We start from the raw sequence: 56358 nt of genomic DNA, 5'->3' as shown, positions 1-56358 counted from the left end.
ACCGGAAAGCGCTTGAACAGGCCGTCCTCGATCATGCGCATGCTGCCTCCCTCGTTTTCCTCGGCTGGCTGGAAGATGAAAGTGACGGCGCCGTCGAAGGCGCGCGACTCGCTAAGCAATTTGGCGGCGCCGAGCAGCATCGCGGTGTGGCCGTCATGGCCGCAGGCGTGCATTACTCCTTCTTTCCTGGAGGCATAGGCCAAGCCGGTTTTCTCCAGCACCGGAAGCGCGTCGAGCTCGGCGCGAAGGCCGATGGCGCGTGCGCCGCCACCGCTGCGCAGGACACCGACGACGCCGGTGCCGCCGATCCCCTCATGCACCTCGTCGACGCCGAAAGAGCGCAGTTTCTCTGCAACGAAACGGGCCGTTTCGTATTCATTGAATGCGAGCTCCGGATTGGCATGGAGATGGTGCCGCCAGCCTATAACCTCTGGTGTCAGCGCGGCGACGGGGTCATTATGCAACATGGTGCCTCCTTTCCGCCGACAAAAAGCGGCTTGGTTTGCCAGCCATAGAAGGCCCGGCGAGAGGCGTCTTGAACCGGATTGACCATGGCAAGGACAAACGAAGCGGCAGAGACCGGGAAATACTGGCGCCATCCGTGCTTCCCCGACCTTGGCCTGTTCGAGGCGCGCTTCACCCGGCATCGCTATGACTTGCACACGCACCCGACCTATGTGATCGCCCTGATCACCTCTGGCTGCGAGCGCATTCGCATCGGCCGCAAAAGCGTTCTCGCTCCGGCAGGCACCATTGCCGTCGTCAATCCCGAGGAGTGGCATGACGGCGAACGCGGCGCGGACGAAGGCTGGGCCTACCGGACGTTTTATCCTTCGGTGCCGCTGATGACCGCGCTTGCCCGCGAACTCGGCCGGGACGGCGCTCCAATGTTTTCGCGCGCGACGATCGAAGACAGCAGTCTCGCCGCGGCATTGATGGCAGCACACCAGGGCTCGACATCCCCGGAAACAATGACGGCCGAGACGTCCCTGCTCGTGGCGCTGCGACGGCTGATCGTTCGGCATGGCGGCTCGAGCGGACAGGCCGAAGAGATCGAAAGCTCAGGATCGCAGCGGAGGTTTTCGCTCTGTCGCGACCTTATCGAAAGCGAACTTGGTTCGCAGCTCGACCTCAAGCGGCTTGCCGGCGTGGCAGGCGTGACCCGGTTCCAGGTCATCCGCGACTTCAACAAGGCGATCGGCCTGACGCCGGCGGCCTATATCCGGGACCGGCGATTGCGCCGGGCGAGCGCGCTGATCGAACAGGGATCTGGCCTCGCCGACGCCGCTATCGCAGCAGGTTTCGCGGACCAGAGCCATCTGTCCCGTACATTCCGGGCTATGCATGGCATGACGCCAGGCATGTTCAGAAGAGCGGGATAAGGCGCTCCCCAACAGACAAGCTTGCGCACCAATGCGTGCTGCGCGATGCTGACGCAGCCTGGGGGAATCATGCGAAAAATCTTGGCGCCGACGCTGCTGCTCGCGGCTGCACTGTTTGCAAACAACGCCCAGGCGCTGGATGCCGGCGGGACGCCGGTTGTCGTGACCCCGCTTGCCTCTCGCACCGAGACCGCGTCCGGCCAGCCGATCACGCTGCCGCAGAACAACGTCCAGGTCCTGGTCTCGGCCTATCAGATCGCGCCGGGCGCGACCTTGCCGGTCCACAAGCATCCGTTTCCGCGCTATGCCTATGTCGAGGCCGGCACGCTTCAGGTCACCAATGTCGAGACCGGCAAGAGCAACACCTATCAAACAGGTGATTTCATCATCGAGATGATCGGGCAATGGCATCAGGCGACCAATGTCGGCGCCGACCCGGTCAAGCTGCTGGTCATCGACCAGGTCGAAGAAGGCACCAAGAACACCGTGTTGCGCCAGTAGCTGCCAGGTCTGAGAACGGCGTCCGGGGCGGATCCAGCACAGCGCGTAACAGACGTCAGAACGCGAACCCCTCCGGCAAATTGTGATTCCAATAGCCTTCCTCGACCAGTTCACTTATGCGCCAGCCCTCGGACGTGCGTACGACGCGGTCTCGATACCAAAGCCCCTGGAAGAAGACCTGCCTTTTGCCTTCGCCGAGGTCTACCACCATCGGGCATGAACAATGCACGCGCGCGCTGGCCTCGTCCCCTCGGAGATCCAGAAGGATTGTCGAAATGGCGTGCTGCGAGATCAATATCTTGGAAAGGGCGCCTTTCATGTAAGCAACATGCTCATCCACACCGCTCCTGATTCCACCTGTTACAGTGTCGTCAAGCAAGGCATCGGGTGTGAATATTTTGCGATAGGCTTCCCAGTCGCGATCGTCCACCGCATAGCAATAGCGAACAAGCAGCTGTTCGATCTCAAGCCTATCGGAAACCTCCTGCAATGAAAGGGTCATGTCCTGTCTCCGCGGTTGGCGGCACTAATGCCGCATGCGCCAAGCCTGCCCCGACATTTCGATCAATATTCACGTTGCCGATGCTCCGAGCAACCTCGCCGCGCGATTGGGCCTGCGCAAACCCGAACACTCATTTGGCCTTCGCCTTTACCCGGTCGGCCGCAGCGGCCAGAACGGCGCGATCCCCCTCTTCGTACAAGCGGCGGATGGAGATTGCCTTGACGCGCCAACCTTCCGGCGTCCGCACCAGCCGGTGGAGGTAGCTGCCACCGACCGTCCAGAACCGCCCGCCGATCCAGTGGGTTGCGCGGACATGGCTGCGTGCGACCGCGTCATTGCCCGCGCCCTCGACGGTGATGTTGGTTATGAGGTGCTGGGTGGCGTCGAAGCCCGGCAGCAGCCCTTGCCACTGCGCGATCAACGCGTCGCGGCCGCTAGTCGTGACCTCGCCGCCGAAGAGGCTGGTGTAGTCGGTCGTGACACGGGCCGCGAGATAGGATCTGACCCGGTTCCATTCACGCAGATCGGCATAGAGGCCGATCCCGGCAATCGCCTCGGCGATTGCGATCCTGTCTTTGACCGTCAGCGCATCTCCCGGAGCGCTCGAGGCGGGCGCCGAGACGGCGGAAATCATCGCAGCGGAAACCGCCGAGGCCAGGACATGCCGGCGCGTGACGAGGCTCATTGTCCCGCCTCCCCCGCACTGCCCAGCGTCGCGCGGAAGTGCGCGGCGACGGTATCGCTTGCGGCCTTCACCGGCGCGGCACGATCGTAGAAATCGAACTGGGTGACGTTGTCGAGCCACAGCTCCCGCTTGGAACTGGTCAGCCGCGTGTAGAATTTGTGCGCCCCCTGCGGAATGGCAGCCGCCTCGCTGTGCACCATCAAAAAAGGCTGGTGCAGGCGCGGAGCAGCCTGGATGGCGTCGAACGTCAGCCAGCCGCGCCAGAACGCCGGATCGGCCTCGTTGCGCCAGGCCGGGATCATGCCGCGATCGGGCTCGGTGTAATAGGGCACCTTGAACATGACCGCGCGCTCGTCGGTCAGGCTCGCGGCCGGCAAGAACGCTTGCTTGCCGGTGCGGCGATACTCAGCCTCGGCCGCATCGCCCACGGCCTCAAGCCTGACGACGCCATGCCGGCCGCCATAGGCCTGCTCGACCACTTCGGCATCCTGCAACCAGGGCGCAACGAGGGCGACCGATTTGATCGCGGCGTTTTCGGCGGCGGCGGTGACCATATAGCCGGAGCTGGCGCAAATGCCGAGCCCGCCGATGCGGTCCTGATCGGCTTCGGGCCGGCGCGAGAGATAGGCGACCGCCGCTTCGATGTCGGCGATCTTGGCCCTAGGATCCTCGTACTGGCGGCGTAGGCCGCCGCTTTCGCCCCACCCACGAAAATCGAAGGTCAAGGCGACGAAGCCACGATCGGCCATCTCGCGGGCGTAGCGGGCCGGCATCTGTTCCTTCACCGTCATCCAGGCGCCGGTCACGACCAGCGCCGGCCGAGGTTTTGCCTCGTCCAGATCCTCCGGCAGATAGAGCTCGCCGACAAGCTGCTCACCATGCGAAGAGAATGTGACGCGCTCGACGCGCGGTGCGGCGACGGCATTGGAGGCGGCGAGCGCGGCGGTGGTTGCTACGGCAAGGGTCAGGGTTTTAAGCATCGCAAGTCTCCTTTGGCTTGGAGCGAGAAGCGCGGCGCGTTGCGAGAAAGACCGCCGTCTCAGCGCTGGCCGGCCAGTCGGCCGGGCAGCGGCTTCAGCGGGTAATGCGCCCAGTAGAAAGCGTCCGACTGGTACATGTCGGTCAAAAAATTCTGTGCCTCGGCGATCTTGCCGTCCTTGATGCGGAACATCAGCGCGTAGAACTGGTCGATCTCGGGACCTGAGCCGACATTCGACCAGCCGCGATGGACGTCGACAACGAGGTCGCCCTGCGCCTGGAAGAAGATCGGCTCGGCCTTGAACTTGCCGTCGGCCAGGCCGCGGAAGAAGGCGACCACCTCGTCCGGCCCGCGCTTGTCGCCGGCGAGCGGATGATGGCCGGGAATGCGCCACACGATGTTGGGCGCGAGGAAGGGCCGCACGGCCTCGGGATTACCGGTCGCGTAAGCTGCGTAATAGCCTTTGATGAGCTGGATATTGCGGTCTTCCAGTGGCCCGCTGTGCGCCGGGGCGGCAGACACCGCCAGAAGAGTGCCGGCGGCGAGTAAAGCAAGCCTGGTCATCGGTCCTGTCTCCTTGCCTGTTCGAGCCGTTCCCAACACCGAGGCCCGTTCGTCAGACCCAACATGACGCCTTTCGTTCGCCGGAAAAACCGGTAGAATTCGACAGGGCTATTTGGAAAATCCTTACAATGCGCCTCGACCAGTTCAGCGGCATCGTCGCCTTCGTCAAAGTCGCCGAGGCCAAAAGCTTCACCCGCGCCGCCGCCGAGCTCGGCGTCGCTCCGGCCTCGTTAAGCGAGGCGATCAAGGGGCTCGAGGAGCGCCTGGGGGTGCGGCTGCTCAACCGGACGACCCGCAGCGTTGGCTTGACCGAAGCTGGCGCTGAATACCTCGACCACGTGCGCCCGGCAGCCGAAGATATCTGGGCGGCTGGCGCGGCACTGCGCGAAGCTCGCGATCGTCCCGCCGGCACGCTGCGCCTCAGCCTGCCCTGGATCGCCGCGCCGCTGCTGATAGAGCCACTGATGCGGCCGTTCATGGATGCTTATCCCGAAGTGCGGCTTAGTCTGATTTTCGACGACAGCTTCGTCGACATCGCCGCCGAGGGCTTCGATGCCGGCCTGCGCATCGGCGAGCTTCTCGAGAGAGATATGATCGGCGCGCGCCTGGGCGGGCCCCTGCAGATGGTCGTGGTGGGCAGCCCCGATTATCTGGCGCGCAAAGGCACACCGAAGCGGCCGGCCGACCTCGCCGCCCATCGCTGCATCGCATTCGCCCTCACCCGCACGCGCGCGATTTCGCCCTGGGAGTTCACCGTGGATGGACGCGAAGTCGCATTCACGCCGGACGCATGTCTGGTCGTGAACACACTTCCGCTGTGCATTACCGCCGCCGCGCAAGGGCTGGGCCTCGCCTTCGCCGTCGAGGGCCTCGCCGCGCCGCTTCTCGCCTCAGGCGCGCTGGTCAAGGTGCTGGAGCCTTTCTGTCCCGCTTACGAGCCGCTCCACCTCTATTATCCGAGCCGCCGCCTGGTACCGCCGAAGCTGCGGGCCTTCATCGACTTCGTCCGCGCGAATTCGTACAAGCTGCGGATCTGAAGTGGCTTTTCGAGAACCCGGCCCCGTTCAGCCCCAGGCGCCGACCATCTGCCTGGTGGTTGCGTTGAGCCGGTTGAATGCGTTGATCAGGGCAATCTGGACGACCAGGGCGGCAAGCGCCTTTTCGTCATAGTGCCGGGCGGCCTTGTCCCAGACTGCATCCGGCACCGGATCCGGCCGATCGGCCAACCGGGTTGCCGCCTCGGTCAGTGCCAGCGCGGCGCGTTCGGCGTCGGTGAAGTAGGGTGTCTCCCGCCATGCGGACACGGCAAAGATGCGCTCGTCCTTCTCGCCGGCCTTCTTCAATTCGCGCGCATGCATATCGACGCAGAGGCTGCATCCGTTGATCTGGCTGGCGCGTAAATGGACGAGCTTGCGCGTCACATAGGACAGGTCGGCCGTCTCCGTCGACTTGTCCAGCGCGAGCAGTGCCTGCAAGGCGCCGGGAATGAGCATCACCGGGTTTCTCAACCGTGCTTGCATGGTGGTCTCCTTAGGCGTGTTTCTGCCGGCCGCACATTTAGCTTTCGGTCGGCTGTGCTGTTAATCAATCAATAACTCGCTGGCTATGAATCGACATATAGCTGAACGGTTATGGATGTGTCAAGCGGCAAAATTGGAGCACCGCCGGCCGCCCTGTCGCGTGTTGAGCCAACAGTTCCGGCTTTCATCGCACCATGCCCGATGCTACCGCTGGGCAGCTGAAATCATCGACGGATCGCCTATGATCGAGACCGAACGCCCTCGCCTGCCGCTGATCGAGATCTGCGTCGAAGGCATAGACGGCCTGCTGGCCGCGCAAGCCGCCGGCGCCGACCGTGTCGAGCTCTGTGCCAGCCTGATCGAGGGCGGCATCACACCGAGCTTCGGCACGGTGCGCACGGCGCTCGAGCTGGCGACGATCCCCTTCCACGTCATCGTGCGGCCGCGCGGCGGCGATTTTCTCTATGGCGAAGCCGAATATCGTTCGATGCTCGCCGATGTCGGCGCGCTTGCCGAGCTCGGCGTCGCCGGTGTCGTCGTCGGTTGCCTCACTGCCGACGGCACCATCGACGAACAGCGCATGAGCGAATTGGTTAAGGCGGCGGGAAACTTGAACGTCACCTGCCACCGCGCCTTCGACATGACCCGCAACCCGACAGAGGCGCTGGAGACGCTGATCCGCTGCAAGGTCGGCCGCGTGCTGACCAGCGGCCAGCGCGACACGGCGCTCGAGGGCGCGGACCTGCTCGCCGATCTTGTCAGGCAGGCCGGCGACCGCATCATCATCCTCGGCTGCGGCGGGCTTGATCCCGAGAACATCGGCAAGGTGCGGGGGAAAACCGGGTTGAGCGAAATGCACTTCGCCGCGCTCAAGGACGTGCAGAGCGCTATGCGTTACCGCAACCCAAGGGTCGGCATGGGCGGCACCGACCTCGACCGCGAATACCGCAACACCGTGACCGACGAGGCGCTGGTGGCGGCGACCATCGCAGCCGCCCGGCTGTGATCCTGGAAGATCGAACAACATGATCGAAGTGCGTTTGCCGATCGAACGGGTTTCGCCGCGTGATGAGTCCGCAATCCTCGCGCTCAACAACGAGCATGCCGCCGAATTGTCGTGGCTCGAACCCGAGCGCCTGTCCTTCCTGCTCGCCGAAGCGTTTTACACGCGCCGCATCGGTACGCTCGAAGCCTTCATCATGACCTTCGACCAGGACGCCAGCTACGACAGCCCGAACTTCCTGTGGTTTCGCCAGCGTTACCCGCGGTTCGTCTATGTCGATCGCGTCGTGGTCGCCGCCGCAGCGCGCGGGCGCGGCCATGCCCGCCGGCTGTATGAGGATCTGTTCGAGCAGGCGTCACGCGCGGGCCAGGCGATCGTCACCTGCGAAGTCAATGCCGAGCCACCCAATCCGGCTTCGGACGCCTTCCATGCCGCACTCGGCTTTGCGGAAGTGGGCGACGCGGTAATCCACGGCGGCAGGAAACCCGTGCGGTATTATGCAAGACGGATCGCCGGCTGAACGGCGGGCGCCGTACGCCCTACCAATTGCGGTTCAGCCAGGAGCGGGCCGGCTTTTCGATGATGTAGTAGCTGCACAGCGCGCAAGCGAACGCCGCCGCAAGCATCAACCACGGCGAACTGCCTTTTATGTCGACGAATTGATAAAAGGGCTGCTGCCAAAGATAGAGCGAATACGACCACAGCCCCAGCATCGTCATCGGCAGGGACGATAGAAACCCGGTCAGATACCGGCTGCCGAAGTCGAGCGAATTGACGGCGAGTGCCAGCAGCGGCACCGCGACCAGATAGTGGATGGGGGTTGGCACGGCAGCCATGAAAAGGAGCACAGCCACTACTGAGGCCGCCAGGGCGACATGTGGCCCCTTGAACAGCGCCGGCAGCCTGTCGTCGGCCTTGAGCAGGCATATCACCGCCGACAGCAGGATCGAGGCGATGTGCACGTCGGTGCGCCAATAGGTGCCCTCGTAGGCTATTGCGAGCACCCAGTAGGAGATGGCGCCGTTTGCCATGGCCAGCACCGACAATACGCCGAGCAACATGATGACCCGGAATCGCCCCGAGACGACGACGCTGATCAGCGCCAGGATGATATAGGCGTGCTCTTCGACGCAGAGCGACCAGATATGGTCGAGCGCGCCGGCGCGGGTGACGAGAATTCCGGCATAGTTGTAGGTGAACGTCAGCGCCGTCAGCGCCGCCTTCCACTTGAAGGCGATGAATGTGCCGGACAAGGCAACCATCGCGGCGACGACAAAAATCAGCAGTGCCGGGTAGATGCGGGAGAACCGGCGCTTGAAGAATTTCTTCAGCGGATAGTATTCGACAAACAGGATCTCGGCCATCAGCCGGCCGCTGAGCACGAAGAAGAATTCGACGCCCAGGACGCCGAGATTGATGCCGGGAACGGGGAAGAAATGGCCGATCAGCACCAGCGCGATCGACAGGCCGCGCCAGCCGTCGAGATAGGCAAGCCTGGTTCTTGCCGAGCTATCGGCCACAGGCCTGGACACGACAAGACGCGTCGCGGAGATGTCCGTCATGCCGGTCCCTTCATTGAACCTGCGAAAGGCGGGCGGAAGGCCGCATTCCTCCAGCTATATTGCAGCGCACCAGAGCTTTGTGCAAGTGCGAGATAACGACACGCCCGAAGTACAGGACGGACCGAAAAGGGGCTCTCACGTCCGTTACTCGAAACCAACGGTCGACAGTCTCAGGCGTTGGCGGCAGGCGCTGCGCGCCATGGCCAGCCTAACGGCAAATGGTACATCTCCATCTTGGCCGGCAGAGCAAAATGTACCGGCGATTTCCGCGGCACCGTGCGGCAGGCCTGCTCTTCCGCCATCCAATGCCTTGCCCGTTTGCCCAAATCGGCCGAATGTGCCGCGGACAGATCCACTGAACAGAGACAGTGCATGACCGGCTTCGTCCTTCCCCTGCCCGCAACCTCGTCGGTGGCCGTGGCCGGCTCGCCGGAGCGTTTTGCGGTGCGCCGGATCTTCTGCGTCGGCCGCAACTACGCCGCTCATGCCCGCGAGCTCGGCAATGACGAGCGCGACCCACCCTTCTTCTTCACCAAGCCAGGCGACGCAGTGGTCGATGCGGCGGTCGGTTCGGGCACGATTATCCCCTACCCGCCGCTGACCCAAAACCTGCATCACGAAATCGAGCTGGTCGTCGCGATCGGCGGAGCCGGCTTCCGCATCCGGCGCGAGCGCGCGCTGGACCATGTCTGGGGCTACGGCGTCGGCGTCGACCTGACTCGCCGCGACCTTCAGGACGAGGCAAAAAAGGCGGCAAGGCCGTGGGACTGGTCGAAAGCCTTCGACCGTTCAGCGCCCTGCGGCCCGCTGGTTCCGGCGCAAAAATCCGGTCATCCCGACAAGGGCCGCATCTGGCTCGCGGTCGACGGCGAGATCAGGCAGGACGGCGACCTCGCCGAACTGATCTGGCCGGTTCCCGACATCGTCTCGATTTGCAGCGAGGCGCTAGAGCTTAAGCCCGGCGACCTGATCTTCACCGGAACACCGGCTGGCGTCGGCGCCGTCGGGCCGGGCGAAAAGATCACCGGTGGCGTCGACGGCATCGGCGAAATCGAACTGACCATCGGCCAACCGATCCGATGAGCGACATCGTCCTCCATAACTACTACCGCTCCTCGACCTCTTACCGGGTGCGGATCGCGCTGGAGATGAAGGGCCTGTCCTACGACTACGTGCCGCATCATTTGCGCCACGGCGAGCATCTCGAACCCGCCTACCTCGCGGTCAATCCGCAAGGGCTGGTGCCGGCACTGGTCCTAGACGACGGCAGGCTACTGACGCAATCGCTGGCGATCATCGAATATCTCGACGAGACCACGCCTGAGCCACCGCTGCTGCCCACGGATGCGCCTGGCCGCGCCCGCGTCAGGATGCTGGCGCAGATGATCGCCTGCGACATCCATCCGGTGAACAATCTGCGCGTGCTGACCTCGCTGCGCACACTGTTCGGCGCCGGCGACCAGGATGTCGTCAACTGGTTCCGGCACTGGGTCAACGAAGGCTTCCAGCCGCTTGAAAAGATTCTGGCTTCCTCGCCCGAGACCAAGACATTCTGCCATGGCGACACGCCGGGGCTGGCCGACATCTGCCTGGTCGCACAGGTCACCAGCAATGCCCGCTTCGGCGTCGACATGACGCCCTACCCGACGATCTCGCGCATCAATGCCGCCTGCACGGCGCTGCCGGCGTTCCAGAAGGCCGCGCCTGAGAACCAGATCGATGCCGAATAGACCGCAAATCGCAGAAGTCATGAGGAACAGCCGATGAAAGCCGTCGTCTTCGAAAAATTCGGCGAGGCGCCGACGATCCAGACCGTGCCGGATCCGACGCCGGCGCCGGAAGGCGTCGTCATCAAGGTTGAGGCCACCGGCCTCTGCCGCAGCGACTGGCATGGCTGGATGGGGCACGACGACGGTATCCGCCTGCCGCATGTGCCTGGCCACGAGCTTGCCGGCGTCGTGGCCGCGGTGGGCAACCAGGTGACCCGCTGGAAGGGCGGCGAGCGCGTCACTGTGCCGTTTGCCGTCGGCTGCGGCCGCTGCTTCGAATGCACGTCGGGCAACCACCAGGTCTGCGAACATCAGTTCCAGCCCGGCTTCAGCGCCTGGGGTTCGTTCGCCGAATATGTCGCCATCGACCATGCCGACACCAATCTCGTACGCTTCCCCGACGAGATGGAATTCGCCACCGCCGCTAGCCTCGGCTGCCGCTTCGTCACCTCGTTCCGCGCCATCGTCGATCAGGGCCGGGTGACGCCCGGCGAATGGGTTGCCGTGCATGGCTGCGGCGGCGTCGGCCTGTCGGCGATCATGATCGCCAGCGCCATGGGCGCCAATGTCGTCGCCATCGACCTCACGGACGAGAAGCTGGACTTTGCCAAAAAGATCGGCGCGGTGGCGACGATCAACGCGGCAAAGACGCCGAACGTGGTCAAGGCGGTCAAGCAGATCACCAATGGCGGCGCGCATATGTCGATGGACGCGCTCGGCCACCCCACAACCTCTTTCAACTCGATCGCGAACCTGCGCCGTCGCGGCCGCCACGTGCAGGTCGGCCTGATGCTCGGCGACCATGCCAGGCCGCAGATACCGATGGACAAGGTGATCGCATTCGAGCTCGAAATCCGCGGCAGCCACGGCATGCAGGCGTTTCGCTACCAGGCGATGATGGAGATGATCCGTACCGGCAAGCTGAAACCCGAACTGCTGGTCGGCAAGAAGATCAGCCTCGAAGAGGCGCCGGCCGCATTGATGGCGATGGGCGGCTTCGAAGGCATAGGCATCGGCGTGGTGACCAGATTCTAGATCACGCCCTGAGTTTGGATCAGCGAAACGACGCGCAGACCTCCCGCACGCAGGCTCGCAGCCAGCGTTGTGCCGGATCGGCATCAAGTCGCGGATGCCACAGCATCGAAATGGTAACCTCCTCGATATCGACCGGCAACGGGAAGCTGTACATGCCCGTGCGCGCGCCCAGCGTGTGCCGTTCGGGGACGCTGGCGATCAGATCGGAGGCGCGCGCCATGGCGAGCGTGGCCGAGAAGCTGGAAACCATGCACACGATCGTCCGCTGGAGACCGAGCAGTTTCAAGGCCTCGTCCATCGGGCCCTTTTCGCGGCCACGCCGCGAAACGCTGATGTGGCGGCCGGCCGCATAGCGTTCCGGCGTCATTGGGCCCTCGCCCAGGCTGTGACCCGTTCGCACCGCACCGATGAAGCGGTCGCGAAACAGCGCCTGAATGCGCATTTCAGGGTTCGTTTCACTGGCAACCCCGATTTCGAGGTCAACCGCCGCGTCACGCAACGACATGTCGTTCTTGTCGGATTTCGGCGCAAAACGCAGCCGCACGCCAGGTGCATCCGCTTCGACACGGGTCAGAAGACGCGGTGCGAACTCCTCGACGAAACTTTCGTTGGCGCGCAGCGTGAAGACCTTGTCGAGAGCAGGGAGGTCGAGGAGCTTGGCCGGGCGCAGCAGCGCTTCCGCATCCTGAACGACGCGGCCTACCTGTTGCTGCAATTCGAGCGCGCGCGGCGTCGCAACCAGGCCACGGCCGGCCCGGACCAACAATGGGTCGCCTGTCGCCTGGCGCAACCGCGCCAACGTCCGGCTCATCGCCGAGGGACTGAGGCGCAGCCGCCCGGCCGCGCGCGCCACACTGCCCTCGCTCAGCAGCACATCGAGGGCGACAAGCAGATTGAGATCGGGTGACGACATGGAAGGACCGTAGCACAGCTCGGCCGCGATGTGGCGTTTCATGCACGAATAAGATGCAAATACTGCGCCTTACGCCACATCATGCGAGGGAATAGCGTCCGACAGCTCCGATTGGGGGCTGCCGGCAAAGGAGTTCACCTTGGCATCGACCGCTGAAAAGACCTGGGACGAAGTTGCCCCGGTGAGCGCACGCTCGACCCGATGGGCATTGGCAAGCCTGTCGCTTTCAACGCTGCTGTCGTCGCTCGCCACCAGCATCGCCAGCGTCGGGCTGCCATCGCTGATGCAGGCATTCGGCGCATCGTTCCAGCTCGTGCAATGGGTCGTCCTGGCCTATCTGCTCGCCATTACTACCTTGATCGTCAGCGTCGGGCGGCTCGCCGACTTATTCGGCCGCCGACCGCTGTTGCTCGGCGGCATTGCCCTGTTCACGTTCGCATCGGTGCTTTGCGGGCTCGCGCCGACGCTCTGGCTGCTGATTGCCGCTCGGGCGGCACAGGGGCTCGGCGCGGCCATTATGATGGCTCTGACGCTGGCCTTTGTCGCCGACACGGTTCCCCGGGATAAAACCGGCAGCGCCATGGGCCTGCTCGGCGCCATGTCGGCGATCGGCACCACGCTTGGCCCCTCCCTTGGCGGACAGTTGATCGCCGGCCTCGGCTGGCGCGCGATCTTCCTCATCAATCTGCCATTGGGGATGCTGGCCTTTGCGCTTGCCTGGCGCTTCCTGCCGGCCGGAAAAAAGACGCCAGGTCGGCGCGGTTTCGACGGGATCGGCACGGCTTTGCTCGCGCTGACGCTAGCCGCCTATGCGCTCGCCATGACCCTTGGGCGTGGCAGTTTTGGTTCTCTCAATGTCGGCTTGCTGATTGCCGCAACCGTGGCTGGCCTGCTGTTTGTCATTGCGCAGACAAGGGTCCAGAACCCTTTGATTCAACCTGCGAGGTTCCGCGACCAGGCGTTGAACGCAAGCCTCGCCATGAACCTGATCGTCGCCACGGTGATGATGGCGACGCTGGTGGTCGCACCATTCTATCTGTCGCGCGCGCTTGGGCTAGACGCGGCCATGGTCGGGCTGGTTCTGTCGACCGGCCCTCTGATTACCGCATTGGCGGCGCTGCCGGCCGGACGCCTGGTCGATCGTTTCGGGGCGAACCGGATGATGATCGTCGGCCTGTTCGATCTCGCTATTGGCACCTTTGCTCTGTCGCGGGCGGAATTCGGTATTGCCGGCTATGTCTTGCCAATCATCATCGTCTGCACCGGCTACAGCCTGTTTCAGACCTCCAACAATTCGGCCGTGATGACGGGCGTCGCATCCGACCAGCGTGGCGTCGTCTCCGGCCTGCTCAATCTGTCGCGCAATCTCGGCCTGATCACCGGTGCGTCGGTGATGGGCGCGGTGTTCGCCTTCGCATCGGCTGGGGAAGGCACTGGCTTGGCAGTGTTGGCACCTGCGGCAGCGGCACGAGGGATGCAGGTCACTTTCCAGGTGGCGACGGGCCTGGTGCTGATGGCGCTGATCCTTGCGGTATTTTCAGCCCGCGCCACTGCCGGGCGAACTGATATCGTTGCCAAGCATCCTTGAGGATTCCACCCGGTTCGCATGCAACTCCGGCAGCCGGCGCATCTATCTCGCATATCTCTTGGCACCGACGACGCAAAGCACGACGGCGGCGGTGACGACGATCATGGCGGGACTGACCTGCTCATGCAGCAGCGCTGCTGCCAGCCCAAGGCCGAAGAAGGGCTGCAGCAGTTGCAACTGCCCGACGGCGGCGATGCCGCCTTGCGCCAGGCCGCGATACCAGAACACGAAACCAATCAGCATGCTGAACAGCGAAACATAGGCCAGACCAATCCAGGCGCCCCTGCCGGCACTTTCGAGCGACGGCGGCAAAGTGATGAACGTCAGCGCCAGCATGAGGGGCAGCGACAGCACCAGCGCCCACGAAATCACCTGCCAACCGCCGAGTTTGCGCGACAGCGCCGCTCCTTCGGCATAGCCCAATCCACACACGATGATGGCGGCCAGCATCAAGATATCGCCGAGCGGCGAGACCGACAGGCCTTGCGTGACTGCAAAACCGGCGACAAGGGCGCTACCGAGGCACGAGAACAGCCAGAACGCCGGCTTCGGGCGATCGCCGCCTCGAACCACGCCGAAGATCGCGGTCGCCAACGGCAACAGGCCGACGAAAATGATGGAGTGAGCCGACGTGATGTGCTTGAGCGCCAGCGCCGTCAGCAGGGGAAAGCCGACCACGACGCCAAGCGCCACGATCGCCAGCGGGAACAGATCTCGCCGCTCCGGACGCTTCTGGCGAAAAACGAGCAGCAGCGCCAGGCCGAGGATGCCCGCCGAAGCCGCACGGGCGACCGTTACGAACACCGGATCGAAATCCATCACCGCCACGCGCGTCGCCGGAAGCGAACCGCTGAAGATCAGCACGCCTATGAACCCGTTGACCCAGCCACTCGCCGCCCAACCACTCGCCGCCCAACCACTCGCCGCCCAACTACTCGCCACCTTGTCCATCGATGCCCCGCTGATTTCGCCCTCTATCGGGCCGGGCGTCTGGCTCCGCCAGAGACAATCAGGTACAGTTTGACAAAACCGTCATGGTAGGGCGAGCAGTACGGATGGATGAGCAGACGACAACAGATGAGGGCAGCCGGACGCTTGTCGAAAGCGTCATGGCGACGATCAGGCACAGGATCGCCGCGCGCAGCCTCACACCGGGAATGCGGCTGCCTTCGATCCGGGCGTTCGCCAAGGCCATGCAGGTTTCCAAATCCACCGTGGTCGAAGCCTATGAGCGTCTTGCGGCGGAAGGCATGATCCGCTCGCGGCCGGGCTCGGGCTTCTATGCCGCCGGACCGCTGGCTCCGTTGTCGCTGGCCGAGATCGGCCCCAGGCTTGACCGTGCTGTCGACCCGCTCTGGGTCTCGCGCCAATCGCTGGAAGCCGGCGACGGCGTCCTGAAACCGGGTTGCGGCTGGTTGCCGGCGTCATGGATGCCCGAGGCCGGATTGCGTCGCGCGCTGCGGACGATGGCCCGCGCGGACGACGCAGCGCTGACCGATTACGGCACGCCGCTCGGCTTGCCGGCGCTACGCCATCTGCTGGCGCGGCGCATGGCCGAGCACGGTATCGAAGCCTCCCCGGACCAGATCATGCTGGCGGAATCGGGCACTCAGGCGATCGACCTGCTGTGCCGGTTCCTGCTCGAACCGGGTGACACGGTGTTGGTCGACGATCCCTGCTACTTCAACTTCCATGCCCTGTTGCGCGCCCATCGGGCCAAGGTGATCAGCGTCCCCTACACGCGCTCGGGTCCGGACATCGAACGGTTCGCGCAAGCGCTGAACGAGCACCGGCCGCGCCTCTACATCACCAATTCGGCGCTCCACAATCCGACCGGCGCGATATTGTCCCCGGTCGTTGCCCATCGGCTGCTGAAGCTCGCCGACCAGTCGGGGCTGACGATCATCGAGGACGATATCTTCGCCGATTTCGAACACACACCGGCGCCCAGGCTGGCTGCCTTCGACGGCCTCAGCCGGGTCATTCATATCGGAAGCTTTTCCAAGACGCTGTCGGCATCGGTGCGCTGCGGCTTCATCGCCGCTCCTCGCGACTGGATGGAAGGATTGACCGATCTCAAGATCGCCACGTCGTTTGGCAGCGGTCGGCTTGCATCCGAACTGGTACTGACGCTGCTGAAGGACGGCCTCTATCGCAAGCACGTCGATCTGCTGCGCGCGCGGCTCTCGCGCGCCATGGAAGAAACCGGCACCCGCCTCAGGGCGATCGGCATCGTGCCATGGATAGATCAGCCCGCCGGCATGTTTCTATGGTGCAGGCTGCCGGAGGGGATAGATGCCGCGGACGTCGCCCGCCATGCTCTGTCGGCCAATGTCGTGCTTGCGCCCGGCAATGCGTTCAGCCTGTCTCGTTCGGCCAGCCGTTACATGCGCTTCAACGTCGCCCAATCGGGAGACGACCGGGTTTTCAGGGCGCTTGAACAGGCGATGTCGCGTTGATTGCGCTGCCGCAAAACTGAGGCTGAACTCTCAGGCCCCTGCCCGCTTGCGGCGTGCATAAAGCATGACGAGCGTCTCGGCGGTCAGCGCCGGCCTCTGCTCGCCTTCGATCTCGACCGTATTGGCGGCCTTCATCAGATATTGCCCCGGACCTTTGTCTTCCATCGACAACAGCGTGGTGCGCAGCCTGATTCGCGAGCCGACCCTGACCGGCGCCACGAAGCGCACTTTGTCGAAACCGTAGTTGAACGCGGCCTGCGTGTTTTCAGGTACGATCCCCATCTCGAGCGCCAGCGCGCCGATGATCGACAGAGTCAGATAGCCATGCGCGATCGTGGTGCGGAACGGGCTTTGCCGCTTCGCCCGCTCGGGATCGACATGGATCCATTGATGATCGCCCGTGCATTCGGCAAACTGGTCGATGCGGTGCTGATCGACCAGCGTCCAGTCCGAAACGCCCAACTCCTGCCCGGCCATCGCCCTGAGTTGCTCGAAGGTCGGCGGCGTCCTCGGCCGTATCTGCGTCATTCCTGCTTTCCCGATCGCTTGCCTGTTCCGGACCACGACGGGCCGCCCCTGTCAATTCGCCAGTGCGATTCCAGCCCATAATCTTCGGCCGCGAACGCCGGTCTTCGCTGCCGGCAAGCGTGCTGCCGGGGAACAGCTTACCTCTTGTCGTCGCCGGCGCGGATCTCCTCCATCGCCTCCTTGATGCGGCTGCGCAGGATTTCAATTGATTCGGTGCCGGACGCCCTTGCCAGTTCGGCCATCTCGCCGGCATTCTTCAGCGCGGTCTCGAAGGATTTCCTGGCGAACGCCGCCTGCTTCTGCATCATTTCCTGCGGATTGCCGGGTGCTCTGTAGCTTTGTGCCATGTGGGTGATTTCGCGCAGCGTGTCCTGCAGCATCTCGCGTTGCCTTGACAACAGCGCCGACGCTCCGGCGGCGCTCGCCCGTGCCGACTTCTCCAGCGCTTCCAGGTTCCTGGCGTGGTGGGCGAGGATCGCCTCGACATCGACATTCGGCAGCTTCAGGTCGCGGCCGAATTTGCCGAACATGTCGATGAAGGACTCGGACTCCGGTCGTTTTGCCATGCTGGTTCTCTCCCTGTTGCCGCGAACGCCGCCACTGCACGGAAGATAGTGCAGCGAAGCTCAGCGGTCCATTCGGACTAGTCAGCCGACAAGAAACAGCCGTTCGGCAGTGTAGAGCACGAGGCCGGCAAGGCCACCGATGATCATGCCGTTGAAGCGGATATATTGCAGGTCCTTGCCGATGTTCATTTCGATAAGCCTTGTCAGTTGCGCGAGGTCCCAGCGCTTGACCTGGTCGGCGATGAACTTCGACACGCCGCTCTTCTGGCTTTCGACGAAGGAGGCCAGCGCCACGATGAACCCCTGGTTCATGTCGGCCCTGATCTGCGCGTCGTCGGCAAGATGGCGGCCGACCTCGACGAACATGGTGGCGAGATGGTCGCGGATCATCGAATTCGGCGCCTTGGCGTCCTGTTCGATGAACAGCCGCAGGCTGTCCCACATATCGCCGGCCAGCGCGCTGAGCTCCGGCCGGGCAAGGAAATCGCGCTTCAGCTTTTCGGCGCGCCTGGCATATTGTTTGGATGTCCTCAGCCGCTCGACGAAGGTTTCGACGAAAAGGTCGAATTCGGCTCGCATCGGGTGGTGCGGATCGGCCCGCACCTCATCGAGCAGCGAGCCGGCCGACGCAACGATCTTCTTCAACAGATAGGCGTCGGCGCGAAACAGGTTGAACAGCGACGGCAGTTCCTCGCGGATCTTCTCGCGTATCGTCGCCAGCGCCTGCTCGTCGCTCAGGAAGCGGCCGACCACCTTGGTGAACTCGTCGAACAGTTTCTGGTGGCGGCGATCGTCAGTCAGCGCCGACAGCAGCTCGGCGGCGAGCGGCGCCAGCGGCACCTTTTCGATCTGCTCCAGCACACGGCTGGTGACGAAGCCGCGCAGTCCGGATTGCTCGACCGCCGCCAGCGTCTGCGGCACCAGCCGGCCGACGAAGCGCGATAAATCGGCGGCGCGGTTCGGGTCGGCCAGCCAGTCCGCGACCAGCGCCGAAAAGTCGACCTCGGCGAGCTTTTCGCGCACCGGTTCCGGCGCCAGGAAATTCACCTCGATGAAGCGGCCGAGATTGTCGGCGATGCGATTCTGGTTTTCCGGGATGATGGCCGTATGCGGGATCGGCAGGCCAAGTGGCCGCCGAAACAGCGCCACCACCGCATACCAGTCGGCCAGCCCGCCGATCGTCGCCGCCTCGGCGAAAGCGGCGACGAAGCCCAGCCATGCATGCCGGCTCTCGAGCGATTTCGCCACCGCGAAGATCAGCACGCAAAACGCGAGTGCTGCGGCGGCGACGAACTTGGTGCGCCTGAGCGCCGAAAGCTTGGCGTCGGCATCGGCGTCGAACCGGACGGACGCGACGGATGCAAATGCCGGGGCTGGTCGTGACATGATGGGCCGCTCCTGATCGTGTATGCGAACTTATCTAGTGCCGCCTGCCCTAGAAAGCGCGCCGCTGGTTCCGGTGCGCGCAATCGTGCACGCAAACTTGACGCCGGAATTCATCTATTATGCAGCGCCAGTCTGGAATTGTTCCAAACTATAGGCCATATTGACGCCAACCACTGTTATGTGAGGACACAATGCGGCTTACCCGTCAGACCAACTACGCCATGCGCATTCTGATGTATTGCGCCGCCAACACCGAGCGGTTGAGCCGCATCCCCGAGATCGCCGCCGCCTATTCGGTATCGGAACTTTTCCTGTTCAAGATCCTGCAGCCGCTGGTCGAAAACGGCCTGATCGAAACGGTGCGCGGCAGGAATGGCGGCGTCAGGCTCGGCCGCGCGGCCGAATCAATCAGCCTGTTCGATGTCGTGCGGGTGACGGAGGAAAGCTTTGCCATGGCCGAGTGCTTCGAGAACGACGCCGCCGAATGTCCGCTGGTCGACAGCTGCGCGCTGAATTCGGCATTGCGCGAAGCGCTCAACGCCTTCTTCGCCGTGCTGTCGCGCTACACGATCGCCGATCTGGTGGCGGCGCGCCCGAATGTGCGGCACCTGCTCGGCATCGACATGCTGGTGCAAAGGGCGCCGGCCGCCTGATTTTTGGTCGCATCTCAATTGGTGAGGTCTGTTGAGATTCAGGTCAGGCCGAGCCGGAGTCGAAGACGGGCGCGAAGCGACCAAAATGGTGGGTTCCGAGAACCGGAACCGAGCGTACGTTTGGGTACGTGAGTACCGGCCTGCGCCGGCCATAGCCTTAACTGCCGCACCTCTCATGAATGCTTCGGCCGGCGAAGGCCGGAAGCGCAGGAAACCGCCATTTGCAGGCCGGCATCACCTGGATATCAACAGACCGACTGCGGCAATATGAACGGCATGTTTTTGGCCGGCAACACGCCGACCTTCAGCCGGCAATCGAAGACCTTTTCGATCAGCTCGTCGCTGAGCACCTGTTGCGGCGAACCTGTAGCGGCAAGCCTGCCGCGATGCATGACGAAAATCCGGTCGGCATACATCGCCGTCAAATTGAGGTCGTGCAGGATGGCGACCACGCCGCCGCCGCGTCTGGCGAAATCGCGGGCGATGTCCATGATGATCAGCTGGTGCTTGATATCGAGGCTGGACACCGGCTCGTCGAGGAACAGATAGCGCGGCTTGCCGTCGAGCACCGGCGCCCAGACCTGGCAGAGTACGCGGGCAAGCTGCACGCGCTGCTGTTCGCCGCCGGACAGCTCCTGGTAGAAGCGGCCGGCGAAACCGTCGAGGTCGACGCGAGCCAGCGCCCGTTCGGGCAGGCGCTGGTCCTCGCCGGACAGCGCGCCGGAGCGCCCGCCGACCAGGCCCAGCCTGACGATCTCGCGCACGGTGAACGGAAAGGACAGCGTCGTCGCCTGCGGCAGCACCGCGCGCACCGTCGCCGCCTCGACCGGCGTCATCGCCGATAGATTGCGGCCGTTGACGGTGGCCTCTCCCGAATAGCCAAGATCGCCGGACAGTGCTCTGAGGAAGGTCGTCTTGCCCGAACCGTTGGGGCCGACAATGGCCGCGACTTCGCCCGGCCGCGCCTCGAAATCGACGTTCGCGACGATGCGCTTGCCGCCAATCGCCACCGAGACATCGCGCGCTTTGATCATAGGCAAACTCTCACAAGTCGATGACGCCGCGCTTGCGCAGCAGGATCCACAGGAAGAACGGCGCACCGGCGACCGCGGTGACGATGCCGATCGGCAATTCGGCCGGCGCGACGATGGTGCGGGCGACGGCGTCGGCCAACAGCAGCAGCGCCGCACCAAGCAGCGCCGATGCCGGCAGCAGGTAACGGTTATCGGGGCCGATCAGCAGACGCAGCAGATGCGGCACGACGATGCCGACGAAACCGATGCCGCCGCTGACGGCGACCGACGCGCCGACCGCTGCCGAGACGCCGACAATCGCGGTGTATTTCAGCCGCTGCACCGGAATGCCGAGATGGCCGGCCGTGGCCTCGCCGAGCGCCAGCGCGTTGAGGCCACGCGCCAGGAACGGCATTGCCGCCAGCGCCAGCACGATGACCGGCCCGACCGAGCCGATCTTCTGCCAGGTTGCGCCGCCCAGCGAGCCGAGCTGCCAAAAGGTCAGGTCGCGCAATTGCCGGTCGTCGGCCATGAAGATCAGGATGCCGGTCAGCGCCATGGCAAGCGCCGCCAGCGCGATGCCGGCGAGCAGCATGGTGGCGACCGAGGTCTGGCCTTGCCGCGTCGCGACCCGATAGAGCAGCAATGTCGTAGCCAGCCCGCCGCAGAACGCAGCCAGCGGCAAAGCCATCGTGCCGAGCGCCGAAGTCAGCGGCGCCAGCATGGTCGAGCCAAGCACGATGACGGCGACCGCACCGAGGCTCGATCCGGCCGAAACGCCGATCAGGCCGGGGTCGGCCAGCGGATTGCGGAACAACCCCTGCATGACGGCACCAGAGACTGCAAGCGATGCGCCGATCAGCACGCCCATAATGATGCGCGGCAGACGGATGTCATGGATGATCAGGCGGTCGCGGGCGCTCAATGCCGCGTCGCCGGGCAACGCGCCGAACAGCCAGTCATGCATGACGCCGATGGCCGAGGCATCGGATGCGCCGGAGGTCAGCGACAACATCACGGCGATAGTCAACCCGACGCAGAGCAGCACGATGACGAGGCGGGCGCGCCGCGAACGATCACCCTCGGCTGCCGTCGCCATGATGCCCGCCGCACCGGCGATCGAATGATCCGCCATCGCGCTCAATCCGTGACCTGGCCGCCATAGAGCGAGACGGCGAGATCGTGGATGGCGTCGGCCGTGCGCGGGCCGAAGCCGAGCAGGTAGCCGCCGTCCATGCGGATCAGCGTGCGGGCTGCACCCGCCGGCGTCGAAGCCACGGCAGGGTTCGAAAACAATTCGTCATCCGCGGTGGCCGGCCCGGCGTTGTTCATCATCAGGATCACGTCGGGCCTGGCGGTGATGACTGCCTCGTCCGACAATTGCTTGTAGCCGGCAAAGCCGTCGATGGCGTTGATGCCGCCCGAAAGCTTGATGATGCCGTCGGCGGCGGTGTCGCTGCCGGCGGCAAGCAGCTTGCCGCTCTGCATCGACAGCACGAACAGGATGCGCCTGCGCTCCTTGATCGAGGCGGTCTGCTTTTCAGCTGCCTTCAGCTTGGCGTCTATCTCGGCTGCCAAGGCATCGGCCTTGGCGCCGACGCCGAGCGCCTTGCCGACGATGTGGATCTTTTCGAGAATGCCTTGATTGTCATAGCGCTCGGACACCTCGATGAACGGGATGCTCGATTTCTTCAAGACGTCGACGGCTTCCTTCGGTCCGCTGCCGTGCAGCGCCAGTATGCCCGACGGATTGACCGACAGCACACCCTCCGGCGACAGCTGGCGCATGTAGCCGACATCCGGCAATTCCACCGCCGCTTGCGGATAGCGGCTGGTCGAATCACGTGCGACAAGGCGATCCTGTTCGCCGAGCGCGTAGACGATCTCGGTGATCGAGCCACCGATAGCCACGATCCTCGAGCGATCGGCGAAAGTCGCGATGCCCTCGGCGGCTTGAGCCGGCATCAGCGCGGCGAACGCCAGGAAAACAGCCGCCGCAGGACCAGGCGCCGACCTGGAGACCGATGCCAGCCTGGAGAAAAGAACCATCGTCGTTTTCCTCAGGCTGCGGTCGGGCTTGGGATACGCGGCAGGTTTTCGGCCAGAAAGCGCCAGTCTTCGCGCTCGCTTTCGCCTTCATGCCGCTTACCGAAGAACTGGATGATCATCTTGCCGTCGGCGCCATAGATTTCGAGCGACGTGACATGGCCGTCCTTGGTCGGCTTGCGCACGGCCCAGACCTCATCGATGTGGTCGGTCCGCAGGTGCAGATGGAAGTTCTGGTCGAGCACGTTGAGCCATGGTCCCATCGGCTTGATCGAGGCGACCGGGCCGGAATGGATCTGGATGCAGCCGCGATTGCCGACAAAGCACATGATCGGCATGGCGCCGGCAGCGGCGTGGTTGAACATGGCGTTCACCGCATCCTTGTCGACCAGCCAGGCGTAATCCTGGCCGACCATGCGCACCGCCTGTCGGCGGCTGATCTTCAGTGTCTTCAGCATGCCGAAGAACTGGTGCACGTCGGTCAGCCGGCTCCAGCGGTCGCGCAGATCGTCGATGCTCGCCGAATTGTCCGCAGTCTCGGTCTCGTCAGCCGTGCCCGCTGAAATCGCCACCGTCGGCTTCTGGTTCGGCGATTCCAGCCCGGCCACCAGTTTCTGATAGGCGTAGAGGTTGGAGGCTGGCCTGAGATGCACCTTGTGTACCGCCTCGCCTGCGGTGTCGAAGAACTGCAGGCTGCGGCGGATGTCGGCGCCATCGCGCTTTTCCACGGCAAAGCCGTGCGCCCAAACTTTTGGGAAAATACGCAGGTCGATATTTTCGCCGAGCACCATGGCATTGTGATTACCGGTGACAACCTTGTCGTAGACGCCGATCTTCTCGTGCACCGCGCTTTCGTTGCGGGTCAGCGCCATCACCTCACCGACAGCTTCGAGGCCAGTCAAAAGGTCGTTGACACGCGGCTCGACGCGCACGACGCCGTCGCCGCAATGCGCGGCGACCAGTTCGGCCTCCGAAATACCGAGCTGGGCGGCGAGGTCGCGCTCGCGCATTGTCGGATTGTCTGCCCGTGCCCGCCGGATCTCGTGCGGGGCGGGTTTTACGCGCTGGTCCATTTCTGCCACCTACTTGTTGAGGATGAGCTTGCCCTGCCGGGTGATCTTCAGCCGGTACAGCGCACCATGATGCTCGATGCCGATCTCGTGCTCGCCCTGGAACAGCGTGTTGCTGGACAGCGTTCTCACGGCCGATTGGACCCGGTCGAAATGGACGGAATTTTCGTCGGAACGGCGGACGCGATAGCGAAAGTCGCTGGGATTGTGCGTGTTCATTGGTTCGATCCCTTTCCTGTGCCGGGCATCTGGCGCGGCGCCTGCGTGAAATGCCGATTCAATTCTTGACTCGAATGATCATGTTATCTAGCAGTGCAATACCGGAGTAAATGAGTCAACATTTAAGACGCCGGACACGAAGAAAAATGCCAGCGAGCCCCAAGCCAGCCAGCATCGAACATGGATTCTTGGAGCTGCAGCATGGGGTTGGCGAATTGGGGACGGCTGGCGGGCAGCGGCCTGACACATTGTTCTATGACAAGCAAAATGGCCGCGTTGCTGGCCGGCGCGGCGGCGATCCCGCTGCTTGCCACACCGGCCGGCGCCCAGCAGGCCGCCCAACCGGCAGCCGACCAGCAGCAGACTGACCCGTCTCAACAGCCCGAAAAGGTAAAGCCGGCCCCGGCGGGTGCCACACTGCTCGACAAGATCCTGATCCTCAGCCGTACCGGCGAGACGGCGATCGAGTCGCTTGCTTCAGCCAGCCATGTCGACGAGGAACAGCTCGAGCGCCGCATGGCGACGACGCCCAACGAAATGCTGTTCGGTGTGCCGGGTGTCGCCGTCCAGGCCGACACAAGGCGTGTCAGTTCCAGCATCAACATCCGCGGCCTGCAGGACTTCGGCCGCGTCTCCGTCATCGTCGACGGCGCCCGCCAGAATTTCCAGCGCTCGGATCATGGCACGCAATCGACCTTCTACATCGATCCCGAATTGATCAAATCCGTCGATGTGATCCGCGGTCCGGTCGCCAACACCTATGGCTCCGGGGCGATCGGCGGCGTCGTATTTTTCGACACCAAGGATGCGCAGGATTTCCTCAAGCCCGACGAGACCTGGGCGGCATCCGCGACCGGGCGCTACGAAACCAACGGCGAAGGCTGGACCACCAGCGCCACCGGCGCCTATCGGATCAACGAGAACTGGGACGTGCTCGGCAATATCGTCTACCGCGACTATGACGACTACAAGCATGGCGGCGGCGACACTGTGGCGGGCACTGGCTTCGACGTCTTTAGCGGCCTCCTCAAGACGACCATCCGCCCCAGCGAAAACAGCGAGCTGAAGCTGGGCTGGATCGGCTCGAACGACGGATGGACCGAGACCAGCGGCAGCGCGCCGGTGAACGACGCCGACCTGAAGGCGAATACGTTCACGGCCCGCTACAACATCACCGACGAAGACAAGAGCTGGCTCGACCTCCACATCAACGCATCCTACAACAAGACCAAGCTCGATCTGACGACCCTTGTGGCGCAAAACCGGTTTGATCCGGTCACCGGTCTGCCCGTGGTTTTGCCGGCGGGTTCGAAATCGACGTTCGACATCGGCACCTCCGGCATCGACATTTGGAACACGTCGAGATTCGAGACCGTTGGAATCGCGCATGAGCTGACCTATGGCGGCGACTGGGTTGGCGACGATGTCGAGACAGGCGGCACGGCGGGCGGCGACAGCTTCTATACGCCCTCGGGCAACAGGAACGTCTCCGGCGCTTACGTTCAGGACAAGCTCACCTGGGACTGGCTCGAGATCATCGCCGGGCTGCGCTACGACAGCTACAAGCTTGACAGCGATGTCGGCGAAACCTCTGGCGACCGGCTGTCGCCACGCATCACAGTGGGCATTTCGCCCTTCGAGAGCGCCAGCCTTTCCGGGCTGCAATTCTACGGCACCTACGCTGAAGGCTATCGTTCTCCGTCGCTGTCGGAGACCCTGATCAGCGGCAATCATCCGGCCGGCGTCAGCTTCCCGTTCCTCCCCAATCCCAATCTCAAGCCCGAAACCGGCAAGACCGTGGAATTCGGCGTCAATTACAGCACCAACGGCGTCATCCAGGCCGACGACGCGCTGCGGCTGAAGGCGGCCTATTTCAACAACAATGTTGACGATTACATCGATGGCGTAACGCTATCGGCGTTCGACCCGACCAGCGGCTGCCCGTTCGGTCCGGGCATACCGATCTGCTTCCAGTATCAGAATTTCGCCAAGGCCAAGATTCACGGCTTCGAGATGGAGGGCGTCTATGATGCCGCCTGGGGCTTTGCCGGGCTTTCGGCGTCGTTCACCGACGGCCACACGATTTCCTATGAAGGCGAACGGGCGGACCTTGTCACCGTCCCCTCCTCACAGATCACCGGGCAACTCGGCTTTCGCTTCCTCGAGGACAGGCTGACCATCGGCGGCGAGGTGCAATACAACGGCAAGCCGCAGGGCAACCCGGTGGCCAGGGACTACACGCTGGTCAATGCCTTCGCCAGCTACCAGGCGACCGACAATTTCAAGGTCGATTTCCGCGCCGACAATCTGTTCGACGTCAAATACGCCAACCCGCTGAACGCATCGACCACCAGTGTTGTCTACGAGCCAGGCGTCACCCTGAAGCTGGCGGCGACCATGAGGTTTGGAGGCTGAGACAATGAAAGGCATGACGGCATCCCTTCGTCTGTTCGCCGCGGTGCTGGCAATATTGCTTGCGGCGGCTCCAGCGTGGACACAACAGCAAGCACCGGCGCTGATCCTCGAGCTCAACGGCGCGCAGCCCTCCGACAAGGGCTGCCGCCTGACCTTCGTGGTCACCAACAATCTCGGCGCCGGTCTTTCCAAGGCGGCGTTCGAGATCGCGCTGTTCAACGAGGCCGGCGTCGTCGACCGGCTGACCGTGCTCGATTTCAAGGAGCTGCCGGCAGGCAAGACCAAGGTGACGCGTTTCGACCTTGCCGGCACGGATTGCGGCAAGGTCAGCCGCGTGTTGATCAACAGCGCCACGGAATGCGCCGGCGCCGAGCCGAATGCCTGCATGCGCGGGCTGAAGACGCAGACCAGGACCGGCATCGCCTTCGGGGTCTGAATTTTGGGACCGGAACCCGCATTCGCACGAAACCCCGTCGCGTGGCCATTGGCCGGTTTCCTGCCGCCGGAACCGGACGATCCGGATTTCACCATCCCGCGCGGGGCGCTGCGTGTTTCGCCGCGCGACAGGCCGGAAGACAGTTACATCGCCGATGCCGACGGCGACTTGACTGCGGTACCTATGGAGCCATTGCGGCAGGCACGACAGACGCGGCGGCGCCGCAACTGGACGGTGGCGATCGCCTGCTCTTGCGCATTCCACGTGGCGGTGGCGCTGGCCTTCCTCACGCTGCCGGACGACCGGCCAAGCATCGAAGGTGCCGACCAGCAAGGCGAAATGCTGCTCGGCGCCGACCCGCAGCAGGCGGCCGGCGATGTCGGAGACGATCCGGAAGTGGCCAACGTGACGATGGTGACCATGCTCGACGCCAAGCCGGTCGAAACGGTCGAGGCGCAGGCGGCCGCGGCAGAGGAGACGCTCCAGCCGGTCACCGATGCGGCGGAGACATCGGACAAAGAAGTGGTTGAGCCGGTCAACGAGGCCGCCACGGAAACTGCTGCGCCTGCCGATCGCACCGAACCAGCACCTGCGCAGCCGGCGCGCCAGGACCCATCGCCCGACGTTCTTGCAACCGACAGGCTGGTGCCTGCCGACGACAATGCCGTGCCGCCAGTCAGCGCGGTCGAAACGGCCGAACCTGCCGAGACGAGTGCGCCGGCACCAGCCGACCCGGCGCCGGCCGAAACGGTTCAGACGACCGAGACAGTCGGCGCGGCGGAAGAACCGAAGCCGGACAGGCCGGAGCCCAAGCAGCCGAAGAAGGCAACCGCAAAGAACAAGCCGGTCAGGAAGGCCGAACCAAACGAGCCTGAAAAGCCGGCCCTGCGCAGGAAGGCGAGCAAGGCACTTGCGAAAGCCGATTCCAAGAAGAAAAAGACCGGCTCCGGCGGCCGTGACGAAACGGATGTCGCGCGCGGCATGGCCGACGGCAGGAAGGACGGCAAGATCCTGACCGCCAGCAGAGGCGGCAAATCAGGCATCGGCAATGCAGCCGTCACGAACTATCCCGGCAAGATCAGATCAAAACTGGTGCGGGCCTTCAATTCGACACGCACACGCGCCACCGGCACAGCAACCGTTGCCTTTACCGTCGGCTCGAACGGCAGCGTCCGGTCGGCTAGGCTGACGGGCAGTTCGGGTGTTGCCGCGCTGGACAAAGCCGCACTCGACGCAGTCCGCCGGGCTTCTCCGTTTCCTCCTATTCCGGAAGGAGCCGGTCGCTCGGCCTGGCAGTTCGAAGTGCCGCTCGGTATCAGGTAACGATCGTCCTCATGCGGATACCAAAGTCGGCGCCACCCCTGCCCCGCGATGCGCGAACCCTGGCGAAACCTACGCAGCGGCCAGCAGGCTGGCATTGCCGCCCGCCGCCGTGGTGTCGACGCAGACGGCGCGCTCGTGGGCGTAGGCGGCCGGATAATAGACTTCGCTGATCAGCGGCACGATCGGGCCGGCGCGCTCGGCGATGACCTTGCGCACGATGCGCGCGGCCTCGGGCGTGCCGGAAAAGGCCACGACATCGACCCGCAGCGAGCGCGCTTCGACCGGGTCCGGCCGGCCGTCGATGGCCGCCAGCGGCAGGCCCTTGCCGGTCAGCGCCGACAGCGCTGCCGGCGCGCCGGGTGCGACGGCGAGCACGGCATTGCCGGCGGCCAGCGCCTGGATCGTCTGCGCAAGCAGCGTATCCGCGTCGGGACCGAGGCACAGCACGCGCCCGCGCGGCGACAGCGACAGCGTGTTGGCCTCGCCGGTCGGCCCGGGCAGGTCGACCTGGCCGAAATCGATGGCGGCGGCGGTGCCGATGGCGGCGGCACCCTTGCCGCGCAGATGTTTCCTCAGGATGGCGACACGATCCGGACGCGTCGACCAGCCGCCAAGCGCCGGGTCCGGCAGATTGTCGGCGAGCTCGGTCGCAGTCACCTTGCGGCCTTCGGCAAGATGGGTGCCGGCCTCCGGTCCCTTGCGGAAGCGTCGAAGATAATGTGGGCCGCCGGCCTTCGGCCCGGTGCCGGAAAGGCTCTCGCCGCCGAACGGCTGCGCGCCGACGACGGCGCCGATCTGGTTGCGGTTGACGTAGATGTTGCCGGCATGGATGCCATCGACGAAATGCTGGGCGCGGCCTTCGATGCGGGTGTGCAGGCCGAAGGTCAGGCCATAGCCCTTGCGGTTGATCGCCGCGATCACCGCATCAATCTCGTCGGCATCGAAGGTGGCGACATGCAGCACCGGCCCGAACACCTCGCGCTCCAACTCCTCGATGCCCTTGACCCGAAAGACGTGCGGCGCAACGAAGCGGCCGTCCTTCGGCGCTTCGAGCTTGGCGATCAGCCGGCCCTGCAGGCCCATTTTGGTGCAATAGTCACGGATCGACGCTTGCGCCTCGTCATCGATGACCGGACCGACATCGGTCGATATCCGCCACGGGTCGCCGAGGCTGAGCGCTTCCATCGCGCCTTTCAGCATCTCAAGCATCTTCTTCTCGACGTCCTTCTGCACGTAGAGAATGCGCAATGCCGAGCAGCGCTGGCCGGCACTCTGGAAGGCGGAGGCCAGGATGTCGCGCACCGCCTGTTCGGGCAGCGCAGTGGAATCGACAATCATGGCGTTCAGGCCGCCGGTCTCGGCGATCAGCATGGCGTCGGGCGCGGCGGTGTCGGCGAGCTGCTTTTCGATCAGCTTGGCGACCTCGGTCGAGCCGGTGAAGCAGACGCCGGCAATGCGCGGGTCAGCGGTCAGCGGGCCGCCGACCGAGGGGCCGTCGCCGGGCAGAAGCTGGATGACATCCTCCGGCACGCCGGCCTCGCGCAGCAACTGGACAGCGCGGAAGGCGATCAGCGGCGTCTGTTCGGCCGGCTTGGCGATCACCGAATTACCGGTGACGAGTGCCGCCGCGATCTGCCCGGTGAAGATGGCGAGCGGAAAATTCCACGGCGAGATGCAGGCGATGGCGCCGCGCGCCTCGGTGCCCGCCTCGGCATTGGCGGCCTCAGCCGCATAGTAGCGCAGGAAATCGACCGCCTCGCGCACTTCGGCGACGCCGTCGGCGAGCGATTTGCCGGCCTCGCGGGCGGAGAGTGCAAAGAACTCGACGGCGTTTGCTTCGTAGAGATCGGCCGCCCGGTTGAGGATGGCAGCGCGCTCGGCGACCGGCCGTCTTGCCCATGCCGGTTGTGCCTCGACGGCGATGCGCACGGCGGTCTCGACCTGCTTGGCGCCGGCCTCGCTGACCGTGCCGACCACTTCCGAAGGTTTTGCTGGATTGACGACCGGACGCTGCTTGCCGTAGCCGGCCGCGCGGCTGACCGGCTTGGCGTGCCAGCGCTCCGGCCCGGCGAACTCGGCCCTCGCCTTGTCGATCGCAGCCAGCGTCAGCGTGTCGGTGATATCGAAGCCCTTGGAATTGCGCCGGCCTGGACCGAAGATTGCCGACGGCGGCACGATCGCTGGATTGGCGGCGGGACCTTGTTTCTCCACCGTTTCGAGCGGGTCGCGGGCAATGTCCTCGGGCTCGACTTCCTCGTCGGTGAGCTGGTGGACAAAGGAGGAATTGGCGCCGTTTTCGAGCAGCCGGCGGACCAGATAGGCGAGCAGGTCGGAATGAGCACCGACCGGCGCATAGATGCGGCAGCGCGTGCCTTCGGCCCGCCGCACCGTCTCATGCAGCGCCTCGCCCATGCCATGCAGCCGCTGGAACTCGAACGTATCGCGCTCCGTCGTCATCGACAGAATCGCGGCGACGGTGTGGGCGTTGTGGGTGGCGAATTGCGGATAGATGCGGTCGGTCATCGCCAACAGCTTCTTGGCGCAGGCCAGGTAGGAGACGTCGGTGTTGGCCTTGCGGGTAAAAACCGGATAGCCGTCGAGCCCGAGCGTCTGCGCCCGCTTGATCTCGGTGTCCCAATAGGCACCCTTGACCAGCCGCACCATGATGCTGCGGTCGTATTTCCTCGCCAGCTCGTAGAGCCAGTCGATGACGAAGGCCGCGCGCGGGCCATAGGCCTGCACGACGACGCCAAAACCGTTCCAGCCGGTAAGCTCCGGTTCGGCCAGCACCCGCTCGATGACGTCGAGCGACAAATCGAGGCGGTCGGCTTCCTCGGCGTCGATGTTGAGGCCCATGCGCGAATGGCGCGCCGCCAGCGCCAGCGACAACAGCCGCTCGGCCATGACGGGCAGCATCTTTTCCTTCTGCGTCACTTCATAGCGCGGATGCAGCGCAGACAGTTTTACCGAGATGCCGTGGTTCTGGCGGATGTCGGGGCCGTTGGCGCCGGCATCGAGCGAAGAGATGGCATCGGCATATGCCTTGAGGTAGCGCAGCGCGTCGGCCTCGGTGCGGGCCGCCTCGCCCAGCATGTCGAAAGAATAGAGATAGCCCTTCTGCATCATCGGTCGGCCGCGCCTGACCGCCTCGGCAATGGTACGGCCGAGCACGAACTGCTCGCCCATTTCGCGCATGGCGGCGGCGACGGCCTTGCGGATGACCGGCTCGCCAAGCCGGCGCACCATGGCGCGCAGCGTGCCTTCGATGCCGCCCTCGCCCTCGTCGAGCACGCGGCCGGTCAGCATCAGCGCCCAGGTCGACGCATTGATGAAGATCGAGCTCGAGCCGCCCGCATGCGCCGACCAGTCGTGCGGCGCGATCTTGTCGGCGATAAGGTCGTCCATCGTCTCGGTGTCTGGCACGCGCAGCAGCGCCTCGGCCAGGCACATCAGCGCCACGCCCTCCTTGGTCGACAGGCCATAGGCGGACAGGAACACCTCCATCAGCCGCGGATCGGACGAGCCGCGCACCGCGCGCACCAGATCGGCGGCACGCGCCGAAATCGCCTTGCGGTCTTGCGCGGACAGCCCGGCCGCCTCGGCCAGCCGCTTCACCGCCTGGTCTTCGTCGGGCAAATAATTGGCACGGATCTGCTGGCGGATGGTATCGAGCGCTGGCATGGCGGTCCTGTAGAGCGAGCATAAGGGAGCGGGCCGACGGTCACCGGACCGAACGGCGCAAGCTAACATAAGTAGGGATTGCAGTCGGTCCAAAGAAGTCGACAGAACAGATCGATCGATCTATCATTAGGACTGATCACCTCCAATTCGACCAGGAATTCAGTGACGGAAGACCAATTGGACCGCATCGACAGGAACATCCTGTCGGCTCTGGGCAGCAATGGCCGGCTTTCCATGTCGGAACTGGCGGCGAAAGTCGGCCTGTCGAAGACGCCGGTGCAGGCACGAGTCAAACGGCTGGAGAAGGACGGCTTCATCAGGGGCTACCAGGCGATCATCGACCGTGAGCGCATGGGCGAAGGCCATGTCGCCTTCGTCCAGGTGAAACTGTCCGACACCCGCTCGGCCGCGCTCGACGCCTTCAACCGCGCCGTGCAGGCGGTGCCGGAGATCGAGCAGTGCCACATGATGGCATCGAGCTTCGACTACCTGCTGAAGGTCCGCACCACCGACATCGCCGCCTACCGCCGCGTACTCGGCGAGCGCATCTCCGCCCTGCCGCACGTTGCCCAGACCTCGACGTTTGTCGCGATGGAGACGGTGAAGGATCGGTAGGAGAGCGCTGTTGTTGTCCCGCCACCCTCACTCCGCCAGTGTCTTCAAAAACGCCACCAGCGCCGCGCGTTCGCGGTCCGAAAGCTGCAGCGGGTGGATCTCGGATGTGCCCTCGACGCTTGCCGGTGCCTTCGAATAATGCGCCACCACCTCGTCGAGGGAGGAAAACTGCCCGGCGTGCATGTAGGGCGGCCGGGTGGCGGCACCCCGCAGCGACGGCGTCTTGTAGGCGCGGACGAGTTCCGGCCCGGTCTTGACCATGAAGCGCAACTCGCGGCAGGCGCTGGCATCGCCGTCGCGAAAGGCGCCGAAACAGTTGAACGGATCGGCCTCGACCTGCGCCACCGCGTCGACGCGGCCGCGATCCGGCGGCAGGCCCGCGACCGGCGGCACGCCGGTGTTGTGGAAGCTGCCGTCGGTAAAACGCGGGCCGTTATGGCAGGTCACGCAATTGGCCTTGCCGATGAACAGCTTCAGGCCGAGGATTTCCTCCGGCGAAAAGGCGGCGTCGCCTTTCGGCTCGGCGCCCGCAGCCAGGTCGATGGCGAAGCGGTCGAAGCGTGTCTGCGGCGGCGCGATCGAGCGCTCGAAGGCGGCGATCGCCTTGCCGATGTTGGCAAAGACGCGGTTGACCTCCTCGGCTTGACTGGCGGGCATGGCGTTCCAGGCCGCCTTCTCGGCATCGGTGCCGAGCGGGCCGGCATTGGCCGGCACGCCCGAAAGGTCCGGCAGCGGCCCGAAGATGCGCTCGTAGCGCTCGCCGAAGCGGGCCTTGATGTAATGCGCGAAGGCGGCGCGGTTGCCGGCCTGCTCCAGCGGATTTTCGAGCGGTGTCAGCGCTTGCGCCCACAGGCTGTCGCGCCGCCCGTCCCAGAAGAACCAGGGATCATGCGCGACGCCGGCCAACGGCATGGTACGACGGTTGGTGCGGCCGACGGCGACCGCTTGCGGCAAGTCGTCCTGGAATTGGCGGTCGATCTTGTGGCAGGTCGAGCACGATACCGTGCCGTCGCCGCTCATCCCGGTGTCGAAGAACAGCGTCGAGCCGAGTGCCGCGGCGGCCGGCACATCGGCGAAGCGATTGGTGGTGTCGGGCTTCAGCGGCGGCAGCTTGGATAGTGCCAGCGAGGCGATGGTCTGCTTTTCGGCATCGGAAAACTCCGGTCTGCCGCAGCCGGCAAGCAGGGCCACCACCACCAACGCGAGAAGACTGGGAAACCGGCTCATCAGTGGCTCACAGCACCACATTGAAGACGACAGTGTCCGAACCGGCCGCAGCGGAAATGGCAAAATGCAATTGCCACCACCCGCTCATCGTGAATTTGACGCCGTCGATGCGATAGCGCCCCGCGCCGAGGTAATCGGTCGCCTGCGGGCTGGTCGGCAGACCGTGCTTGTGCTGCGGCATGCCGCCGGAAATCGTTATCGCAGCACCTTCCACCGGCGCACCCTCGACGGTTTTGAGCGTGAGCAGCCAGGATTCCAGTTCGCCCTGCCGGATGACGCCTTTCTCGGGCTCGAAAGTCGCCACGAACAGCTTGTTCGCCGTCGTCTTGGAACGGCCGACGTCCGAACTTGGTTGGGGTGCATGCGGCGCCGTCAGATAGACGATTGCCAGCACGCCGGCGAGCAAGGCAGCCAGGCCGAGGCCTCCAAGAAGATAACGCCATAACGATGCCAAACCCATTCCTGTTCTGCGGATAACGTTTCGCTGGGCAGATCGCGTCCCACGCCCCTGTGGGAAATCGAGCCCAGTGCAAGAATCCGCCGTCGCCAAGCATGGCGCTGCCGGCTGCAAAAAGCTACAGCACCGCAATTGCAGGATGGAGGAGTGCTTCATGGCAGGAAACGGCATCGCCTCGATCGGCGAGTGCATGCTCGAGCTTTCGGGCCAGGCCGGGCCGAACTGGCGCATGGGCTTTGCCGGCGACACGTTCAACACGTTATGGGCGCTGCATGCCTTGAGCGGCGAGCGGCCGGCGACCTATGTGTCGGCCTTCGGCGACGACCCGTTCTCACGCGACCAGATCAAGTTCCTGGCCGAGAACGGCATCGGCATCGGCGCCAGCCCGGTGATAGCGGGCGCGCGCCCCGGCCTCTATGCGATCACGCTGACCGGCGCCGAACGTTCTTTCACCTATTGGCGGGCCGATGCGGCCGCAAGGCAGTTGGCTTCGGACCCAGCCGCATTGCAGAAAAGCCTTGAAAACCAAGCGCTTGTCTATTTTTCCGGTATAACTTTGGCAATCCTCGACGAGGCTCCACGCAAGGTACTGCTGACGGCCGTGGCCAAGGCGCGCGCGGCCGGCTCGCTGATTGCCTTCGACCCCAATTACCGGCCGAGGCTGTGGCGCCAAAGCGAGGAAGCGCAGGCCGCGATCCTCGAGGCGCTCGCCGTCGCCGACATCGCGCTACCGACCTTTCCCGACGAGCAGATGCTGTTTGGTGATACAACACCGCAGAAAACAGCTGAACGGCTGCGAAAGCTGGTCGGCGAAGTCGTCGTCAAGAACGGCGAGGAACCGGCGCTGATCGCGCAAAACGGAACCTCGCAATCGGTGCCGGCGGTACACGTCGCCACCCCGGTCGACACCACCGGCGCCGGCGACTCCTTCAACGGCGCCTACCTCGCCGCCCGCCTTGCCGGCCATGCCCCGGCAAAAGCCGTGCTGCGCGCTCATCGCGTCGCCGCCGCCGTCGTGCAGGTGCGCGGCGCCCTGGCGCCGTTCGAGACGCTCAAGGCTGCGTTCGAGGCACCCGCTATCTGACCTTGATGACGACCTTGCCCTTGGCGCGTCCTGTTTCGACATAGGCCAGGGCGTCATTGGTCGCTTCGAATGGAAAGACCCGATCCACAACCGGGCGGATCGCGCCGGCTTCGATGAGAGCGGTGATTTTGCTCAGCTGATCGCCCTGCGCCCACATGAACAGGAACGAAAACTGCACGCCGCGGCGCTTGGCTTTGGCCCGAATTCCGCGACTCAGGAAGCGCAGCACCAGCCTCAGCATCAAGTTCAGTCCCTTTTCCCTGGCAAATTCGGCATCCGGTGGACCGGAGATGGAGATGAGCTTGCCACCCGGTTTCAGCACCCTCAGGGATTTTTCCAGTGTCTTGGCGTCCTGGCTGTTCAAGACGACATCGTAGCCCGACAGAACTTTCTCGAAGTCGTCTTTCCTGTAGTCGACGACGACATCGGCGCCGAGACTTTTGACCAGATCGGCACTTGCCGCGCTCGCGGTTGTCGCAACGGTCGCGCCGAGGTGCTTGGCCAACTGAATAGCAAATGTCCCGACGCCGCCGGAACCAGCCTGAATGAAGACCTTCTGTCCCTTCTTCAGGTTTGCCCGTTCGATGAGCGTCTGCCAGGCGGTGAGACCGACCAGGGGAATCGACGCCGCCTCTTCCATACTGAGATTCTCGGGCTTCAACGCTACGTCGGCCTCATTCACGGCAATGAATTCGGCGAATGTCCCAATCCGGCCGTCGCGCGGCCGCGCATAGACCTCGTCGCCGGCCTTGAACTTGCTGACTTGCGATCCTACGCGGATAACCTTCCCAGCCACGTCGTGGCCCAGGATGAAGGGCCGGCGGTAGGGCAGGATGAGCTTGAATTCTCCGGTTTTGACCTTGGAATCGAGCAGGTTCACCCCTGCGGCATGGACCTCGACCAAGACATCGCTGTCCTGGAGCTCCGGCTCCGGCATTTCGGCCAGCCGCAGGGCGCCCTTTTATTATACTTATCGACAACGAATGCCTTCATGGCAGTTACTTTCCAAGAATGTCTGTTGCTGTTCGGGACGAAACAAGCCGAACGTTTTCAGCTGCATGGCCGCCCTGCGGCAAGGCCTCAGCCTCGAGGAAGGACAGCGCCTTCGGGACAAAAGCGGCGTGGTTCTGAAATACCCCGCCATGCCCGGCATCCGGATAGATGACCAGATGCGCCCCCGGGATACGCCCGGCGAGATCGTAGGTATTGCTGCTCGGCACCATCCTGTCCTGGTCGCCATTCGCAACCAAAGTGGGAATGCGGATGGTGCTCAGGTCTTGTGGCGCCTGGAGTCCGTAGGCCTTGATCGCCTTGAGTTGCGCGCCAAACGCGCTCAGCGATATCGCCTTGTCCCGGTTATTCCGGCGCTCCTTCAGCCGTTGCAGAAATGCGTTTGCGGCGCGGCGCCCATTCGGCGTTCTTGTGAAGAAGAGATAGTACTTCGGATCCCGAAAAGTCAGCGCGCCCTTGATCATGTCCACGATCGTCAGCGGCGTCACCTTGTCGATGCCTTGCCCACCGGCCGGCCCCGTGCCAGCCAGGATGAGTTTGCGCACAAGCTTGGGCTCGGTCAGCACAATCTCTTGCGCCACGAAGCCGCCAAGTGAAAAGCCGAAGAGATCGACTTCTTCGAACCCCAGCGCCCGGACAAAGGCGACCGCATCCCGCGCCATGCCGGAAATGGTCGACGGAGTTTTGCCACCCGAAGCACCGATGCCGCGATTGTCGAAGGCAATCACCCGCCGGGTCGCAGCGAGGCCATCGACGATGCGCGGATCAAAATTGTCCAGCTGAGCAGCCAGATGGTTGAGCAGGATCACCGGCACGCCCGCCCTGGGCCCGAGTTCCCTGTAAGCAAAGGCTGTGCCGCCGACGTCGATCGAGAGCGTTGGCACGTCCTGGAACAACGCCGGTGAACGCGGCAACCGATTGGATCTATGTGTCATGCTTGGCGCCTCCGTTTCGTAGGGCCTGGCCAAATGTGTCGTAGTTGCTAGTCGCATGTGCGTGAAATCCTCTGGCTCGCCGTTGTTCAGACCGGCAGTCGGAACTGCTTGCGCAGGCTCTTGTCGAAAATCCCCGCGGGGGCAAAGCGGCGCAGCAGGCTGACCTGGCGCGCTGCGTTGCCAGCGGTACAGCGCCGTCGCGGGCGGGCATCGGTCGCTGCCTTGACAACCACATCCGCCACCACTTCCGGCCGATCGGCTTTGGGCATCACATCGCCCAGCAGCGCCTTGAGCCCGGCTCGAGCCCGATCGTATTCCTTCAACAGCGAATCCGGCTCGATGCCGTTCTGGTCGAAGACGGTGCGGACGAATGCCGGCTCGATGACGGAAACGCGGACGTTGAAGGCGCGCACCTCGTGGTCGAGCGATTCCGAATAGCCTTCGAGCGCGTGCTTGACCGCCGAGTAATGAGCTGAGTATGGCGCGGGTACCAGTCCCAGAATGGAGCCGATATTGATGATGCGCCCTTCGCCGCGCCGCCGCATCGACGGCAACACCGCATTGGTCATTCGCATGACGCCGAACAGATTGACGTCGAACAGGGCTTGTACCTGTGCGACCGAGGATTCCTCGGCGCCTCCTAGCAGACCGACACCGGCATTGTTGACCAGGAGGTCGATCCGGCCGGTCTGCGCGAGCACGTTGGCAACGAGCGCATTGACGGCCGCATCATCGGTCACGTCGCATGCCAGCATGGTCACTCCGCCCGGACCATTACTGGTCTTGCGGCGACTTGTCCCGAAGACAGTGAAACCCGCCCGCGCCAAGGCCTCGGCGCTGGCGCGGCCGATGCCCGAGGAGGCCCCGGTCACGATTGCGGTCTTTTCAGAATTCCCATTCATTTTGATGTTCCAGGTTCGAGAGGTCTAGCTTATTTCCACGAATTGACTTATGATCGTAATATCAGATTATGAGCATAATGCAATAGCAGGACAGGAAAGAAAGACCATGCGCTACGAAAAGGGCCGAAAAGACGCGTCACGCAGCCGGATCATGGAGGTCGCCGCCGAACGTTTTCGATCTGACGGCATCGCGGCGTCCGGGCTGGCAACCATTATGAGCGACGCCGGGCTGACGAACGGCGCCTTCTATCCGCACTTCCAGTCGAAGGCGGAGCTCGTCCGTGAAAGCGTGGCGGCGGCCTTGGACGCGCAGTCGCATGAAGTGCAGGAAGCATTGGCCGCCGGCGGTCCGGAAATGGCCATAGAGACGTATCTATCGGCCGAGCACCGGGACAATCCTGGAAAGGGTTGCGCTTCGGCCGCGTTGTTGCCGGAAATCGCGCGGCAGCCGCCTGAAACGCGAGCCCTCTATGCCAAGCGCGCTCAATCCCTGGTGCGCCAGATAGCTGAAGCTCTGCCGCAGACGAACGATCCCGAGGGCGCTGCGTTGGGCATGTTTGCAACGCTCATCGGCGCGCTTCAACTCGCGCGCGCCGTGGAAGGAACGGAATTATCGGATCGTATCCTGGCGGCGGGAGCAGCTGCCGCAAAGGCGCTGATCCGGCCGGTTCAAGACGAGGCGGCCTCCTGAGGGCAGCCCGGATTATTCGGCCGGCTCGAATCTGCCTTGCACCAAGACTGTCTCCACCGGCCCGAGCGGATTGATGATCCGGCTCTCCAGGACTTCGATAAGTTTGCGTCCAACACCCGCCATATCCACGGAATGAACTCCGATCTTTGCCGGCAGGAAGCGTGCCAGCCGCGTGCTGTCACGGGTGACGATGTGGACGTCGCGGCCTGGTGTGAGACCCCACTTGCCGAGAGCGTGCAACGCTCCCAGAAGGCCCAGTTCGTTGGCGCACGCCAAGCCCGTTGGCGGATCTGATGACGCCAGCAAGCGATCGAACCAGCCTGCGCTCGATTCCATGGTGAACATGCCATGACCGATCAACGATGGGTCGATCGGAATGCCAGCCTCGGCCATTGCCCTTCCATACCCGGAAAGACGCGTGGCACTCGCCTGGTCCTCCGGAACGAGAAGTTGCAGCGCAATACGTCGACAGCCCTTATCCATGAGCCGCCGGGTCGCCTCATAGGCAATCTGTTCATTGTCGACATCGACGTAAGGATACGCGATATCCAGGTCGGTTCTTCCAAACGCGACGAACGGCATGCGTCTATCCAGCAGCAGCTTGACGCGCGGATCAGCCGACACCAGGCGCGTGATGACCAGGCCGTCTGCGCTGTGCGCCTGAAGCTGCCGCTGCACACTCTCAACGGGATCGTCGTCGGGAGTGGTGGAATAGATGGACAGACTATAACCGGCTTGCCGCGCCGCCAGCGTCATGCCTTCGATTAAAGGAAGCTTCAACAGATCGGACAGATGGTCTCGTGTTTCCATCGGGAGTACTGCCGTCAGCGTCTGCGTTCGACCGGTTTTGAGCGCGCGACCATGATGATTTGGTAAATAGCCGACCCGCTTAGCCGCCTCCTTGACGCGGGCTATGGTCGAGGGCTGCACTTCCGGTCCATCTTTCAGAGCGCGGGAAACCGTGGTCACCGAGAGGGAAAGTTCCGCGGCGATCTGCTTTAGATTGGCCATTGTTCGCCCGACTTCATTTGCGAAAGCGCCGGCTGATTTGCTGACCGCCATAACGTTACCGAATTCGACATCCCGGTCAATCGAAACTCCCGTAGGAAGCAGCTTGACTCCAGTGCATTGAGATGCAATCGTAACGTTACGATTACAAAATAATGGCTCTTTTGAGCGATGTTTGATAAAGTTGGGGAGGAGAACCTATGTCCTGGCTACGCATTTCCTTAACAGCATTCGCAATCTCGGCTGCCCTGCCCGTTCATGCGCAGACGGTCACCATCACGACCGCAGGTGGCGATTATGGTAACGCCATGAAGGAGGCCATGTGGGGCCCGGCTGCAAAAGAGCTTGGCTATGACGTCCGCGAGGAGACCCTAAGCGACGGCCTGGCCGCCTTGAAGATGCAGGTCACCTCGGGTGCGGTCACGACCGACGTCATTCACCTGGGCTCACCGGAAGGTGCCCAGGCGGCCGCACAATCGCTGCTGGAGCCACTCGACTACAAGATCATCGATCCGAAATCCGTGCCGGAGGGTGCAAAGTCCGACTACTGCTATCCGTTTGACTCCTATGGCACCGTCATGTCGTGGAACACCAAGACCTATGGCGAGAACCCGCCGAAGACGTGGGCGGAATTCTGGGATGTTGCCAAATTTTCTGGCCGTCGCGCGTTGCGCGCCAATGCGCAAGACTCGATCGAGATCGCGCTGCTCTCCGATGGCGTGGCACCGGCGGACGTCTATTCCGTGCTCAGCACCCCGGAAGGGCTAGAGCGCGCCATCAAGCGGCTTGAAGCGATCAAACCAGATGTCGCCGTGTGGTGGACCTCGGGCGCCCAGTCCGCGCAGTTGCTGAAAGACGGTGAGGCGGATTTGGTCATTACCTGGAACGGACGCGCCCAAACCGTGAAAGCAGATGGCGGCGCGGCTGACTACACGTTCAAGGGTTCGGTCATCGGCACGGACTGTCTTGGGGTGCCGAAGGGAGCGCCGAACAAGGAAGCCGCGATGAAGCTCATCGCAGCGATGACGCAGCCCGCGCGGGTTGCCAAGCTGACCGATTTCATTGCCTACGGCCCAGTCAATCCTGCGGCATATGAGGGTGGCCTTATTCCCGAGGACCGTCTGAAGACCCTTGCGACCGCGCCTGAAAATGCTGGCACTTCGGTGTTTTCCAATTCAGAATGGTGGGTCAAGAATGGCGAGGCTGCCCAAAGAGCCTTCGATGAAATGATGGCTCGCTGACTCTCAGCTCTGACGCATGTCGCGCAAAAATGTGCAGCGCGACAACGACATGCATGAAAACAAGAAACCTAAAGCGCGTCGCGTGAAGCCAGTCGAACGCGACGCGCTTTAAGGCTGGAGCACATGATGAAGTCGCTCGCGATCACCGTCGAAAGCGTGCACAAGGCTTATGGGTCCTACGTCGCACTGGATGATGTTTCGCTCGACATTCAGGCTGGCGAATTCCTCACGCTGCTAGGGCCATCGGGATCGGGCAAGACCACGTTACTCATGGCTCTGGCTGGTTTTGTCCGGCCGGATTCCGGTAAACTTTTCTTGGGCGATCGAGACATCACCCGCCTGCCGCCCAACAAACGAGACATCGGCATAGTATTCCAGAATTACGCCTTGTTTCCCCACATGAATGTCCTGGCGAACGTCGCGTATCCGCTGGTGCTGCGCAAGGTACCGAGAGCGGAGGCACGTCAGCGGGCGCTCGATACCTTGGCCCGGGTGAAGCTGGATGGCCTGGCGGAGCGCAATGTTGCCGCACTATCCGGCGGCCAACGTCAACGGGTGGCGTTGGCGCGGGCTATCGTCTTCGAACCGCGCGTGATGTTGATGGACGAGCCGCTGTCGGCGCTCGACAAGAATCTGCGCGAGACCATGCAGTATGAGATCCGGCGTCTGCATGATCATCTACGGATCACCACGATCTATGTGACGCACGACCAGCGCGAAGCGCTGATTATGTCTGACCGGATTGCGGTGATGAACTCTGGCCGCATCCAGCAGATAGATACGCCGCAGCGGATTTATGATCGTCCATCGACCCGCTTCGTCGCTGAGTTCATGGGCGAGGCTAACATTGTTGCCCCAGGCTCAGCGCGCAGAATCGACGGCGCCGAAGCATCACGCGAAACTCTGATGATCCGCGCCGAAAGCTTCCATCTCGATGCGAAACTCGTCGGCGGAGACGGAGTGGCTCTCGAAGGAATACTGCGCGCCAAAGCGTTCCGCGGCGAGAACTGGCTTTTGACGCTGGCGCTTGACGGCGGGCAAGAGGTTCTTGTCTGCATTCCGGCAGCGCTGGCCGGCGGCTGCGCCGAGCTTGCCGCCGGTCAGCGGATGACCGCATATGCACCAGCAGCGAAGGTTCACGCGATACCGGGAGCGATGGCGTGACCGTCGTCCGGGACCCGGCGCTCGCGGCGGATGCGCGGCGCGAGCGGCGGTTTTTTCTTTCACTTTCGCTCCCGGCGCTGTTCATCGTTGGGTTGGCGGCGATACTGCCCATCCTTTGGATCATCCGGCAGTCCTTCCTGACCACCGGGGGCGAGTACACCGTCGGCAACTACGAGAAGGTCCTTTCGAGCGGACTGACATGGTCGGCCCTCGTCACGACCCTCGAACTGTCCTTGGGTACGCTGGCGGCCTGCATTGTTCTCGGCACCCCTCTGGCGCTGGCTCTGGCCAGCGTCAGACCAAGGCTGGCCAACGTGCTCATGGCGTTCGTCATGCTGCCGCTGTGGACCTCCATTCTGGTGCGTACCTATGGTTGGCTCGTTCTCTTGCGGCGCGACGGCCTGATCAACGCGGCTTTGACCGGTTCAGGCCTGACGGCGGAGCCATTGCCGCTGGTCTACAACTTCACGGGAACGCTCATTGGCATGGTTCACTACATGCTGCCGCTCTTTCTGCTGCCTGTTTATGCTGCGATGCGCGATATCGACCCAAATCTCATTCGCGCGGCAGCGAGCATGGGGGCCACTCTCAGGCAGGTCGTCCGCACAGTCATTATGCCGCTTTCGGCGGGCGGCATCTTCTCGGGTTCGATTATCGTCCTCATCTACGCCATAGGTTTTTTCATCACGCCGGCGGTGCTTGGCGGCGGCAAGGTAAATCCTCTCTCTACCCGGATCGAGCGTACACTATCGACCTTTCAGGACTGGGGGTCGGCGAGCGTCCTGGGCATTCTGCTCCTCGTTCTTATGGCGCTGATCGGTGTGATGTTGCTGGCGGCACGCCGCCTGGTGGCCCAGAACACCGTGGAAGCCTCCCATGCTTGAAGCCTATCCGCAAAACAGGCTCGCCCGCATCTTGCTCTGGAGCTTTGCCGCTCTTGTCATGGCATTTCTGATGCTGCCGACGCTCGTGGTGGTGCCGCTTTCCTTTTCGGCGTCGAATCTCCTCGAGTTTCCGCCGCACGCCTACTCGTTGCGCTGGTACGAGAACTTCTTCGGCTCGGCAACGTGGATGGCCGCGCTCAGAACGAGTTTGATCCTTGGCACATTAACGGCGTTGATCGCGGTGCCATTTGCGCTGCTCGCCTGCATTTCAATGAATCGGCTGGGCGGAAAGACCGCTGCGGCCATCCAGAGCGTCCTGCTGACCCCCTCGATCACCCCAGGAATCCTGCTTGCGATCGGTCTCTTCTTCGTGTTGGCCGCACAACATCTGATCGGAACGCTATTCGGTGTGCTGGTCGGACATGTGGTGCTGGCCGTTCCGGTCGCCTGCATCGTGTTGCTACCCGCTCTCGCTCGCTTTGACTGGAACCAGGTTCAGGCGGCGCGCAGCCTCGGTGCAAACTGGGCCAGGGCCATTGGCGGAATAATCGTTCCGCAACTTCGGATCAGCTTGCTGTCAGCGACATTGATGGCGTTCCTGACTTCGCTCGACGAGTCTGTGATTTCGATCTTCATCGCAAGCGGTCGCAACAGCACGATGCCGAAGCTTATGTTCCTGTCGCTGCGCGATCAGATCGATCCGACCATTGCGGCGATCTCGACATTGTGGACCGTCATCGTCGTGGCCGTGGTCCTGATTGTGACCCTTCGCCAAAAATCCTGACCGAGACTGGAAACATGCCCACCAATCACCACGCGGCCGACGATCTGACGGATCATTCGACGGACATCCCTCAGGTAGGGTTGGCCATCATCACCGGATCGGCAAACTGGGGGCTTGCCTTCCCGGAAGATATCGAATTCGATGGTGTGCGCACCTTGCGGCGCGACATGAGTTTTGAAACACCTTTCGGTCGCACCGACAACTGGAAGCTGCTCGAGTTCGATGCGTCGATCACAGCCGAAGGGAGAGCAAAACGCGCGCTGTGCATGTATTCGCACGGCAATCCCCGCGACCGTATCGACCATTCCTGCCATCGCCGCGCGTTCTGGGTATTGATGCGGGCGGGTGTACGGCAAGTTCTCGCCTGCTCGACCGTAGGCGCCGTCAACAAGGCGATCCAGCCGGGCGACATGGTGGTGACTGCCGATATCATCGAACTGACGCAGACCCCGTTTTCACTGCTTCCTGACCGCCAGAGCTTTGACTGTTCGGGCAAGCAAATCGTGTGTCCAAGATGTGCGGCGGTTCTGGTCGAAACGGCCCGCCGTCATTGGCCAGCCGAATGCCGCGTTTATGGCATCGAACAGCAGTTGGTGGCTGCCCATTGTTATGGGCCGCGGCTGACAACGCCTGCCGAAGCCTTGGCGTATCGGGGCATGGGGGCGGATGTACTCAACCATTCCATCGCCCCTGAGGCGACCTTGTCGCGCGAGATCGGCGCGTGTTTCGTGCCTTGCGCGTTCGTGACGGCGGGCTTCAACGACTACATGGATCGCAATCGCCAGAAATTGCTGCAGGAGGACGTGCTGCCCAGTCTCTCCATGACAGCCTCGCGGGTCGCGCTGGAGACCGCCGCGCGACTTCCCGCTGATCCGGAATGCTCCTGTCACGGCTTGAAGTCGCCTCAGCCGAAAGAACGCTCCAGCCGGTTCTGAGACGACCTTGGTGCGCCGGATAGCTGAAGCTCTGCCACCGACCAACAATCCCGAGGGCGCTGCATTGGGCGTGTTTGCGACGTTCGAAACGTTGAGGGCGGCGTTTGAGGATTAGGGTCAAAACTCAATCAGACTGGCTGCCGCCAATGGCCCAGATGGGCGGAACTTGCCGTTTGAATTAGTCGGCGGGAATCAGCACAGAGCGCCATGAGCGGAAGCTTAGCAGGGGTCACGCCAGCGCCCAGTTAACGCTACGAAGCAGACCTTCAGCCTGTGCCGGAAGCGAGGCCCGGCTTACCAAGTGGCATATCCAGGAAGCGCGTCCCCCTCCTCAGCTAGGCACCGTTTTCGGCTCTACGCTATGCCTGCGCGACGAGCCCCTTCCTTAATCGCAGCGAGGGCCAGAGGATTGGTGACGGGATAGGTTCGGATGAAGTTCTCGACGGTGAACCTTGGAAACTCGACGGCAATCCGCCTGGCGATCGACTGCGCCTGCGCCGACTCTTCGAGCAGCGCGTGGCACAGGGCACGGAACATCAGAGTGACGGGAATATCCGGCGGACTTTGGCACAGCGACGACAGACTGTCGGCATAGCGACCGGCGACGAACCGCGCCCGGGCGAGCTGCGCGTAGTACCAACTCGGAGCCTGCGGATTGAGGCGAAACGCCCGTTCGGCGAGAGCACAGCCTTCTTCCGGATTTCCACACACGAGAGCTCGGCTTGAGGCGAGCATCGACAGCACATCGGCGTCATTGGGTGCCAGGGCCAGCGCCCGGTCGTATTCCTCTGCGGCCCCGCTGATATCGCCGTCAATGGCGCGGAGAGCGCCCATGTAAAGGCGCGTCATCGGATCGGTAGGGTCGAGCGCCAGAGCCTTTTCCACGCATTCTCGCCAGCGCTCGACCGAAGCGGCTGAATCTGGCGTGAAGGCATTGAAGGCATCGACCGCATGTGCCAATCCCAACGTCATCCAGGCCCGCGCGAAGCCGGGGTCGAGTTCCACGGCGCGGGACAGCATGCGTATGGCTTCTGCCCTCGCATCGGTCGTGAATCTGTCGTGCAGTTCCACCCCGAGTAGATAGCAGTCGTAAGCACCCAGGCTCGAGGGAGGCTTCCGCCGAGCCACCTCACGCCCGAGATTGGCGAGCTTGCCGAAAGTGCCTGCCAGGGCGTTGATAACGTTCTGTGTGATGCTGTCCTGCATGAGAAAAAAATCATCGGTCGACTCGTCGAACCGCGCCGACCAAAGGTTGGCTCCGGTCCGGGTGTCGACCAGCTGCACCGCGACGCGGACACGCTGTCCGATCGCCTGGAGGGTGCCTTCCAGCAGGTAATCGGCGTTCAGTTCCCGTCCGACCGAGCGTGTGTCGCTCGCCCGTCCCCGATAGGACTGCATGGTCTGGCGCGAAATGACCGCAAGGTCGGGATAGCGCGCTAGGTCGCCGATCATGTCGGCCGACAGGCCGTCTGCCAGCCGCGTCCAGCCGTCGTCGGCGCTCAGGTTTTCGAACGGCAAAACCGCAATTACCGGCGGCTTACTGTCGTCGCCGGAAGAAAGGCGTGGTTTGGCACCGACGATCTTGCCCGCAGTAGCAGGGTCGATCAAGACGCGGTACACGCGAACCGGTTCGGCGATACTTTTCATTTTCTGCACGCCGAGTGAGGCAAAGCCGATCGGCACCTTTCCCCTCACATGGTCGCAGGCGGTGGCGGAAATCGCGATTCCTCCAGGTTCCGCCAGCCCTTGCAGCCGATCGGCGATGTTCACCGCGTCACCGTGGATGTCGTCACCCTCAACGATAACATCGCCCAGATTGATGCCGATGCGGAAATCAAGCCGCCGTTCTGGCTGCGTGAAAACGTTCACCTCCGCCTTCTGTTGCTGGATTTCGACCGCGCAGCGTAGGGCGTCGACCACACTGTGGAACTCGACCAACATCCCATCTCCCATGGTTTTCACCAGTCGACCATGGTGCGCAGCGATCCTTGGCTTGAATACTTCGTTCAGGTCGGTTCGGAAAAGCGCACGCGTACCCTCGTCGTCGATCTGGCTCAAGCGGCCATAGCCGACGACATCGGCAATCAGGACGGCTGCGAGATGACGTTCCATCCCCCAATCCTTCGCGGATTGTTACCCGCTTTCCAAGCTTACAGCAGGTCGCAGGTTGATGCCATTGCCGCCGCCCCTGAAAGACAGCTTTTCAGGTCTGTGTACTTTGCTGCATGAGAGCCCGAATGTCGGATAAGGGTCAACTTGCGTCGTCAGGGCTCTCGGCGTCAAAGGTCCAAGAGAGTTCGAAGTCGGTCGTTCAGAGTGATTGCGTTTTGACTCCAGTGCGCCGCGCGTCATTGGACGCGCAAAGGACGCTATAACACTTTGAATTTTGCATGACCCTTTCCGAACCGGAGGTCAGCGCAGCAAAACCATGCCGGTTTCCGGGGGGTCCCGCCCTAAGGCAGCCTGAACCGGTATTCGGTCACGTGATGGTAGATCTGCCCGGGCCACAGCGTGGCTTGCGGGAAATACGGCCGGTTCGGCGCATCCGGCCAGATTTGCGGCTCCAGGCAAAAGCCCGAAAACGCCTTGTAATGGCGTCCGCCCAGTCCAGGCGAGGACGGCGCCAGATACTGGCCGGTATAGAGCTGGACGCCCGGCTCGGTCGTCCAGAGCTCCATCTCGACGCCGGAATTCGCGCCTTGCGCCCACGACGCCTGCTTCAGCGGCCCGCGCGTTGAGGCGAGGCAGAAATTCTGGTCATAGGGGAGCTGTTCGCCCTCGGTCTCCATGCGCAGCGGCCGCGCCTGGCGAAAGTCGAAAGGCGTGCCGTCGACCGGCTTTACCGTGCCTGTCGGAATGAGATCCGCGTCGACCGGCAGATAGGCGCCGGCATTCAGCATCAGCCGGTGATCGAGAATGTCGCCGGCGCCGCCGTCATCCAGGTTGAAATAGGAATGCTGGGTGAGGTTGCAGAGCGTCGGCTCCTCGCAGGTGGCGGTCAGTTCGACGCTGAGCGTGCCGGGGATCTTGAGCCGGTAGGTGCAGGTCACGTCGAGCGCGCCGGGAAAGCCCATCGTGCCGTCGGGGTCGTGCAGGGTCAGCGTGACAAAATCCCTGCCATGCAGCGAAACCGCCCAGGCCCGGCGCGAAAAACCTTGCGAACCGCCATGCAGCGTGTGCTTTTCGAGGAAATTGCGCTCGGTCTGATAGCGTTTGCCGGCAAGCGTGAAGCGGCCGTCGCGGATACGGTTGGCATAGCGCCCGACGACGGTGCCGAAGAAGGCGGTGTCCGTCTCATAGTGCTCGAAACGATCATAGCCGAGCACCAGCGGCGCGTCGTGCCCGGCCAGACGCAGATCCTGGATGATCGCACCCAGCCCGATGATGTTGGCGGTGAGGCCGCCTCCACGGATGGTGAAGCGGCGGACGGCCTCGCCCGCCTGCGTCGTGCCGAAAACCTCGCCGTCCTTCATTGCCATGCTCGCAAGTTCATTGATCGATGCCAGCCTGGCCTTTCGAAGCGGCCCAGGATCGTTTTCGGTATTACCGCATCAGGCTTCTAGAGACCAAGTCCGCCGATGCAGACATATTTGGTGTCGAGATAATCCTCGATGCCCTGATGGCCGCCTTCCTTGCCGAGGCCCGATTCCTTGACGCCGCCGAACGGCGCTTCAGGGGTGGTGATGAGCCCTTCATTGACGCCGACCATGCCGTATTTCAGCCCTTCCATGACCCGGAAGGCGCGGCCGAGATCGCCGGTGTAGAAGTAGCAGGCCAGCCCGAACTCGGTGTCGTTGGCGAGTGCCACGGCCTCTTCCTCGGTTTCGAACTTGAATACCGGCGCCACCGGGCCGAAGATTTCTTCCTTCATGAAGCGCATCTTCGGCGTCGCATTGGCGATCACCGTCGGCTGGAAGAACGAGCCGCCGAGCGCGTGGCGCTTGCCGCCGGCGACGACCTTGCCGCCCTTGGCAGTAGCGTCGGCAATCAGCTCCTCGACCTTCTCCACCGCCTTTTCGTCGATCAGCGGTCCCTGCTGGACGCCTTCCTCGAGGCCGGAACCGACCTTCAGCCCGTTGCTCGCAGCAGCCAGCTTTTCGACAAACTGGTCGTAGATGCCGGCCTGCACCAGGAAGCGGTTGGTGCAGACGCAGGTCTGGCCGGAATTGCGGTACTTGGCGGTGATGGCGCCGGCGACGGCCCGCTCGAGATCGGCGTCATCGAAGACGATGAACGGCGCGTTGCCGCCGAGCTCCATCGACACTTTCTTGACCGTCACCGACGACTTCTGGATCAGGATCTTGCCGACCTCCGTCGAGCCGGTGAAGGTGATCTTCTTGACCAGCGGGTTGGCGCAGATCTCGTCGCCGATCTCACCGGCGGCGCCGGTCAGGATATTGATTACGCCTTTAGGGAAGCCGACTTCCTCGGCAAGCGCGCCCCAGGCAAGGCCGGAGTAAGGCGTCTGCGACGCCGGCTTGACCACGGCGGTACAGCCGGCGGCAAGCGCCGGACCGAGCTTGCGGGCCAGCATCGAGGACGGGAAATTCCATGGCGTGATGGCGGCGATGACGCCGACCGGCTCCTTGGTCACCAGGATACGGCGGTCCGCCCAAGGCGACGGCACGACGTCGCCATAGGTGCGGCGGCCTTCTTCGGCGAACCACAATATGTAGGACGCGGCCGAGCCGATCTCGCCCTTCGATTCGAACAGCGACTTGCCCTGCTCGATGGTCAGCAGTTCGGCCAACACGTCCTGATTATCCATCATCGCGTCGTGCAGCTTGCGCAACAGCTTCGAGCGTTCGAGCGCGGTGGTCTTGCGCCATGTCTGGAAGGCCGCGTCGGCGGCTTCGATGGCGCGGCGGGTCTCGGCCTTGCCCGACTTCGGCACCGTGCCGATCTTGAGGCCGGTGGCAGGATTGTTGACGTCGACCGTCTGGCCTGAATCGGCCTGCACCCATTCGCCATTGATGAGATTGGCCTGCCGCATGAAATGGCTGGTTTTCTGAAGCATGATCTCGCCTCCGTTCGGCACCTGGCGGGCCGGTCGCTGATTTCGTGAATGGACGTGCGCGATAGCATCGCTAGAGCCACTGCTCTTAGCCCAGGGCAAGCCCCGCAAGCAATCACAAGATGGCATATAGGGTTTGGGCCAGCCAAAGCGAGAGGCGATGCAGCCGGGTTCTTATCCAAAAACCCGGATTCTTATCCAAAAAACCCGGGTTCTTATCCAAAAACCCGAGTTCTTATCCAAAAACATGGACGACCACTGTCAGCCAAAACGCAGTGGTCACGACCGCACAGGCGGTGGCGATGGTCATCTGGTTCGACGCCAGCGCCTGGCCGGTGTTGAACTGCACCGCGATGAGATAGGAATTGATGCCGGACGGCAACGCCGCAACCATGACCGCCACCTTGGCCGTCAATGGCGGCAGGCCGATCAGCCAGACCAGGCCGAGAACCAGCGCCGGCATCAGGAACAGTTTCAGCGCCGACAGCGCCAGCGCCGGCCTTACATTGCCGGAAATGCCGAAACGGCGCAGGCTGAGCCCCATGGCGAACAGCGCCACCGGAGCGGCGGTGCCGGCCAGCGCGTCGCTCAGCCGCGTCGCAAGCACCGGCAGCGGCGCACCGGTGAAGCGCCACGCCAGCCCGGCCAGTATGCCGATGATCAGCGGATTGATGAATACCCGCCTGAGAAAGCTCCTGACGACGCGGAGCGGATGCACCGGCTCGCTGCCGCCGCGGCCGAACATCTCGAACAGGATGATCGAGGCCATCATCATCACCGGCAGGTGAATGGAGACGAGCAGTGACAGCACTTCGAACCCGGCCGGCCCGAACACGCCGATGATGAAGGGCGCGCCGAGCAGGACAACGTTGGAGTAGGACGATGACACGCCGCCGACGACGCCGGCGCGGGCGTCCCGCCCGAAGATACGCGTAATGACCAGATGGCCGGCAGCCCAGGTAAGCGCCACCGCCGCGAAATAGGCGCCCCACAGCGACCACGGAGCCACGCCGTGGAAATCAGCCTTTACCATGGTCTGGAACAGCAAAAGCGGCATTGCCACGTTGATGGCGAATTCGGATACGCCCTCGCCGCTCGCCGGCTTCAAATAGCTGGTCAACCCGGCAAGATAGCCGAGCCCGACAAGACTGAAAACGAAGAGGACGGTTTCGGTAAGCGGAGACATTTTTCCCGTGATAGGCGAGGCTCGGCGGCGGCGCAATCGCCCTTCCCTCGCGAATGTACCGGCCAACAATCCGGGCGCTCGGATCTTGCCCGAATTTGCTCATGGTTGGATGCCGGCGCTATACAGGGTTGTTGGGGGAAACGCGGCGAATGGGCCTTGTCGGAAATCAGCACTTCTTCAAGCAGGCGTGGCTGACGGCTTTCGTCGGCGCCCTGCTTTGCCTCGTGGTGACCTCGGCTCATGCCGTGGAGCCGGCGAGCCTCAAGGGCGTGGCGCTGATTGTCGGCCAGTCGAAATACCAGCACATAGCGGCTCTTCCCAACCCCGCCAACGACGCCCGCGACATCGCCAAGATGCTGACCGATCTCGGCTTCGACGCGCGCAGCGTCACCGACCGCGACACGGCAAAGCTGAAGCGCGACCTCGAGCGTTTCGCCGAGGATGCAGAGGACGCCGACGTCGCCTTGATCTACTATTCCGGCCACGGCATCGAGGCCGGCGGCGAAAACTATCTGGTGCCGGTCGACGCCGACGTTTCTTCATTGAAGGACGCCGATCAGGCCCTGGTGCCGATCTCCGCCGTCATGGACGAATTGAAGACGACCGTGCCGGTAACGATCATGCTGCTCGATGCCTGCCGCACCAACCCGTTTCCGGCGGATGCGGTGCTGCGCCGGGCGCCGACGGCCTCGGCCTCGCCGATTGGCGCCGGCGGCCTGGAGCCGGTGCGCGGCGCCAGGGCACTGGCGAACGCGACCGCGACGGAAAATCTGGGAACGGTGATCGGCTTTGCCGCCGAGCCGGGGCGGCCGGCACTCGATGGCATCGTCGGCGAAAACAGCCCCTACGCAGCGGCACTTCTGCGCCATCTCGCGGCGATGAAGGGCACCGAGTTCGGCTCGGTCATGCGCATGGTGACAGAGGAGGTCTATCTCGACACCAAGGCAAAGCAGCGGCCATGGGTCAATGAAAGCCTGCGCCGGCTGCTCTATTTCGGCGTTGCACCGCAGGAGCCGACCGGCGACGACGGCCTGATCACCGGCGAGCGGCGGCAATTGCTGCTGACGATCGCCGAGTTGCCTGACCCCAAGCGGGTACAGGTCGAACTGGCCTCGCTGCAGGACGGCGTCCCGCTCGACGCGCTTTATGGCGTGCTGAAGGCGCTCGGCACCGAAAACATGCCGGAGGACCCCACCGACCTGCAAAAGCTGCTCGACGCCCAGGCCGAGCGCCTGAAGAAGATGATCTCCGAGCGCGACGCGCTGCGCACCGACGACCCCGAGATCAGCCGCCTCGTCGCCTCGGCCGACAAGGCGATCGGCCAGGGCGCCATCGTCACCGCGCGCAACTTCCTCGACCAGGCGGTGGGCCGGGTCGAGCAGGCCAGCGGCGTGGTCGATCGGGCAGAGGATCTGGTCAGGCAGAAGCGTCTTGCCGACGCGGCGATCTATGCCAGGCGCGCCGACGCTTCGGCGCTGGTCTTCGACTATCTGTCGGCCGCCAACGATTACGGCAAGGCCTTCTCGCTGGTCGAGAAATGGGACGACAGGCTGCGCTGGAACTACAAGAACCAGGAGGCGGAAGCGCTTAACGCGCATGGCAACGCCACCGGCGACAGGCAAGCGCTGCAGCACGCCATCGACGCCTACCGCGTCATCCTGAACTTCATCCCCAATGGCGAGCAGAACCGCGACTGGGCGATCACCCGCAACAACATGGCTGTGGTGCTGCAGACGATCGGCGAGCGCGAGCGCCAAATCGACCGGCTGGAAGAGGCAGCGAACATCTTTCGCGATTCGATTGCCGTGTTCGAGCGCGAGAAGGACGACATCAACTGGGCGGCCGCCCAGAATAACCTGGCCAATGTGCTGTTGAAGATCGGCGAACGCGAGAGCGACCCGAAACGCCTGAACGAAGCAGTGGTGGCGATGCGCGCCACGCTGGAGAAGCGGCCGCGCGACAAAGTCCCGCTGGACTGGGCCGCCTCGCAAAGCAACCTTGGCCTTGCGCTTTACGCGCTTTCGGAACGCGAACCCGGCGGCGCGCGCCTGACCGAGGCCGAGGCCGCCTACCGGCTGGCGCTTGAAGAATACACGCGCGAAAAGGCGCCCGTTCAGTGGGCGATGGTCCAGAACAATCTCGGCAATACGCTGGTGTCTCTCGGCACGCAACGCAACGACAAGGCGAAAATCGACGAGGCAGCCGCGGCATTCCGCGCCGCGCTCGAAATCCGCACACGCGACACCTTCCCGCTCTCCTGGGCGAGCAGCCGTCTCAATCTGGGTAACGCGCTGAGCAGTGCTGCCCGTTTCGATCTCGGCACCGGCCTGCTCGAAGAGGCGGTTGCTGCCTATGGCGACGCGCTGACCATATTCACACGCCAACGTTTTCCGACGGATTGGGCTTCGGCGGAGAACAATCTCGGCTCGATCTACCAGACGCTCGGCCAGCGCACGCGCGATCCTGCCAGGCTTGAGCAATCGGCTGCTGCATACCGGGCGGCACGGCGCGTCTATACCAAAAAGGAGTTTCCGCTCGACTGGGCAATGACCCACTACAATCTCGGCAACACGCTGCAACTGCTCGGCGGCGTGACCGACAAGCCGGTGCATTACGAGGCGGCGATCGAGGCCTATCGCGATGCACTGCGCGAATACAAGCGCGAGACGACGCCGCGGCAATGGGCACTGGCGCAGGCCGGCCTCGGCTCGGCGCTGCAATGGCTGAGCATGAGCGAGGCCGACCCCGGCAAACTGGCCGCATCGATCGCCGCGCGCCGGGCGGCGCTGGAGGTGCTGACCTTCGAGACCTCGCCCGTCGACTGGGCAAACGCGCAGAACGGCATCGGCATGAGCCTGACCAATCTCGGCAATCTCGAACGCACCGGCAAATATCTGGATGAAGCCGAAGCCGCCTTCGAGGCGACACTCAAGGTCTTCACCCGCGAAAGCCAGCCGATGCAATGGGCCTTCGAGCAGAACAATCTCGGCGACGTCCACTGGAACCGCGGCAGCTATGGCGGTGGCAATGCCGAATACCAAAAGGCGATCGAATTCTTCGAAAACGCCAAGCAGGGCTTTACCGAAGCCGGCTACACACTCCCGATCCCGCTGACCGACCGCAAGATCGATCTGGTGAAGAAGCAGATAGCGAAGAAATAGGCGTTTCGGCCGCAGGTTGCACTCGGCTTGTCTTTCAGCCGGCTTTGCCGTCCCTATATGCCGGTCACCGGGGACCTGCCTGCCGGTCACCCGAAAAGGATGTCTGATGCTTCGATTTGTGCTGGCGCTGCTGTTGCTTGCCGTTTCCGCCACAGCCCATGCGACGGAAGCCGGCTGGGCGCTGCTGCGCGACGGCGGGCATGTGGTCCTGCTTCGCCATGCCATGGTCACAGGCACCACCGATGCGGCCAATTTCGATCTCGGCAAATGCGCCACCCAGGTCAATCTCTCTGAGCGCGGCAAGCAACAGGCACGCAAGATCGGCGCGCTGTTTGGCGCCCGCGCCGCACCGGTCGAGCGCGTGCTGTCCAGCCGCTATTGCCGCTGCCTCGAGACCGCCCGCATTGCTTTCGAAAGCGAACCGGAGCCGTTCGCACCGCTTGACCTGCTGAAGACCGACGAAAAGGAGAAGGCCGCCCAGATCGCTGCGATCCTGGCCGAGATCCGCGGCTATTCCGGGTCCGACAATCTGGTCATGGTCACGCATCTCGAAAACATCAAGGAATTGACCGGCATCTCGCCGCGCGAAGGCGAGGCCGTGGTCGTCGAGCCGCAAGGCGACGGCCTGCGAGTACTCGGCCGCGTCACTTTCTGACTGCGCCGGCGCCGGTTGAAGCGTTCGCTAGTAGTGAAATCTAGCGTTTGGTATCTTAAGCGGAATACCGGTTCCGACCCGCGATGAGGTCTTGATCGAGTCGAAGGTCGACATTGACCCATTGACCCTTAGTCAGGACCAACGGGCGCTTTCAACGAAAGCGAATGCGATGGTACCGTCTCATCAGGACTTCCGAGCCGTGACAACGGGCGAGGTTTTCGTCCTCTACTTGGCCGGCCGGAGCCTCAGCGGCCGAAAAAACGCCCGGATGTCCTCGACCAGGAGTTCGGGTTGCTCAATCGCCGCGAAATGTCCTCCTTTCGGCATGTCGGTCCAGCGCTCGACACGGAAGACTCGCTCGACCCAGGAGCGAGGTGGCATAGGAAGCTCTCGGGGGAAGACTGCAACGCCGAGGGGCGGTGTTATTCGCTCTCTTGGCCCGAAGATCAGGGGGCAGAGCCGGTTCTCTTTGTAAATCCGGAGCGAGGCCTCGATCGTGTTACCGAACCAGTAGAGCGAGATGTCGGTAAGCAGCGTGTCTAGAGGGATGGCGCGTTCGAGTTCGCCTTCGCAGTCGCTCCAACTGCGGAACTTCTCGGCAATCCATGCGGCTAGCCCGATTGGGGAATCTGTCAGTGCAAAGGCTAGCGTCTGGGGCTTGGTCCCCTGCAGAAAAGCGTAGGCTCCCTCCGTTGCAGCGAAATTCGCCGCACTGTCGAGGAATGCCTTCTCCTCCGGCGTGACAGGTGGGTCGTCGCGACCGAGGGTCGGGCGGAAACTGCCTGGAATGTAATTCAGGTGCAATCCGATAAGGTCGTCCGGGTAAAGCCGAGCGAGCCAGGTCGAGACGCCTGCGCCGATGTCGCCACCTTGTGCGGCGAAGCGATCATATCCCAGTTCGCGCATCAGCCCCCGCCACAGCTTCGCGACACGCTTTGAGCTAACGCCGGCCTGATGCGGCGGGGACGAGAAGCCGAAACCCGGAAGCGACGGTGCGACGACATCGAAGGCGTCCTCGGCATCCCCGCCGTATTTGGCAGGATCCGTGAGCAGCGGAATGACGTGCTCGAACTCGGCGAAGGAGCCGGGCCAGCCATGAGTGAGGATCAACGGCAAGGGTGCTGACCCCTTTCCTTTCTGATGAACGAAATGGATGTCGCACCCGTCTATCGTGACCCTAAACTGAGGCAACAGGTTCAGACGTTTTTCGTGATCGCGCCACCTGAAATCGTATTCCCAGTAACGTGAAAGCTTTCTGAGGAAATCAACGTCAGTACCGTCGTCCCATCCGTATGCGAAGATCGACGACGGCCATCTTGTCGATTGGATACGACGCTGTAGGTACTCGATCTGTTCATCCGGGATGTGGATGTGGAAGGAATGCATGGCCACGGGTGTTGCTCCGATCAGCGGCGAAGAATTGTCCCATCATCAAGGCACAGAACGCAGGAAACTTCACTGAGCGACCGCTTTGTCCGCTACTTGCTCGTTCCCATCTACGAGACGAAGGTAACATTCCACCGATAGTGTTGAAAAAGTCCGGGTTGCAGCAGTCCTGAAGCACTGATTCAATCTTCGTCGTAAGAGGAGATTGAGTCGATGATGG

The 56358-nt window shown here is 63.3% G+C and carries 52 protein-coding genes and 1 pseudogene (1 of these 53 only partly in view); 24 read left to right on the top strand and 29 right to left on the bottom strand.

Annotated features, from left to right (window positions below):
- Positions 1-467, bottom strand: the start of a protein-coding gene (locus tag NKH60_RS09955) for an amidohydrolase (RefSeq protein WP_352872039.1). The gene continues 733 nt to the left of window position 1, outside the view; the window shows 467 of its 1200 coding nt (coding positions 1-467); the start codon lies at positions 465-467; its stop codon lies beyond the left edge, outside the window.
- An 84-nt stretch (positions 468-551) separates the two neighbouring features.
- Between NKH60_RS09955 and NKH60_RS09950 the strand changes: the two genes are divergently transcribed.
- Both NKH60_RS09950 and NKH60_RS09945 read left to right on the top strand, forming a co-directional pair.
- A complete protein-coding gene (locus tag NKH60_RS09950; RefSeq protein WP_352685039.1) occupies positions 552-1382 on the top strand; it encodes an AraC family transcriptional regulator in 831 nt (276 codons plus the stop codon).
- Between the two features lie 69 nt (positions 1383-1451).
- Positions 1452-1883, top strand: coding sequence for a cupin domain-containing protein (locus NKH60_RS09945; RefSeq protein ID WP_352539722.1), 432 nt, complete (start codon positions 1452-1454; stop codon positions 1881-1883).
- A 55-nt stretch (positions 1884-1938) separates the two neighbouring features.
- Here the strand turns inward: NKH60_RS09945 and NKH60_RS09940 are convergent, their stop codons facing one another.
- The 4 genes from NKH60_RS09940 to NKH60_RS09925 all read right to left on the bottom strand — a co-directional run bounded on the left by NKH60_RS09940 (position 1939) and on the right by NKH60_RS09925 (position 4613).
- Positions 1939-2385, bottom strand: coding sequence for a nuclear transport factor 2 family protein (locus NKH60_RS09940; RefSeq protein WP_352539721.1), 447 nt, complete (start codon positions 2383-2385; stop codon positions 1939-1941).
- A 130-nt stretch (positions 2386-2515) separates the two neighbouring features.
- Entirely contained in the window at positions 2516-3070 is a 555-nt protein-coding gene (locus tag NKH60_RS09935) for a nuclear transport factor 2 family protein (protein ID WP_352685043.1), read from the bottom strand.
- On the bottom strand, positions 3067-4050 hold the full coding sequence (locus NKH60_RS09930) for an alpha/beta hydrolase (protein ID WP_352830976.1): 984 nt from the start codon (positions 4048-4050) through the stop codon (positions 3067-3069). The genes NKH60_RS09935 and NKH60_RS09930 overlap by 4 nt, the downstream gene beginning before the upstream one ends.
- Positions 4051-4109: 59 nt before the next feature.
- A complete protein-coding gene (locus NKH60_RS09925) occupies positions 4110-4613 on the bottom strand; it encodes a nuclear transport factor 2 family protein (protein ID WP_352490639.1) in 504 nt (167 codons plus the stop codon).
- 128 nt (positions 4614-4741) lie between these two features.
- Here NKH60_RS09925 and NKH60_RS09920 point away from each other — a divergent pair, with 128 nt between their 5' ends.
- A complete protein-coding gene (locus NKH60_RS09920; RefSeq protein ID WP_352830978.1) occupies positions 4742-5650 on the top strand; it encodes a LysR family transcriptional regulator in 909 nt (302 codons plus the stop codon).
- A gap of 27 nt (positions 5651-5677) precedes the next feature.
- On the opposite strand, the gene NKH60_RS09915 is transcribed toward NKH60_RS09920, so the two are convergent.
- On the bottom strand, positions 5678-6133 hold the full coding sequence (locus NKH60_RS09915) for a carboxymuconolactone decarboxylase family protein (RefSeq protein WP_352830980.1): 456 nt from the start codon (positions 6131-6133) through the stop codon (positions 5678-5680).
- 241 nt (positions 6134-6374) lie between these two features.
- Here NKH60_RS09915 and NKH60_RS09910 point away from each other — a divergent pair, with 241 nt between their 5' ends.
- Both NKH60_RS09910 and NKH60_RS09905 read left to right on the top strand, forming a co-directional pair.
- Positions 6375-7139, top strand: a complete 765-nt coding sequence (locus NKH60_RS09910) for a copper homeostasis protein CutC (RefSeq protein ID WP_352830982.1) — start codon at positions 6375-6377, stop codon at positions 7137-7139.
- 19 nt (positions 7140-7158) lie between these two features.
- Positions 7159-7656 carry a GNAT family N-acetyltransferase gene (locus NKH60_RS09905; protein ID WP_352830983.1) on the top strand — a complete coding sequence of 166 codons (498 nt, stop codon included), beginning with the start codon at positions 7159-7161 and terminating at the stop codon, positions 7654-7656.
- A gap of 19 nt (positions 7657-7675) precedes the next feature.
- Here NKH60_RS09905 and NKH60_RS09900 read toward each other — a convergent pair whose 3' ends face one another.
- Positions 7676-8698, bottom strand: a complete 1023-nt coding sequence (locus NKH60_RS09900; protein WP_352850145.1) for an acyltransferase family protein — start codon at positions 8696-8698, stop codon at positions 7676-7678.
- Positions 8699-9070: 372 nt separating this feature from the next.
- Here NKH60_RS09900 and NKH60_RS09895 point away from each other — a divergent pair, with 372 nt between their 5' ends.
- Genes NKH60_RS09895 through NKH60_RS09885 form a run of 3 tightly spaced genes read left to right on the top strand, consistent with a single transcriptional unit; the run spans position 9071 to position 11502 of the window.
- The gene (locus tag NKH60_RS09895) at positions 9071-9781 is read left to right on the top strand and encodes a fumarylacetoacetate hydrolase family protein (RefSeq protein ID WP_352614016.1); all 711 of its coding nucleotides are present in this window, start codon (positions 9071-9073) and stop codon (positions 9779-9781) included.
- A complete protein-coding gene (maiA, locus tag NKH60_RS09890) occupies positions 9778-10428 on the top strand; it encodes a maleylacetoacetate isomerase (protein ID WP_352500892.1) in 651 nt (216 codons plus the stop codon). The genes NKH60_RS09895 and maiA overlap by 4 nt, the downstream gene beginning before the upstream one ends.
- Positions 10429-10461: 33 nt before the next feature.
- The gene (locus NKH60_RS09885; RefSeq protein ID WP_352830987.1) at positions 10462-11502 is read left to right on the top strand and encodes a zinc-dependent alcohol dehydrogenase family protein; all 1041 of its coding nucleotides are present in this window, start codon (positions 10462-10464) and stop codon (positions 11500-11502) included.
- A gap of 19 nt (positions 11503-11521) precedes the next feature.
- Here NKH60_RS09885 and NKH60_RS09880 read toward each other — a convergent pair whose 3' ends face one another.
- A complete protein-coding gene (locus tag NKH60_RS09880) occupies positions 11522-12415 on the bottom strand; it encodes a LysR family transcriptional regulator (protein ID WP_352831274.1) in 894 nt (297 codons plus the stop codon).
- Positions 12416-12554: 139 nt separating this feature from the next.
- On the opposite strand from NKH60_RS09880, the gene NKH60_RS09875 reads away from it, so the two are divergent.
- Positions 12555-14003, top strand: a complete 1449-nt coding sequence (locus NKH60_RS09875; protein WP_502907740.1) for an MFS transporter — start codon at positions 12555-12557, stop codon at positions 14001-14003.
- Positions 14004-14045: 42 nt separating this feature from the next.
- Here NKH60_RS09875 and NKH60_RS09870 read toward each other — a convergent pair whose 3' ends face one another.
- Positions 14046-14954 (bottom strand): DMT family transporter, encoded by a 909-nt coding sequence (locus tag NKH60_RS09870; RefSeq protein ID WP_352850144.1) that lies wholly within the window; start codon positions 14952-14954, stop codon positions 14046-14048.
- Positions 14955-15058: 104 nt separating this feature from the next.
- Between NKH60_RS09870 and NKH60_RS09865 the strand changes: the two genes are divergently transcribed.
- A complete protein-coding gene (locus NKH60_RS09865) occupies positions 15059-16462 on the top strand; it encodes an aminotransferase-like domain-containing protein (RefSeq protein WP_352830990.1) in 1404 nt (467 codons plus the stop codon).
- 30 nt (positions 16463-16492) lie between these two features.
- Here the strand turns inward: NKH60_RS09865 and NKH60_RS09860 are convergent, their stop codons facing one another.
- From NKH60_RS09860 to NKH60_RS09850, 3 genes are all read right to left on the bottom strand, one after another.
- Positions 16493-16990 (bottom strand): MaoC family dehydratase, encoded by a 498-nt coding sequence (locus tag NKH60_RS09860; RefSeq protein ID WP_023676428.1) that lies wholly within the window; start codon positions 16988-16990, stop codon positions 16493-16495.
- 137 nt (positions 16991-17127) lie between these two features.
- The gene (locus NKH60_RS09855) at positions 17128-17556 is read right to left on the bottom strand and encodes a phasin family protein (protein WP_352830992.1); all 429 of its coding nucleotides are present in this window, start codon (positions 17554-17556) and stop codon (positions 17128-17130) included.
- Between the two features lie 81 nt (positions 17557-17637).
- Positions 17638-18942 carry a DUF445 domain-containing protein gene (locus NKH60_RS09850; RefSeq protein WP_352872032.1) on the bottom strand — a complete coding sequence of 435 codons (1305 nt, stop codon included), beginning with the start codon at positions 18940-18942 and terminating at the stop codon, positions 17638-17640.
- A gap of 191 nt (positions 18943-19133) precedes the next feature.
- Between NKH60_RS09850 and rirA the strand changes: the two genes are divergently transcribed.
- A complete protein-coding gene (gene rirA, locus NKH60_RS09845) occupies positions 19134-19595 on the top strand; it encodes an iron-responsive transcriptional regulator RirA (RefSeq protein ID WP_023676431.1) in 462 nt (153 codons plus the stop codon).
- Positions 19596-19840: 245 nt separating this feature from the next.
- Here the strand turns inward: rirA and NKH60_RS09840 are convergent, their stop codons facing one another.
- The 5 genes from NKH60_RS09840 to hemP are packed head-to-tail and all read right to left on the bottom strand — an operon-like array spanning position 19841 to position 23943.
- Positions 19841-20629 carry a heme ABC transporter ATP-binding protein gene (locus tag NKH60_RS09840; protein WP_352830995.1) on the bottom strand — a complete coding sequence of 263 codons (789 nt, stop codon included), beginning with the start codon at positions 20627-20629 and terminating at the stop codon, positions 19841-19843.
- 10 nt (positions 20630-20639) lie between these two features.
- Positions 20640-21743, bottom strand: coding sequence for a FecCD family ABC transporter permease (locus NKH60_RS09835; protein ID WP_352830996.1), 1104 nt, complete (start codon positions 21741-21743; stop codon positions 20640-20642).
- A gap of 5 nt (positions 21744-21748) precedes the next feature.
- Positions 21749-22657 (bottom strand): heme/hemin ABC transporter substrate-binding protein, encoded by a 909-nt coding sequence (locus NKH60_RS09830; protein WP_352830998.1) that lies wholly within the window; start codon positions 22655-22657, stop codon positions 21749-21751.
- Positions 22658-22668: 11 nt separating this feature from the next.
- Positions 22669-23727, bottom strand: a complete 1059-nt coding sequence (locus tag NKH60_RS09825; RefSeq protein ID WP_352872029.1) for a hemin-degrading factor — start codon at positions 23725-23727, stop codon at positions 22669-22671.
- Between the two features lie 9 nt (positions 23728-23736).
- Entirely contained in the window at positions 23737-23943 is a 207-nt protein-coding gene (gene hemP / locus NKH60_RS09820; protein ID WP_352830999.1) for a hemin uptake protein HemP, read from the bottom strand.
- A gap of 201 nt (positions 23944-24144) precedes the next feature.
- On the opposite strand from hemP, the gene NKH60_RS09815 reads away from it, so the two are divergent.
- From NKH60_RS09815 to tolA, 3 genes are read left to right on the top strand one after another with little or no spacing between them, the layout of a single operon-like run.
- Positions 24145-26358, top strand: coding sequence for a TonB-dependent hemoglobin/transferrin/lactoferrin family receptor (locus tag NKH60_RS09815; protein ID WP_502898547.1), 2214 nt, complete (start codon positions 24145-24147; stop codon positions 26356-26358).
- 4 nt (positions 26359-26362) lie between these two features.
- Positions 26363-26794 (top strand): hypothetical protein, encoded by a 432-nt coding sequence (locus tag NKH60_RS09810; protein WP_352831002.1) that lies wholly within the window; start codon positions 26363-26365, stop codon positions 26792-26794.
- A gap of 48 nt (positions 26795-26842) precedes the next feature.
- Entirely contained in the window at positions 26843-28117 is a 1275-nt protein-coding gene (gene tolA / locus NKH60_RS09805; protein WP_352831004.1) for a cell envelope integrity protein TolA, read from the top strand.
- 69 nt (positions 28118-28186) lie between these two features.
- On the opposite strand, the gene putA is transcribed toward tolA, so the two are convergent.
- Positions 28187-31798: a bifunctional proline dehydrogenase/L-glutamate gamma-semialdehyde dehydrogenase PutA gene (gene putA, locus NKH60_RS09800; protein WP_352872026.1), complete on the bottom strand. Its 3612-nt coding sequence runs from the start codon at positions 31796-31798 to the stop codon at positions 28187-28189.
- Positions 31799-31960: 162 nt separating this feature from the next.
- Here putA and NKH60_RS09795 point away from each other — a divergent pair, with 162 nt between their 5' ends.
- Positions 31961-32413 (top strand): Lrp/AsnC family transcriptional regulator, encoded by a 453-nt coding sequence (locus tag NKH60_RS09795; RefSeq protein WP_023676441.1) that lies wholly within the window; start codon positions 31961-31963, stop codon positions 32411-32413.
- Positions 32414-32440: 27 nt separating this feature from the next.
- Here NKH60_RS09795 and NKH60_RS09790 read toward each other — a convergent pair whose 3' ends face one another.
- Both NKH60_RS09790 and NKH60_RS09785 read right to left on the bottom strand, forming a co-directional pair.
- Positions 32441-33640, bottom strand: a complete 1200-nt coding sequence (locus NKH60_RS09790) for a cytochrome-c peroxidase (RefSeq protein WP_352816925.1) — start codon at positions 33638-33640, stop codon at positions 32441-32443.
- A 7-nt stretch (positions 33641-33647) separates the two neighbouring features.
- Positions 33648-34094: a FixH family protein gene (locus NKH60_RS09785; protein ID WP_352470464.1), complete on the bottom strand. Its 447-nt coding sequence runs from the start codon at positions 34092-34094 to the stop codon at positions 33648-33650.
- A gap of 157 nt (positions 34095-34251) precedes the next feature.
- On the opposite strand from NKH60_RS09785, the gene NKH60_RS09780 reads away from it, so the two are divergent.
- Positions 34252-35181 (top strand): sugar kinase, encoded by a 930-nt coding sequence (locus NKH60_RS09780; RefSeq protein WP_352850052.1) that lies wholly within the window; start codon positions 34252-34254, stop codon positions 35179-35181.
- Here the strand turns inward: NKH60_RS09780 and NKH60_RS09775 are convergent.
- The 3 genes and pseudogenes from NKH60_RS09775 to NKH60_RS09765 all read right to left on the bottom strand — a co-directional run bounded on the left by NKH60_RS09775 (position 35174) and on the right by NKH60_RS09765 (position 38029).
- Positions 35174-36174, bottom strand: a pseudogene (locus NKH60_RS09775) (NADP-dependent oxidoreductase). The gene NKH60_RS09780 and the pseudogene NKH60_RS09775 sit on opposite strands and share 8 nt — an antisense overlap.
- Before the next feature lie 5 nt (positions 36175-36179).
- On the bottom strand, positions 36180-37127 hold the full coding sequence (locus tag NKH60_RS09770) for an alpha/beta fold hydrolase (RefSeq protein ID WP_352831010.1): 948 nt from the start codon (positions 37125-37127) through the stop codon (positions 36180-36182).
- 86 nt (positions 37128-37213) lie between these two features.
- Entirely contained in the window at positions 37214-38029 is an 816-nt protein-coding gene (locus NKH60_RS09765) for an oxidoreductase (protein WP_352831012.1), read from the bottom strand.
- 106 nt (positions 38030-38135) lie between these two features.
- Here NKH60_RS09765 and NKH60_RS09760 point away from each other — a divergent pair, with 106 nt between their 5' ends.
- Positions 38136-38720 carry a TetR/AcrR family transcriptional regulator gene (locus NKH60_RS09760; protein ID WP_352685094.1) on the top strand — a complete coding sequence of 195 codons (585 nt, stop codon included), beginning with the start codon at positions 38136-38138 and terminating at the stop codon, positions 38718-38720.
- 12 nt (positions 38721-38732) lie between these two features.
- Here NKH60_RS09760 and NKH60_RS09755 read toward each other — a convergent pair whose 3' ends face one another.
- Positions 38733-39782, bottom strand: coding sequence for a LacI family DNA-binding transcriptional regulator (locus NKH60_RS09755; protein WP_352831014.1), 1050 nt, complete (start codon positions 39780-39782; stop codon positions 38733-38735).
- A 146-nt stretch (positions 39783-39928) separates the two neighbouring features.
- Between NKH60_RS09755 and NKH60_RS09750 the strand changes: the two genes are divergently transcribed.
- The 5 genes from NKH60_RS09750 to NKH60_RS09730 all read left to right on the top strand — a co-directional run bounded on the left by NKH60_RS09750 (position 39929) and on the right by NKH60_RS09730 (position 44736).
- Positions 39929-40969 carry an ABC transporter substrate-binding protein gene (locus tag NKH60_RS09750; protein ID WP_023676450.1) on the top strand — a complete coding sequence of 347 codons (1041 nt, stop codon included), beginning with the start codon at positions 39929-39931 and terminating at the stop codon, positions 40967-40969.
- A gap of 126 nt (positions 40970-41095) precedes the next feature.
- Entirely contained in the window at positions 41096-42133 is a 1038-nt protein-coding gene (locus NKH60_RS09745) for an ABC transporter ATP-binding protein (protein ID WP_352816939.1), read from the top strand.
- Positions 42130-43017 carry an ABC transporter permease gene (locus NKH60_RS09740; RefSeq protein ID WP_352816942.1) on the top strand — a complete coding sequence of 296 codons (888 nt, stop codon included), beginning with the start codon at positions 42130-42132 and terminating at the stop codon, positions 43015-43017. The genes NKH60_RS09745 and NKH60_RS09740 overlap by 4 nt, the downstream gene beginning before the upstream one ends.
- Positions 43010-43801, top strand: a complete 792-nt coding sequence (locus NKH60_RS09735) for an ABC transporter permease (protein ID WP_352804038.1) — start codon at positions 43010-43012, stop codon at positions 43799-43801. The genes NKH60_RS09740 and NKH60_RS09735 overlap by 8 nt, the downstream gene beginning before the upstream one ends.
- 14 nt (positions 43802-43815) lie before the next feature.
- The gene (locus tag NKH60_RS09730) at positions 43816-44736 is read left to right on the top strand and encodes a phosphorylase family protein (protein ID WP_352500914.1); all 921 of its coding nucleotides are present in this window, start codon (positions 43816-43818) and stop codon (positions 44734-44736) included.
- A 354-nt stretch (positions 44737-45090) separates the two neighbouring features.
- Here the strand turns inward: NKH60_RS09730 and NKH60_RS09725 are convergent, their stop codons facing one another.
- From NKH60_RS09725 to NKH60_RS09710, 4 genes are all read right to left on the bottom strand, one after another.
- The gene (locus NKH60_RS09725; RefSeq protein ID WP_352831016.1) at positions 45091-46848 is read right to left on the bottom strand and encodes an adenylate/guanylate cyclase domain-containing protein; all 1758 of its coding nucleotides are present in this window, start codon (positions 46846-46848) and stop codon (positions 45091-45093) included.
- 341 nt (positions 46849-47189) lie between these two features.
- On the bottom strand, positions 47190-48215 hold the full coding sequence (locus NKH60_RS09720; RefSeq protein WP_352816948.1) for an aldose epimerase family protein: 1026 nt from the start codon (positions 48213-48215) through the stop codon (positions 47190-47192).
- A gap of 80 nt (positions 48216-48295) precedes the next feature.
- A complete protein-coding gene (locus NKH60_RS09715; protein WP_352749015.1) occupies positions 48296-49753 on the bottom strand; it encodes an NAD-dependent succinate-semialdehyde dehydrogenase in 1458 nt (485 codons plus the stop codon).
- Positions 49754-49985: 232 nt separating this feature from the next.
- Positions 49986-50936, bottom strand: coding sequence for an AEC family transporter (locus NKH60_RS09710; protein ID WP_352685107.1), 951 nt, complete (start codon positions 50934-50936; stop codon positions 49986-49988).
- A gap of 149 nt (positions 50937-51085) precedes the next feature.
- Here NKH60_RS09710 and NKH60_RS09705 point away from each other — a divergent pair, with 149 nt between their 5' ends.
- Both NKH60_RS09705 and NKH60_RS09700 read left to right on the top strand, forming a co-directional pair.
- A complete protein-coding gene (locus NKH60_RS09705; protein WP_352831020.1) occupies positions 51086-54097 on the top strand; it encodes a caspase family protein in 3012 nt (1003 codons plus the stop codon).
- A gap of 106 nt (positions 54098-54203) precedes the next feature.
- Positions 54204-54752 carry a histidine phosphatase family protein gene (locus tag NKH60_RS09700; RefSeq protein ID WP_352470325.1) on the top strand — a complete coding sequence of 183 codons (549 nt, stop codon included), beginning with the start codon at positions 54204-54206 and terminating at the stop codon, positions 54750-54752.
- 225 nt (positions 54753-54977) lie between these two features.
- Here NKH60_RS09700 and NKH60_RS09695 read toward each other — a convergent pair whose 3' ends face one another.
- Entirely contained in the window at positions 54978-56138 is a 1161-nt protein-coding gene (locus NKH60_RS09695) for an epoxide hydrolase family protein (protein ID WP_352817182.1), read from the bottom strand.
- Between the last annotated feature and the right edge of the window lie 220 nt (positions 56139-56358).

The organism is Mesorhizobium sp. M1006 (genome assembly GCF_040318825.1).
In the GTDB taxonomy this organism is placed as follows: domain Bacteria; phylum Pseudomonadota; class Alphaproteobacteria; order Rhizobiales; family Rhizobiaceae; genus Mesorhizobium.
Note: the sequence above shows the minus strand (reverse complement) of the source record. Positions and strands in the feature narration are given on the sequence as shown.

Bases quoted from the DNA above. Each gene is read 5' to 3' on its own strand.
- NKH60_RS09700 (WP_352470325.1), top strand. From the start codon at position 54,204: ATGCTTCGATTTGTGCTGGCGCTGCTGTTGCTTGCCGTTTCCGCCACA.
- NKH60_RS09830 (WP_352830998.1), bottom strand. From the start codon at position 22,657: ATGGTTCTTTTCTCCAGGCTGGCATCGGTCTCCAGGTCGGCGCCTGGT.
- NKH60_RS09860 (WP_023676428.1), bottom strand. From the start codon at position 16,990: ATGACGCAGATACGGCCGAGGACGCCGCCGACCTTCGAGCAACTCAGG.
- NKH60_RS09930 (WP_352830976.1), bottom strand. From the start codon at position 4,050: ATGCTTAAAACCCTGACCCTTGCCGTAGCAACCACCGCCGCGCTCGCC.
- NKH60_RS09865 (WP_352830990.1), top strand. From the start codon at position 15,059: ATGGATGAGCAGACGACAACAGATGAGGGCAGCCGGACGCTTGTCGAA.
- hemP (WP_352830999.1), bottom strand. From the start codon at position 23,943: ATGAACACGCACAATCCCAGCGACTTTCGCTATCGCGTCCGCCGTTCC.
- NKH60_RS09730 (WP_352500914.1), top strand. From the start codon at position 43,816: ATGCCCACCAATCACCACGCGGCCGACGATCTGACGGATCATTCGACG.
- NKH60_RS09855 (WP_352830992.1), bottom strand. From the start codon at position 17,556: ATGGCAAAACGACCGGAGTCCGAGTCCTTCATCGACATGTTCGGCAAA.
- NKH60_RS09880 (WP_352831274.1), bottom strand. From the start codon at position 12,415: ATGTCGTCACCCGATCTCAATCTGCTTGTCGCCCTCGATGTGCTGCTG.
- NKH60_RS09935 (WP_352685043.1), bottom strand. From the start codon at position 3,070: ATGAGCCTCGTCACGCGCCGGCATGTCCTGGCCTCGGCGGTTTCCGCT.
- NKH60_RS09905 (WP_352830983.1), top strand. From the start codon at position 7,159: ATGATCGAAGTGCGTTTGCCGATCGAACGGGTTTCGCCGCGTGATGAG.
- NKH60_RS09760 (WP_352685094.1), top strand. From the start codon at position 38,136: ATGCGCTACGAAAAGGGCCGAAAAGACGCGTCACGCAGCCGGATCATG.
- NKH60_RS09920 (WP_352830978.1), top strand. From the start codon at position 4,742: ATGCGCCTCGACCAGTTCAGCGGCATCGTCGCCTTCGTCAAAGTCGCC.
- NKH60_RS09945 (WP_352539722.1), top strand. From the start codon at position 1,452: ATGCGAAAAATCTTGGCGCCGACGCTGCTGCTCGCGGCTGCACTGTTT.
- NKH60_RS09750 (WP_023676450.1), top strand. From the start codon at position 39,929: ATGTCCTGGCTACGCATTTCCTTAACAGCATTCGCAATCTCGGCTGCC.
- NKH60_RS09720 (WP_352816948.1), bottom strand. From the start codon at position 48,215: ATGGCAATGAAGGACGGCGAGGTTTTCGGCACGACGCAGGCGGGCGAG.
- NKH60_RS09745 (WP_352816939.1), top strand. From the start codon at position 41,096: ATGAAGTCGCTCGCGATCACCGTCGAAAGCGTGCACAAGGCTTATGGG.
- NKH60_RS09725 (WP_352831016.1), bottom strand. From the start codon at position 46,848: ATGGAACGTCATCTCGCAGCCGTCCTGATTGCCGATGTCGTCGGCTAT.
- NKH60_RS09840 (WP_352830995.1), bottom strand. From the start codon at position 20,629: ATGATCAAAGCGCGCGATGTCTCGGTGGCGATTGGCGGCAAGCGCATC.
- NKH60_RS09925 (WP_352490639.1), bottom strand. From the start codon at position 4,613: ATGACCAGGCTTGCTTTACTCGCCGCCGGCACTCTTCTGGCGGTGTCT.
- maiA (WP_352500892.1), top strand. From the start codon at position 9,778: ATGAGCGACATCGTCCTCCATAACTACTACCGCTCCTCGACCTCTTAC.
- NKH60_RS09770 (WP_352831010.1), bottom strand. From the start codon at position 37,127: ATGACACATAGATCCAATCGGTTGCCGCGTTCACCGGCGTTGTTCCAG.
- NKH60_RS09695 (WP_352817182.1), bottom strand. From the start codon at position 56,138: ATGCATTCCTTCCACATCCACATCCCGGATGAACAGATCGAGTACCTA.
- NKH60_RS09780 (WP_352850052.1), top strand. From the start codon at position 34,252: ATGGCAGGAAACGGCATCGCCTCGATCGGCGAGTGCATGCTCGAGCTT.
- NKH60_RS09940 (WP_352539721.1), bottom strand. From the start codon at position 2,385: ATGACCCTTTCATTGCAGGAGGTTTCCGATAGGCTTGAGATCGAACAG.
- NKH60_RS09710 (WP_352685107.1), bottom strand. From the start codon at position 50,936: ATGTCTCCGCTTACCGAAACCGTCCTCTTCGTTTTCAGTCTTGTCGGG.
- NKH60_RS09735 (WP_352804038.1), top strand. From the start codon at position 43,010: ATGCTTGAAGCCTATCCGCAAAACAGGCTCGCCCGCATCTTGCTCTGG.
- rirA (WP_023676431.1), top strand. From the start codon at position 19,134: ATGCGGCTTACCCGTCAGACCAACTACGCCATGCGCATTCTGATGTAT.
- NKH60_RS09870 (WP_352850144.1), bottom strand. From the start codon at position 14,954: ATGGACAAGGTGGCGAGTAGTTGGGCGGCGAGTGGTTGGGCGGCGAGT.
- NKH60_RS09915 (WP_352830980.1), bottom strand. From the start codon at position 6,133: ATGCAAGCACGGTTGAGAAACCCGGTGATGCTCATTCCCGGCGCCTTG.
- putA (WP_352872026.1), bottom strand. From the start codon at position 31,798: ATGCCAGCGCTCGATACCATCCGCCAGCAGATCCGTGCCAATTATTTG.
- NKH60_RS09835 (WP_352830996.1), bottom strand. From the start codon at position 21,743: ATGGCGGATCATTCGATCGCCGGTGCGGCGGGCATCATGGCGACGGCA.
- NKH60_RS09825 (WP_352872029.1), bottom strand. From the start codon at position 23,727: ATGGACCAGCGCGTAAAACCCGCCCCGCACGAGATCCGGCGGGCACGG.
- NKH60_RS09850 (WP_352872032.1), bottom strand. From the start codon at position 18,942: ATGTCACGACCAGCCCCGGCATTTGCATCCGTCGCGTCCGTCCGGTTC.
- NKH60_RS09790 (WP_352816925.1), bottom strand. From the start codon at position 33,640: ATGAGCCGGTTTCCCAGTCTTCTCGCGTTGGTGGTGGTGGCCCTGCTT.
- NKH60_RS09885 (WP_352830987.1), top strand. From the start codon at position 10,462: ATGAAAGCCGTCGTCTTCGAAAAATTCGGCGAGGCGCCGACGATCCAG.
- NKH60_RS09810 (WP_352831002.1), top strand. From the start codon at position 26,363: ATGAAAGGCATGACGGCATCCCTTCGTCTGTTCGCCGCGGTGCTGGCA.
- NKH60_RS09755 (WP_352831014.1), bottom strand. From the start codon at position 39,782: ATGGCGGTCAGCAAATCAGCCGGCGCTTTCGCAAATGAAGTCGGGCGA.
- NKH60_RS09910 (WP_352830982.1), top strand. From the start codon at position 6,375: ATGATCGAGACCGAACGCCCTCGCCTGCCGCTGATCGAGATCTGCGTC.
- NKH60_RS09715 (WP_352749015.1), bottom strand. From the start codon at position 49,753: ATGCTTCAGAAAACCAGCCATTTCATGCGGCAGGCCAATCTCATCAAT.
- NKH60_RS09815 (WP_502898547.1), top strand. From the start codon at position 24,145: ATGGGGTTGGCGAATTGGGGACGGCTGGCGGGCAGCGGCCTGACACAT.
- NKH60_RS09705 (WP_352831020.1), top strand. From the start codon at position 51,086: ATGGGCCTTGTCGGAAATCAGCACTTCTTCAAGCAGGCGTGGCTGACG.
- NKH60_RS09765 (WP_352831012.1), bottom strand. From the start codon at position 38,029: ATGAATGGGAATTCTGAAAAGACCGCAATCGTGACCGGGGCCTCCTCG.
- NKH60_RS09895 (WP_352614016.1), top strand. From the start codon at position 9,071: ATGACCGGCTTCGTCCTTCCCCTGCCCGCAACCTCGTCGGTGGCCGTG.
- NKH60_RS09950 (WP_352685039.1), top strand. From the start codon at position 552: ATGGCAAGGACAAACGAAGCGGCAGAGACCGGGAAATACTGGCGCCAT.
- NKH60_RS09900 (WP_352850145.1), bottom strand. From the start codon at position 8,698: ATGACGGACATCTCCGCGACGCGTCTTGTCGTGTCCAGGCCTGTGGCC.